A 55,705-nucleotide genomic window follows, 5' to 3' on the forward strand; every position below is an offset into this window, starting at 1 on the left:
CTGCTCGACGGCCTCGGCGCCCTGGGCAGCGAGTTCGCCCGGCTCACCTTCACCGACTCGATCAAGCCCTCGGTGATGACCGGTCAGGACTCCCTCGAAGGCGAGCCCGATACCTCATACAAGTACCTGATCATGCCGATGCGGATCTGAGGGAGGCAGTGCTCCCTCCGTGCAGCTGACTTCGCTCGATCTCACCGATTACCGCTCCTACCAGCGGCTCTCTCTGACGATTCTGCCCGGCATCACCGTGCTGGTGGGGCAGAACGGACAGGGCAAGACCAATATCGTCGAGGCCCTGTGGTATCTCGCGACTCTGTCGAGTCATCGGGTCTCGCACGATGCCGCCCTGGTCTATCGCGGCGAGAGCACAGCGATAATCCGAGCGAGCTTCCTGCGTGCGGGGCGTCCGCTGCAGATCGACCTCGAGATCACCCCGGGGAAGTCCAACCGGGCCCGCCGGCAGGGTCAGAACGTCTCCCGTCTGCGCGATCTGCTCGGCGAAGTGCGTGCCGTCCTCTTCGCCCCCGAGGATCTGGGCCTGGTGAAGGCAGATCCCGAAGGTCGACGCCGCTTCCTCGACGAGCTGCTGTTTCTCATCGCACCGCGCTATGCCTCGGTGAAGGCCGATTACGACCGGGTGCTCAAACAGCGCGGCAACCTGCTCAAGCAGATGCGGTCGATGCGTCGCGGTGGAAGCGGGCGCAGCGTCGGCGGGCTGGATCCCGGAGATTCCGCCGCCTCCACCCTCGAGGTCTGGGACCAGCAGCTCGCCCGCCACGGCGCGGAGCTGCTGCGAGCCCGTCTGCACCTGGTGAACCGCCTGCGCCCCCACCTCGGCTACTCGTATCTCCGGGTGGCGACCGACGAGGGTGCTGAACAGGCCCTTGATCTGCCCCCTGACCAGCGCGGAGACGTCAGCTCACCGGCGGACATCCTCTACCGTTCCGAGGTGCTCGACGAGCTCGGCACCCTTCCCGGCACTCTGCCCAGCACCCTCGAGATCCACGACCGGATGCTCGAGATGCTGACGGCCCGGCACGACGAGGAGATCGATCGCGGGGTGAGCCTCACCGGCCCGCACCGTGATGATCTGGAGATCCGGCTGCACGAGTTCCCGGCCAAGGGCTATGCGAGCCATGGCGAGTCCTGGTCGCTCGCGCTCGCGCTGCGGCTCGCCTCCTACGATCTGCTGCGGCTCGAAGAAGGCGATCTCGGCGACGGGGAGCCGATCCTGATCCTCGATGACGTGTTCAGCGAGCTCGATGCCTACCGTCGCGAGCGACTGGGCCGCATCATCACCGGTGCCTCGCAGGTGCTGATCACCACCGCCAACGACACCGACATCCCGGAGTCTCTGGATGGTGAGATCCACGTGGTCGAGGTCAGCCTGGGCGAGGCAGTGCCACGCCAGGACGGCCGTAGGCTGTGAGCGGCCCGGCAGGTGGGAGTGGCCGGACAGGTGGCGGCGGGCGCGCGGGAGGGACTGGGCGTCCTCGTCTCGCAAACCCCTATGACCTGGGCACCTGGTCCGCCGCGAGCAGACCGCAGGCAGAGCCGGAGCGCCCGCCGCGTCGTGAACGAGCCTCCCGACCCGACGTGCCGCCGTTCGATCCCGAGGACGATCCCGCGGAACCTCGCGGCGCCGCTGTCGAGGTGCTCTTCGATCCACCGCAGCTTCCCACCCCGACGGACCCCTTCGAGCTCGCCCGTCGCACCGTGAATCGTTCCCGGGCAGCGGCACGAGACCGAGGGCTGTTCCCGATCTCCGCGAAGACACAGGCCCGGGATGTGCGCGACAGATCCGGCCGGGCACCCGGCTATTCCGGCTCCCGACCCGACCCGCGCGACCCGCAGGGCATCGAGAACGTGCTGAAGAAGGTGCTGGGAAACCTCGGCTGGAACGCGGGGATGAACGCGGGGCGAGTGCTCGAGGAGTGGGACGAGATCGTCGGCGAACGGCTCGCGACGCATTGCCGGCCGGTGTCCCTCGAGGACGGCGTGCTGGTGGTCAGCGCCTCCTCCTCTGCCTGGGCTTCGCAGCTGCGGATGCTCACCCCCCAGCTGATCACCACGATCGAGGAGCATGTGGGCTCCCACGTGATCTCGGAGCTCAAAGTGACGGGACCCGCCGCCGCCGAGCGCACCTGGAAGAAGGGCCGCCGCACCGTGACCTGGCGCGGTCCGCGAGATACGTACGGGTAGAGAGCGGCCGAGCTCTCGAGGTGTGATGAGCGGTTCACACCCCGTCATCCCCGTGCAGCACCCTGCTACGGTGGGATCTGACGAGCTGATGAAGCTCGCGTGCACTGGGGTCGGTGAAATTCCGAGCCGGCGGTGATAGTCCGCGACCCGATGGCCTCTGGCCCTCGGTTGACCAGGTGAAACTCCTGGACCGACGGTGAGAGTCCGGATGGGAAGCGCACGCGAACGACGTCCCTTGGCGATCCGTCCTCGCGCACCCCGGTGCGCCGCGCGGTGACCTCTGGGTGACGTCGTTCCCGCACACCCTTCCTCTCCCTCCGGGACCGCGAGCAGCGGACTGGAGGAGAGATCATGCTGGAGGATGCCGAGCGGCAGGCGTTGCGCCGTGCCCTGGAGATCGCGGCTGATCCCGCCGTGCCGCTGGGTCCGAACCCCCGGGTGGGATGCGTGCTGCTGAGCCCGGCCGGCGACGTGCTCGCCGAGGGTCACCACCGCGGCGCCGGCACCCCGCATGCCGAGGCCGATGCCCTCTCCCGCGCGGCCGCTCCGCTCACCGGTGCGACTGCCGTGGTCACCCTCGAGCCCTGCACACACAGCGGTCGCACCGGGCCCTGCGCGGAGGCGCTGATCAGCGCGGGCGTCGGCCGGGTCATCATCGCCCGCCGCGACCCGAATCCCATCGCGAGCGGCGGCATCCAGCGCTTGCGCGAGGCCGGGATCGAGGTCGAGCTCGACGTCCCCGAGGAACTCGCCGCCGCAGCGGCCGCCCTCAACCGCGGCTGGGAGCACGGGCTGCAGCACCACCGCCCCCTGGTCACCGCCAAGATCGCCCTCACCCTGGACGGTCGCGCAGCTGCCGCGGATGGCACCAGCCAGTGGATCACCGGTCCCGCGGCCCGCGAGGAGGTCCACCTCCTGCGCACCACCTGCGACACCGTGCTCGTGGGCACCGGCACCGCCCGGATCGACCATCCCACCCTCACCGCCCGTCGGTCGGACGGAACCCTGCATCCCCGCCAGCCGCTGCGCGCCGTGATGGGCACCGGCGAGGCTCCCTCGCTGCCCGCCGTCGAGGGCGCCGGGGAGCAGATCCGGCTGCTCACCCGCGACCCGTCGGCCGCCCTCGCGGCGCTGTTCGGCCGCGGAGCTCGGCACATGCTGCTCGAGGGCGGGCCCACCCTCGCCGCCGCCTTCCTGCAGGACGGTCTGGTCGATGAGCTGATCATCCACCTCGCCCCGACACTGCTGGGTGCCGGGCGCTCCGCCGTCGCGGACCTCTCCATCACGACCCTCGCCGACCGCCTCGACTTCGCTCTGGTCGACGTCACCCCGCTGCCCTCACCGGGGGGAATGACGGATCTCCGCCTCACCCTCCACCCCCGCACCCAGCTCCCTCCCACCCAGCGCTCTCCCACTCAGTCCACCCACACCGCCTGACTCCCACCGCCCGATCTGGAAGGACCACCATGTTCACCGGCATCATCGAAGAGCTCGGCACCGTCGAATCGCTCACGCCGGGCGCCGACCCGACCCGCCTGCAGATCCGTTCCCCGCAGGTCCTGGAGGGCATCTCCCTCGGCGACTCCATCGCCGTGAACGGCTGCTGCCTCACCGTGACCTCCCACGACGGCGAGCTCTGGAGCGCCGACGTCATCTCCACCACCCTCGCCGCCACCTCCCTCGGCGACCTCGCCCCGGGAGATCGGGTGAACCTCGAACGCTGCGTGCGCGTCGACTCCCGCTTGGACGGCCACATCGTTCAGGGCCACGTGGACGGCGTCGGCGAGGTCAGCGGGCGGGAGGAGTCCGAGGGGACCACCCTGCTGCGCCTCGCGCTGCCGAGCGGTCTGGCGCGCTATGTCGTGGCGAAGGGCTCCCTCGCCGTGGACGGAGTGAGCCTCACCGTCGCCGAGATCGAGGGAGACGAGGTCACGATCGGCCTCATCCCCGAGACCCTCGCCCGCACCACCCTCGGCCGCCGCGGCATCGGCGACCGCGTGAACCTCGAGGTGGACGTGCTGGCGAAGTACGTCGAGAAGCTCACCGCGAGCCTGCTGCCCGCCCCGAGCCCGCTTCCCATCACCGAGGAGATCTGATGACCACGCTGCGCCTGGACCCTGTTGAACAGGCGATCACCGCGATCGCCGCCGGCCATGCTGTGGTCGTCGTCGATGACGAGGACCGCGAGAACGAGGGTGACCTGATCCTGGCCGCCTCCGCCGCGACCCCTGCCCTGATCGGCTTCGCCGTGCGCCACTCGAGCGGCCTGCTGTGCGCACCGATGAGCGGCGAACGGGCCGACGCGCTCGAGCTGCCGCTGATGGTGCGCGAGAACGCCGATCCGCTGCGCACCGCCTACACCGTCAGCGTCGATGCGAGCGAGGGCGTGACCACCGGCATCAGCGCCTCCGACCGCGCCCGCACCCTCCGGGTCCTGGCCGGAGAGGACACCGTGCCCGGCGACCTCATCCGCCCCGGGCACGTGCTCCCGCTGCGCGCGAAGCCCGGCGGGGTGCTCGAACGTCGCGGGCACACCGAGGCGGCCGTCGACCTCACCCGCCTCGCCGGACTGCCGGCAGTGGGGATGATCGTCGAGCTCGTCCACGACGGCGGGGAGATGATGCGCGGCCCCGCGCTGCGGGAGTTCGCGGACCAGCACGGCCTGGCGATGATCTCGATCGAGGACCTCGCCGCGCACCGCCTGCGGGAGGACCAGCCGGCGCTCGAGATCACGGCGCCGGTCCCGCTGCCCACCCCGCACGGCACCTTCCAGGCGCTCGCCGTGTGGGAAGGCACCGCCGAGCATCTGGTGCTGGTGCGCGGTGATGTCACCACCGCGGACCCGGTGCTCACCCGGGTCCACTCCGAGTGCGTGACCGGGGATGTCTTCGGATCCCGGCGCTGTGACTGCGGCCCCCAGCTGCAGGAATCCCTAGCCCGCATCGACGCCGCCGGCCGCGGAGTCCTGATCCTGCTGCGCGGCCACGAGGGCCGCGGGATCGGACTGGTCGAGAAGCTGCGCGCCTACGCCCTGCAGGATGCAGGCCGGGACACCGTCGATGCGAACCTCGACCTCGGCCTGCCCGTGGACTCCCGCTCCTTCGCCGCAGTCCCCGGCATCCTCGCCCACCTCGGGGTGGACTCCGTCGAGCTGCTCACCCACAACCCCGAGAAGGCCCACGCCCTGGTGGGAGGCGGAGTCGAGGTCGTCGGCAGCACCGACCTCGCCACCCACCCCACCCCGGAGAACCTCACCTACCTGACCACCAAACGGGACCGACTCGGACACCACCTCGTCGATCTCCCCACCACCCCCCTCGAAGGAGAGTCCGCATGAGCGGCCACGGAAGTCCCACCACCCCGATCCCCACCCAGCCCGGAACCCGGCTCGCGATCGTCGCCGCATCTTGGCACGAGCAGGTCATGGACGGACTGCTCGCCGGCGCTCTGCGAGGTGCCGCAGAAGCCGGCATCACCGCACCGACCGTCGTGCGCGCCCCCGGATCTTTCGAGCTGCCGGTGATCGCGAATGCTCTGGCCCAGGATCACGACGCGGTCGTGGCGCTCGGCGTCGTGATCAGAGGCGGCACCCCGCACTTCGAGTACGTCTGCGCTGCAGCGACCGATGGCCTCAGCCGGGTGGCTCTGGATCACGGAGTCCCGGTCGGATTTGGCCTTCTGACCTGCGATGATGAAGAGCAGGCCCTTGATCGGGCGGGACTTGCGGACTCGCGCGAGGACAAGGGATACGAGGCCGTTGCCGCCGCGCTGACCACCGCGAGCGTGCTGAACGGGCTCAGCGCCGGGGCGTCCACGGAGGGGCCCTGAGCCTGAGGTGCACCGGGCGTCTGGCGCGAGCACGCCAGACGCCCCTGTACCGGGTCAGCACCCCGGGAGGGGTATGGGACCACGTCCGAGCCTCTGCGGAATCCAAATCGAGGCGGTTCCAGGCCGTCTGAGCATCGTTCCGGGTCGCGTTGTCCACAGGAACGGCGGTGTGAATAGGTTCAGGCGATGATTTCCGCTAGAATCGGGGAGGTTCGGCCGACGTCCTCCGACGTCCTCGTGGACTCGATGCTGTCGGCTCGATCGCCGTGGCCTACGGATGCTTCACGCGCGCACGCGCGCGTGATGTCCGTGGGCCGCCCGTGCGAAGAGCTGGCGGTCCCGTCCGCCTGGTCTGCTGAACCACCCTCGGCGCTCTCCCGACCGAGGGACCCTGGACTGCGAGGAGCCACATCAGGTGAGCGACAGCGACCGCCCCATGCCCGATCAGGACGTGCCCGTGGGCACGTCGGACCCGGCGACCGTGCCGGCAGAGGGGGCCGCGCCGAGCGACCCCGGCCCCGCTGAGCCCAGCGCCGGTGAGCGGGCGGCCCGCGCACCCGAGCACTACGAGGCGTCGGACATCACCGTCCTCGAGGGCCTCGAGGCGGTCCGCAAGCGTCCGGGCATGTACATCGGCTCCACCGGTGAACGCGGGCTGCACCACATGGTGCAGGAGATCGTCGACAACTCGGTCGACGAGGCGATGGCCGGTCACGGCGACACCATCGAGGTCACGCTGCTGGCCGACGGTGGCGTGCGCGTGGTCGACCACGCCCGCGGCATCCCGGTGGACATGCACCCCACCGAGGGCAAGCCCGCCGTCGAGCTCGTGCTCACCGTCCTGCACGCCGGCGGCAAGTTCGGCGGCGGCGGCTACGCGGTCTCCGGCGGTCTGCACGGCGTGGGCTCCTCCGTGGTCAACGCCCTGTCCATCCGGATGGAGGTCGAGATCCGCCGTCAAGGCCACGTCTGGCGCCAGGCGTACAGCCGCGGCGTCCCGCTGGGCCCGCTCGAGAAGGGCGAGGAGACCACCGAGACCGGCACCACCATCAGCTTCTGGGCCGATGATGAGATCTTCGACGAGCTGGTCTACGACTTCGAGACGCTGCGCAAGCGGTTCCAGCAGATGGCGTTCCTGAACAAGGGCCTGCGCATCACCCTGACCGATGAGCGCGCCCCGGAAGCAGCGGATGCTGACGACGACGATCTGGTCGACGTCGAGCTCGAGGCGGAGGCCGCCACGAAGGACAAGGGCCCCCGCACGATCTCCTACCTGTACAAGCGCGGCCTGCAGGACTTCGTCGAATTCATCAACACCTCCAAGCGGGCCGAGGTGATCCACCCCGACATCATCTCCTTCGAGTCCGAGGACACCGAAGTGCAGATCAGCGTCGAGGTCGCGATGCAGTGGACCGGCGCCTACTCGGAGTCGGTGCACACCTACGCCAACACCATCAACACTCACGAGGGCGGCACCCATGAGGAGGGCTTCCGCTCCTCGCTGACCTCGATCGTGAACCGCTACGGGCGCGCCCAGGGTCTGCTCAAGGAGAAGGACGCCAACCTCACCGGTGAGGACATCCGCGAGGGCCTGACCGCCGTCGTCTCCGTGAAGCTCGGCGAGCCGCAGTTCGAGGGTCAGACGAAGACCAAGCTCGGCAACACCATCGCCCGCACCTTCATGGTCAAGGTGATGACCGATCAGCTCCAGGACTGGTTCGTCTCCCATCCCCTCGAGGCCAAGTCCATCGTCATGAAGGGTCAGGCCGCCGCGGCCGCTCGTGAAGCGGCGCGCAAGGCCCGCGACGCGACCCGCCGGAAGTCTCCGCTGGAGACCGGTGGCATGCCCGGCAAGCTGCGCGACTGCTCCTCGCGCAATCCTGCTGAGTCCGAGATCTTCATCGTCGAGGGCGACTCCGCCGGCGGCTCGGCCGTGATGGGCCGGGACCCGCGCACCCAGGCGATCCTGCCCATCCGCGGAAAGATCCTCAACGTCGAGAAGGCACGCCTGGACCGGGCTCTGGACAACCAGGAGGTCAGGTCCCTGATCACTGCTTTCGGCACCGGCATCGGAGAGGACTTCGACGCCACCAAGCTGCGCTATCACAAGATCGTGCTCATGGCCGATGCCGACGTGGACGGCCAGCACATCTGCACCCTGCTGCTGACGCTGCTGTTCCGCTACATGCGTCCGCTGATCGAGCTCGGCCACGTGTTCATCGCGATGCCGCCGCTGTTCCGCCTGAAGTGGTCCAATGCACCGCATGAGTACGTCTTCAGCGACGTCGAGCGCGATGAGCGCCTCGAGGCCGGTCGTGCGGCGGGTCGACGGATCCCCAAGGACAACGGGATCCAGCGCTACAAGGGTCTGGGAGAGATGGACTGGAAGGAACTCCAGTCCACCACCATGGACACCGCCTCCCGCACCCTGAAGCAGGTCACGGTCGACGAAGCCGCCGACGCAGACACCATCTTCTCCGTGCTGATGGGGGATGACGTCGAGTCCCGGCGCCGCTTCATCCAGGAGAACGCCAAGGACGTCCGCTTCCTCGACATCTGATCGTCGGCCCCCGGGGCGGCGCCGGCCCGCCGCGCGCCCCCGGGAGCCCCTGACCCATCGGCCCCATCTGAAAGGCCTTGCGCCCCATGAGTGACACCCCGCAGAACCCCGACGAGAACCCGAGCGACGGCTCGGTCCCCGAGACCCCGGCGTCGGATGCCGCCTCGACCCCCGCGCAGAACGCCGGCCTCGGAGGCCAGGAGACGCCCGACGGCGCTCACGAGATCTCCGCTGACGAGGCCGCCTCGCGCACCGTCACCCTGGTGGATCCGGTGGATGAGGGCGAGGTCGACCGCATCACCCAGGTCGATCTGAACCAGGAGATGCAGCGCTCCTATCTCGACTACGCGATGAGCGTCATCGTCTCGCGGGCCCTGCCGGACGTGCGCGACGGCCTCAAGCCCGTCCACCGCCGCATCGTCTACGCGATGTACGACGGCGGCTACCGCCCCGACCGCTCGTTCTCGAAGTCCGCGAAGGTCGTCGGCGAGGTCATGGGCAACTACCACCCCCACGGCGACAGCGCCATCTATGACGCCATGGTGCGCCTCGTGCAGCCCTGGTCGCTGCGCTACCCGCTGATCCTGGGGCAGGGCAACTTCGGCTCCGCCGGTGATGACGGCGCCGCCGCCCCCCGGTACACCGAGTGCAAGATGGCCCCCCTGGCCCTCGAGCTCGTGCGCGACATCGACCAGGAGACGGTCGACATGCAGGGCAACTACGACAACACCGTCGACGAGCCCACCGTGCTGCCCGCCCGCTTCCCGAACCTGCTGGTCAACGGATCCTCCGGGATCGCCGTCGGCATGGCCACGAACATCCCGCCGCACAACCTGCGCGAGGTCGCCGACGCCGCCCAGTGGCTGCTGACCAACTACGAGGCCACCAAGCCCGAGCTGCTCGAGGCCTGCCTGCGCCTGATCAAGGGCCCCGACTTCCCCTCCGGCGCCACCATCGTGGGCACCTCCGGCATCGAGGACGCCTATCGCACCGGGCGCGGCTCCATCACCCAGCGCGCCGTGGTCTCCACCGAGGAGATCAACGGCCGGATGTCCCTCGTGGTCACCGAACTGCCCTACCAGGTCAACCCCGACAACCTCGCGCGGAAGATCGCCGAGATGGTCAAGCTCGGCAAGATCCAGGGCATCGCCGACATCACCGACGAGACCTCCGGCCGCACCGGCCAGCGCCTGGTCATCACCCTCAAGCGCGACGCCGTGGCGAAGGTGGTGCTGAACAACCTCTTCAAGCACACCCAGCTGCAGGAGAACTTCTCCGCCAACATGCTGGCGCTCGCGAACGGTGTGCCGCGCACGCTGTCTATCGACTCCTTCGTGCGCGAGTGGACCAAGCACCAGATCGACGTCATCGTGCGCCGCACGAAGTTCCGTCTGCGCAAGGCCGAGGAAGCCATCCATATCTTCCGCGGCTACCTCAAGGCGCTCGACGCCCTGGACGAGGTCATCGCGCTGATCCGCCGCTCGCCGGACGTCGACGAGGCCCGCACCGGCCTGATCGACCTCCTCGAGATCGACGAGATCCAGGCCAACGCGATCCTCGCGATGCAGCTGCGCCGCCTGGCCGCCCTCGAGCGCCAGAAGATCATCGAGGAGCACGACAAGCTGCAGGCCCTGATCGAGGAGTACACCGCGATCCTGGCCTCGCCCCAGCGGCAGCGCGAGATCGTCTCCGAGGAGCTGCAAGAGATCGTCGACCGCTACGGCGACGACCGCCGCACCCAGATCCTCCCCTTCGCCGGAGACATGGCGATGGAGGACCTGATCCCCGAAGAGGACGTGGTCGTCACCATCACCCGCGGCGGCTACGTCAAGCGCACCCGTGAGGACCAGTACCGCGCCCAGAAGCGCGGCGGCAAGGGTGTGCGCGGCGCGTCGCTCCGTGAGGACGATGTGGTCGAGCACTTCTTCACCACCACCACGCACCGCTGGCTGTTGTTCTTCACCAACCAGGGCCGGGTCTACCGGTCCAAGGGCTATGAGCTGCCCGAGGCGCCGCGAGATGCGAAGGGGCAGCATGTCGCGAACCTGATGGCGTTCCAGCCCGACGAGAACATCGCCTCGGTGCTCGCGATCGACAGCTACGAGGATGCTCAGTATCTCGTGCTCGCCACCGAGTCCGGCCTGGTCAAGAAGACCGCCATGGCCGCCTTCGACTCCAACCGCACCGGCGGCATCATCGCCATCAACCTGCGCGACATCGAGGGTGCCGACGGCCCCCGCCCGGACCGCGTGATCGACGCCCGCGCCGTGAACGGCGACGAGCACCTGCTGCTGGTCTCCCGCAACGGCCAGTCCGTGCGCTTCCCGGCGGATGATGGCACCCTGCGCCCGACGGGCCGCGCCACCAGCGGCGTGACAGGCATGAAGTTCCGCCACGAGGACCAGCTGCTGGCCATGGACGTCATCCGTCCGGACACCTTCGTGGTCACCGTGACCGACGGCGGCTTCGCCAAGCGCACCAGCGTCGACGAATACCGCCTGCAGGGCCGGGGCGGCCTGGGCATCCGGGTCGCGAAGCTGCCCGATGACCGCGGCCACCTGGTCGGTGCCGCTGTGGTCGAGGAATCCGACGAGCTGCTGGTGGTCATGGAGCGCGGCCGTGTGGTCCGCTCCAAGGTCGCCGAAGTGCCCGCCAAGGGCCGCACCACCATGGGCGTCGTCTTCGCCAAGCCCGACAAGGGCGACCGCATCCTGCTGGTCACCACCGGTCAGGAGACCGAGGTCGACGAGGAGGACGCCGAGGCGCCGGAGATCATCGACGCCGACGCCGTCGAGGCAACAGGCGAGGATGCTGTGGAGATCTCCACGCAGAGCGCGCCCGAGGGTGTGGCGGATGAGTCCGATGTTCTAGGCTCTGACGAGTCCGACCAGTCGCCGCAGGGTGACGCCGACCCGAACCAGGAGTGATCCGTGAGCACCAGTGACTCCAGGACAGCCACCGGGTCCCCCAGCCCGGCCGAGTCCACGACCAAGCTTCCGGCCTTCGAGGAGACCTCCTCGCCGGCGGAGTCTCCGATGGGATCCGGCCGTGGTTCCGCGGCCAAGGGCGCGAGCCGCAGCCCGAAGAAAGACAGCGGGATCGCGAATCCGGCCGAGAAGGAGCGTCGTGGCCCGCGCCGCGTGCGCTTGACCCTGGCGCGACTGGACCCGTTCTCGGTGATGAAGCTGTCCTTCCTCGCCGCGATCGCCATCGGCATCGCGACCGTGGTCGCGGTAGTGCTGCTGTGGAACCTGGTCGAGGCGATCGGCATGTGGGACCAGATCGATGAGCTGGGCCGTTCCCTGAACGGCGGCGACCCGCTGCCCTTCATGGAGTTCTTCAGCTTCTCGAAGATGACCAGCTACGGCACCATCGTCGCGGTGATCAACGTCGTGATCATCACCGCGCTCGGCACCCTGCTGGCCTTCCTCTACAACCTGGTGGCCGCGCTGCTGGGCGGATTGAAGATGACCTTCACCGACGAGTGAGACGCGGGCAAGGAGACTTCTCCGCGCCGCACTCCTCCGCAGAAAGGGCGGGCACCCTCACCGGTGCCCGCCCTTCCCGCTGCCCGCCGCCAGTTGCTGCCCCCGCCCCGCCGATGGCCGCGCCACTGCCCCTGCCACCGCGTGAGCGTGACAAACCGGGCCGATAGATGCCTCGATAAGCCCAAGTTTGCCCCGCTGGCGGGACGTTCCGTTGCCCGCTGGCGAGATATGTGGCGGGCGGGGTCGCTGTGATCGTCACCGGGACGTGGCGGGCTGGGGCCGCGCCGGGGCGGGTGCCCCAGGTGACGCGGTGGCTCAGGGGGCCTGAAGGTCGGTGATGTCGGCGATCTGGGCGTCGAGGTGGGCGAGGGTCGCTTCGGCGGGAACCGTGGCGGCGACGCCGTGGGCACCGGCGCCGAGAGAGATCGTGCGCTGCGGATCACCGGTGAGGTCCATATCTGCGATCACCGGCCAGGCGGTGGTTGACCCGAAGGGCGTGATGGTGCCGCGCTCGTAGCCGGTGACGTCCTGGGCGACGTCCTTATCCGGCATCGACAGCCGGTTCACTCCCAGCAGGGCCCGCAGCTTCGGCCAGGAGATCTCGCGATCGCCCGGGACCAGCACGAAAAGGAAGTCACCCTCACCGCGCCGCACCACGAGGGTCTTGATGATGTCGCGAGGCTCCACCCCGCGGGCGGCGGCCGCTTCGGCGAGGGAGCCGACCCGGCCGTGCCGGGTGATCTTGTAGGTGAGGCCCGAGGCCTCCAGGGCGTCGGTGGCACGCTGTTCGCTCATGGGCCCAGGGTAGGCCTGGCATCGGGAGATGGCGTCCAGGTGAGCCTGCTCGCGAGGACCTGGGGTCGAGGCGACCGCTTCGCTATGGTCGAACGATGCTTGATCCGCTGCTCACCGCTCCCACCCCTCACGCAGTGCCCAGCCCGGGGGTGCCCACCTTGGCAGCCGCGCCCGAGGAATACCCGTGGCTCGGACCTGCGGTGAGGTCCGCGCTGCTGCTGAGCGACGGGATTGTGGACCTGGACCCGCCCGGCGGTGTGGATGCCCCGACCGAACAGCTCAGCGAGGCGCTTGTCGACGTCGCAGCCATCGAGCAGGCCCTTGCCGCGGAGGGAGTCGCGCCGCTCGCCGAGCGGACCCTGGTGCTCGCCGTCGGTTCGAACCAGACTCCGCAGACCATTGCCCGCAAGTACCGGCACTCGGGCCGAGATATCGCGGTGACCACGCCTTTCGTGCGCTGCACGGTGCACGATCTGGCCGTCGGCCATGTCGCGAGCATCGCTGCCCCGGGCTACCTGCCTGCAGCGCCCTACCGAGCCGAGGGTGAGCGGATGGAGCTGGTGGCGACGTGGTTCGACGACGAACAGCTCGCCGTGGTCGACGCCACGGAGCCGAACTACGACCGGCTGCGGCTGTCCACCGAGGACTTCCCGCTCACGCTCGCCACCGGGCGGAAGCCGTCGCACTTCGACGTCTACGCCTCGATCTGGGGCGTGATCGCCCGGGAGCAGCAGCCGATCCCGCTGCGCCACCGGCAGCAGGAGATCTTCGACGAGCTGGTGGGGCTCACCGGGGCCACGTTGACCCGCGGTGACGCCGCTGAGGTGTGCGCTGGGCTGGCAGCTTCCCCGGGGGCGCTGCACGAGCTGGTCACCGCGCATGCGCTGGTGGTGGAGGACGGCCTGCCGCGCTGAGCAGCGGCTGTCCTGTGGGGGCTTGCTCAGAGGACGGTGCAGCGCACCGTGTGCCAGCCGCTGGAGCCGTCGGGCGCGGGGTTCGCTCGTTCCTCCGTCTGCACCTCGCCCTCGCCGTCGGTCGCCCGGACCATGACGCTGTGGTCGCCGGAGGTGGCATCCTCCCAGCGCAGTGACCACTGGACCCAGGTGTCCGTGGAGACTTCCGCGCCGAGCTCGGCGGGGCGCCAGTCGCCGTCGTCGATCCGCACCTCGACCGCCGCGATGCCGCGCTGCTGCGCCCAGGCGGTGCCGCCGAGCATCACGGCGCCCTCGGCGTCCGGCTGGAGCTTCCCGAAGGAGCGGGGGACGTCCACGCGGGAGGCGAGCTTGATCGGTCCGCGTTCGGACCAGCCGCGCGTGGACCAGTAGGCCACGTCGTCGGCGAAGCGGGTGACCTTGAGCTCGGTGAGCCACTTGGTCGCAGAGACGTAGCCGTACAGTCCCGGCACCACCATCCGCACCGGATACCCGTGCTGAGCTGGCAGCGGCTCGCCGTTCATCCCCACCGCGATGAGCGAGTCACGGGAGTCGGTGAGCGCCTCGAGCGGGGTGGAGGCGGTGAAGCCGTCTATCGACCGGGAGAGGACCATATCCGCCCCATCCTTCACGCCAGCCCGCTCCAGCAGGGTGCGCACTGGGACCCCCAGCCAGACGGCGTTGCCCGCGAGATCTCCGCCGACCGCATTGGAGACGCAGGTCAGCGTCAGATTCGTCTCGATCATGGGCTCCGCGAGCAGTGCCTCGAAGCTCAGCGTCAGCTCCCGGTCCACGAGCCCATAGATCCGCAGTTCCCAGGTGGTGGGGTCCACCCTCGGCACGGCGAGGGCGGTGTCGATCCGATAGAACTCGTCGTTCGGGGTGACGAAGGGCGGCATCCCCTCGAGGTCCACCTGGGCGTCCTCCGGGATCGGCTCGGCGGTGGTGCGCGGCGTGGGGAGCACGAACTGTGCGGCCCGACGGGCGACCTCGCGGCTGGCGGTCACGCCGCGCGCCGTGGCGATGGCGATCACCGCCAGGACGCCCACAGCACCGATTCCCACCAGTGAGCGGCGGCGAGCCCAGCGAGCCCCCGAATCCTCTGAGGTGTCGCCGCCGGTGGGCGCGTGGACGAGCCGCAGCAGGAACAGGAAGGTGGGGACCGCGACCACGGTGCCGACCAGGGTGGGCAGCACGTCGAGCGTCGAGTTCTGGGCGCGGGTCAGCACGATGCTCATCGCGAAGACTCCGAGACCCGCGAGCAGGCCGGCGGCGAGCCGGGGACGGGAATCCCCGAGGCGGCCGATCAACGCTGTCAGCACCAGGTACACAGCGATCATCGAGGCGAACAGCACCACCTTGTCCCAGGTGCCGAACAGTCCCACCACCAGGTCCTTCACCGCGGGCGGGATGATGTCGACGAAGCCGCCACCCACGGCCACGAAAGGGGCCGACGAGGAGCTGAACGCGAGGGAGACGAGCTCCGCCACAGCCAGCAGCACCACCCCAGAGACCATCCCGGAGACCACCGACCACCAGGGGACCCGGGCCCTTGCGGTGCGCTGCCCGCGATCCGTGGATGCCTGGGGGCCGGTGGAGGTGGACATTAGAGCTCCTGGATCGCGATGACGTCGGTGGGTTGCTCGGAGCCGCCGGCCGGTTCGATGCTGAGCCCGATCTGAGCCGTCAGGGGCATCTCTTCCTTCGCCATCACGGCCTGGCCGGGATCGGAGATCAGACCCGCGCTCTTGGCGGTGTCGTCGACGATCCACAGCTGATAGGTGCTGTCGCTCGGAAGCTCCGGGAGGCCGGTGCCCTGGACGATCATGGCGCCCTGATCCCGTGAGTACATGACGTGCAGCGTCCCGCCGTGCGCGGCCGGGATCGCGAGCTGGGAGGTGTCCTCGGCGGTGAGGAGCGAGGAGATCATCTCCCGCTCATCATCCGAGCCGGCTTGCGCTGACTGCAAGGCCTCGATGGTGGCGCGGGCGTCGTCCTGCGCCGCGCGCTCGGAGTTCCAGAGTCCGACTCCGGTGACGCTCGTGACCATCAGCGCCGCGGCGGCGACGGCCAGCCAGCGCGAGCGGCGCACGCTCGAGCGATATCGATCCAGAGGGATCACCGCTGCCTCGCGGTCATCTGTCGTCGAGGTGTCGGGCGGTCCGTCGACAGCGGGACTGCTGGGTGCGCCGTCGATCCGACGGTGGGTGCGCGCGGAGGGAGCCGGAGCGATGTGTGCGGTGGTGTCACTGCGCCCGGTGGTCTGCGCGGAGAGCTGAGGCGTCCGAGAGATCTGTGCCATCAGCGAGTGCTTGAGCTCGGGTCGGGGGGCCTCCGGCTCAAGGCTGCGAGCCAGCTCACCGGCGGTCTCCTCGAAGGACCGGGCCTCGGTCGCGGCCTCGGGATCCTGAGCGAGGAACTCCTCGAGCAGGGCGCGCTCCTCAGCATCCAGGGCGTTGAGCGCCCAGGCACCGGTCATGTCATGCTGCTGCTCGTTCACGCGGTCACCCCCAAGCTGTCGCGAAGGACGATCATGCCGTCCCGGATTCGTGTTTTGGCCGTCCCGATAGGGATGTCCAGAAGTTTCGCCACCTCCGAGTGGCTGTAGCCGCCGAAGTACGCGAGGCGGATCGCCTCGGCCTGCAGGCGACTCAGGGAACCCATCGCTGCCTGCACGCGCTCTGCCTCGACCCTCATGATGCCCTCCTCCTGCACGTCGACGACTTCCTCTTGGATGATGCGCAGCCCCTCCTGGGAGTCGCGGCGGCGAGCGGCGGCGCTGGAGCGGACCGTGTCCACGGCGCGACGGTGGGCGATGGTGCAGATCCACCCATGAGCGGATCCGCGCTGGGCGTCGAATCGGGGAGCTTGCTTCCAGATCTCCACGTACACCTCCTGGAGCACCTCTTCGCTGATCGACACATCCCTGACCACGCGCTTGATCAGCGCGAACAGCAGCGGGGAGGTGTCGTCATAGAGACGAGAGAAGGCGTCCTCATCGCCTCGGGCGACGCGGGGCAGCAGCTCGGAGAGAGCGGGGGCGGCAGGCGCCTCCGCCAGGTCACCTCCGCTGTCGGGCTGCGGCGGTGGCCGTCGCGCGGCTGATGACTCAGGAAGGTCGTGCGCCATTCACAGCTCCTTCGGGAACGGGTCGAGCGGGCGGGGGCCATCGGGTCGATGCCCCCGCCCGCTCGATGCGTCTGCCCAGTGTGCGCTGATCAGCTGGCGTCTGCCATCGACGGCGGCATCAGAACGGTATCGACCAGGTAGACGGTTGCGTTCTGCGTGGTCACGCCGCCGCAGATCACGGTGGATCCGTTGACCATCAGATCGTCGCCGCTGCCGGTGACCTCGACGTCCTCGCCCTGCACGGTGGTGTGGGTGCCGGCGATCTCGTCCGGGGAGATCTGACCGGGAACCACGTGGTAGGTGAGCACGGAGGAGAGGCCCTCGGTGTCTCCGGCCAGGGCGTTCAGGTCCGCCTCGGGGATCGCGGCGAAGGCGTCGTCCACCGGGGCGAACACGGTGAACTCGTCACCGTCGAGGGTGTCGACCAGGTTCACGTCCGGGTTCAGCTCGCCGGAGACCGCAGCGGTCAAGGTGGTGAGGATGGGGTTGTTGGAGGCGGCCACGCTCAGCGGGTCCTGGGCCATGCCCTCCACGGAGCCGGCACCGTCGGGCACCATCTCCGCATAGTCGGCGCAGCCCGCGCCGACGAGGTTCGCGGCGGGGTCCATGTCCATGCCGCCGTCGGACGCTTCGGCGCCCTCCTCGGTCGTCTGTCCCTGTGAGCTGGCCGGCTGATCGCCCTCGGCCGGGGCCGGGTCGTCGGTCATCCCACCGGAGCAGGCGCTCATCAGAGCGACCGTTGCCGCCAGGGCCCCGAGGCGGGGGAGCAGAGTGCGAGTGTTCATGACGATCTCCTTCGTGAAGCTTCTGTCGCGTTCGGGGTACCCGGCCACGGAACGTCACCGGGGTGGCGTCACAACAGCAGTTCGGAGCGGACTGTGGAGCGGATTGGTGAGGATCTGCCGGAACGACGGGCAGATGGACCGGAAGCGGTCGGTGGGGGCCGCGCTGTGACCTCGGAAACACCACGCCGGACGAGTTGGACGCGGTGGCCTGCATCGCGGTAACGTAGCTCGTCGGTGGCTGACACCGGTACGCTACGTAGATCAGTCATGATGGGCCTATAGCTCAGTCGGTTAGAGCGCTGTCCTGATAAGACAGAGGTCACTGGTTCAAGTCCAGTTAGGCCCACTTCGAGGATCGGAGGAACGTATGAAGAAGTTCATCACCGCCGCCGTCGTCCTGCTCGGGACGTCTGTTGCCGGGATCCTCACCTGGCGGAAGGTCGAATCTGACCGCATCCGCAACGATCTGTGGAGCGAGGCGGAGCGAGTCTCCGCCGAGCAGGATGTGTCTGCTGCGAAGCAGGCTCAGCCGGCTCCCGCAGCTCACGTCTGATCCGCTGCCTGCTGCGGTAGGATCGGGACAACCGAATATGGGGACTTAGCTCAGTTGGTAGAGCGGTAGCTTTGCAAGCTTCAGGTCAGGGGTTCGACCCCCCTAGTCTCCACCGATGGACGACCCCCAGCTGACAGCTCAGCTGGGGGTCGTCGCCGTCCGGGGGCCGTCGTCGGCCCGGTACCCTGAGCGGATGCTCCCGCCCTCCGACGTGCTCGCACTGCTCCGTGCGAGGAGGAGCTCCCTGCCCCCCGCGCTCGTGCGCGTGACGGACTACGTCCTGGAGCACCCCTCCGCCGTGGTGGACATGTCCACCTCGCAGCTCGCGCACGCCGCCCAGGCCTCGGAAGCCGCCGTGTCGCGCCTGTGCGAGCGAGTGGGGCTGCCTGGGTATCCCGCGCTGAAGTCCGGGCTCGCCGTGTCGCTCTCCCGGGTCGCGGACCGGCCCTCGGTGAACGTCGCCACGATCGACGAGAACGCGGACCCGAGGGCCATCATCGACGTCGTCGCCCGCTCCCACCGGGACGCGATCCTGCTGACCGCCGAAGGGCTGGACCCCGACGAGATCAGCGCGGTGTGCGAGATCCTCCGAGAGACCCGGACCGCGATCGTCTACGCACTCGCGTCCTCCGCCCCGGTGGCCGAGGACCTCGCGACCAAACTGGTGATGGCGGGCGTCAGTGCCACCGCGACCTCCGACCGCCACCTGGCGGCCGCCCTGCTGGCGAGATATCCGGGACGCTGCGGTCTCCTCATCATCAGCACCACCGGCTACACCCAGGACTCCGTCTCGCTCGCCGAGGTCGGCCGGTCCCAGGGCACTCCCGTCATCGCGGTGACCTCAGATCCGGAGTCCCGACTGGCGCGCGCCGCCACCCATGTGCTGCGCACCTCCGCCTACGAGGCCGGGCTGCGCTCGGGCGGCACCTCGGACCGGATGGCCCAGCTGCTGGTGGTCGACGTCCTGGTCACCGTGCTGCGCACCGCCGATCATCAGGCGGAGGTCGCGGCCATGCATCGGATGGACGAGGCGGTGTCCCCGTGGAAGCTGCCGCGGCCGGGACCGTCGGCCTCCCCGGGCACACCGTCCGACAGGGAGTGAGGATCCGAACACATCCCGTCGGGCGGGTGAAGAATTCCTTCATGACACCGTCGGCCAGATGATATGTTCCGTCGCGATCTGCGGGGCCGCGCCCGCAGCCCGCACCCCACCACCGACCGCCGACTCCTCGGCTTCCCCGGCTCCGCATCGCTGCCGTCCGGGCGTGAGCCGCCGGCATGAGAGGTTCCGATGAAGTTCTTCCAACGTCTGGGCAGATCGCTGATGCTGCCCGTGGCAGTGCTGCCGGTCGCCGCGATCCTCAGCGGTCTCGGCTACTGGATCCTCACCGCGACCGGCGATGACGGCAATCTCGCGGGCGTGTTCCTCAAGCTGGCTGGTGGCGCGCTGCTGGACAACCTGCCGCTGCTGTTCGCGATCGGCGTGTCGATCGGCATGGCGACCAAGCCCGACGGCACCTCCGCACTGGCGGGCCTGGTGTCGTGGCTGATGGTGACGACCCTGCTGGCCCCCGCGAACGTGGCCCTGTTCAAGGGCATCGAGGAGTCCCAGGTCAATCCCGCCTTCTCCAACCTCGAGAATGTGTTCGTGGGCATGCTCTGCGGGCTGATCGGGGCCTGGGCGTACGACCACTTCAAGGAGACCGAGCTGCCGGACGCGCTGTCCTTCTTCTCGGGCCGTCGCTCGGTCGCGATCATCACCGCCGGCGTCTCCCTCGGCCTGGCCCTGGTGCTGTTCTTCGTGTGGCCGCTGGTGTACTCGGGCCTGGTGGGCTTCGGTGAATTCATCCTGACCCTCGGCCCCGTGGGCGTCGGCATCTACGGCTTCCTCAACCGCCTGCTGATCCCGCTGGGCCTGCACCACGCCCTGAACTCGGTGTTCTGGTTCGACGTCGCCGGGATCAACGATCTGGGCAACTTCCTGGACGCCGAGGGGACCTACGGGGTCACCGGCCAGTACATGACCGGCTTCTTCCCGATCATGATGCTCGGCCTGCCCGGCGCGGCACTGGCGATGTACGTGACCGCGAAGACCGCGCGACGCAAGGTCGCCGCGGGTGTGCTGCTCTCCAGTGCGATCGCCTCCTTCTTCGTCGGCGTCACCGAACCGCTCGAATTCTCCTTCATGTTCCTGGCCCCGGGCCTCTACCTGGTCCACGCCGTGTTCACCGGCATCTCCATGGGCATCAGCGCGCTGCTGCCGGTGAGGATGGGCTTCGGGTTCTCCGGCGGCTTCATCGACCTCGTGCTGGGCTGGGTGAACCCGATGGCCCAGAACCCGTGGGCGATCCCGGTGATGGGCGTGTTCTGGTTCGTGGTCTACTTCGTCGTCTTCCGCGCGATCATCCTGCGCTTCGATCTGAAGACCCCCGGCCGCGAGGACGACGCGGATCTCCTCGAGGACGAGCAGGGCGGGGTCCCCATCGGCGGCGACAAGTACGCGGTCACCGCGACGGCGTTCCTCGCTGCCCTGGGCGGCAAGGAGAACATCGTGGATCTGGAGAACTGCGCGACCCGGCTCCGGATGGAGATCGCCGATACCTCCAAGGTCGACGAGGCGGCGCTGAAGCGTGCCGGCGCTGCGGGGACGATGAAGCCGGGCGGCCAATCGGTCCAGGTCATCTACGGCACCAGCGTCCAGTTCGTGAAGGACGCGATGGAGCGGATCATCACCGGTCAGGCCGAGCCCGTCGCCGCCGCTGACGTCGCTGACGCCGCCGAGGTGGAGGGAGGCGGCGGCACCGTGACCGCGGTGCGGGCGAGCGCGCTGGTCCGTCTGCGCCAGCCCCTGGCCGGGACCGTCATCCCGCTGTCGGAGGTGCCGGATGCGACCTTCGCGCAGGGGATCATGGGGCCCGGCGTCGCCATCGAGCCCACCTCCGGAGAGGTGGTCGCGCCCGCCGCCGGGACCGTGACGCATGTCTTCCCGACCGGGCACGCGGTCGCGCTGACCCTCGATGACGGCACCGAGGTGCTGATCCACGTCGGCCTGGACACCGTGAAGATGCAGGGCGAGGGCTTCACGACGCTCGTGGCCTCCGGGGAGCACGTCAGCGCGGGCACTCCGCTGCTGCGCGCGGACCTCTCGGCGATCCGGGCCGCCGGATATCCCGTCGTCACGCCGGTGATCGTCATGAACGACAAGGGCGCCCGCATCGAGCTGGTCTGAGCCGTTCCCGACGGCAGCGAACCTTTCCCGGAGACCCTTTCCCGGAGCCGATGGGCCTCAGCCGACCGGCGGGTACGCCGAGCCCCGCAGCAGCCGTGCCAGGTGGGCGGCGTTGCGGGCGGCCGTGGCCGTCGTCGACGCGACCGCTTCGGGCACCTCCTCGAGATCCTGGTAGTCCGTCGAGCCCATCGCCTCCCCCACCCAGTAGGTGGCACCCTGCGCGGGCAGCGTGAAGCCCACGTCGTTCAGACCCTGACCGAGATCCGCGGTCACCTTGTGCGCGCCGTCCTCGTTGCCGACCACGCCGATCAGAGCGACCTTGTCGAAGATGCGGGGACGACCTCCCTCGTCGGTCTCCGAGTCGCCGTTGAGCCGCTCGAGCACGCGCTGGGCGATGCTGCTGGGGTGGCCGAGCCAGATCGGGGTGGACAGCACCAGGATGTCCGCCGCGAGCACCTTCTCGTACAGGGCCGGCCACGCGTCACCGGCGCCCATGTCGACCGCCACGCCCGGCCTGACGTCATGGTCGACCACCCGCACGGAGGAGGTGCTCACGCCGTGCTGCGCGAGCTCGTCCAGCAGCTGTCGGGCGAGGAGATCGCTGCTCGAGGTCGCGGGGGAGGGGGTAAGGGAGCAGGTGAGGGCGAGGGCGGAGAGGTCGGTCATCGGTGGTTCCTTCCATCGAGGGGCGGACTGCCGGTCCCGCCATGCTGGCCCTCGTGGGTGGGCCTGTCGAGATTCTCGACCGATCAGTCGGCCGACGGGGTCGGCACCGGTGACCAGCGGCTTCTGCGTCCCGGACCCTCCGGTGACGAGCCCTCCCCGCCGCGCCGGGAAGTTCCCTCCCATCCGATCCGCCCAGGGCTCCGAACCACGTCATGGAACGCTGCCCACGACGGCTACACAGTCGTCCGGCGTCCGACGAAGGAGTCACGATGCGCACGACGACGAAGCGACTGCTCCCCCTGTTCGCGGCCACGGCCATGCTCGGCATGTTCGGCGCCTCCGGCGCCGCCCTGGCCGAGGGCCATGACGGCGACCACGGATCCACCACCCTCGAGGCCCACCTCACCGAGCTGAACGACTCCGGTGCCTCCGGCACCGCCTGGGTCACGGTCGAAGGCAACCAGGTCACCGTGAACCTCGAGAACACGGGCCTGCTCGCCGGTTCCCCGCATGCCCAGCACATCCACGTCGGCGGCAAGAACCAGTGCCCCGATCCGAACATGGAGGGAAGCGGCGAGAACGGGGCCATCCAGGTCTCCGACGCCCACGACGACTACGGCATGATCGTCGCCTCCCTCACCACCGAGGGCGACACCAGCCCGGACAGCGGCCTGGCCGTGGACCGCTTCCCGGTGGGCGACGATCCGTATGAGCGCACCTTCGAGGTGAGCGACGAGGTCGCCGCCGACATCAGCGCCGGCGATGGCGTGATCGTCGTCCACGGCGTCGACCACAACGGCAGCGGTGCGTACGACGGCGACGTCGTCTCCGATCTCGACCCGAACCTGCCCTCCGAGGCCACCGATCCCGCCGCCTGCGGGACGCTCGACGTGGCCCAGATGGAGCAGTGGCCCGAGGGCGGTGCCGAGACCGGTGACGGCACCACCGCAGGCATCGAGCAGTCCGGCGTCATGCTCGCCGGTGGTGGGCTGCTGACCGCAGCAGCCGCTGGTGCCTTCGCACTGCGTCGTCGTCAGACCCAGAAGTGAGATGAGCTCTCACGGAACAACCCGACAGAACGGCGGCCGTCGCACGGCGGTCGTCGTTCTGGCGGTCCTCGCCCTGCTGGGCGCCGCCCTCCTGGTGTTCGCGCTGACTCATCAGGTCGGCGCCCCGCCGGAGCCAGCGCTGCGCACGACCGGCGCGAGCTCGGACGGCGCAGGTGCGGACGATGCGGGTTCGGACAACGGCGGCGCGGAGCCGTCGGACGTCGGAGGTGCAGCGCCGTCGGCCGCTCCCCACGCCGAGCCCGCCGACCCCTCGCAGCAGCCGGCCACCGCGGCACGGGAGACGCCCACCGTGCCCGCGCTCCCGGCATCAGTGCCGACTGGGCTGCGCATCGACTCGATCAGCGTTGACGAGCAGGTCTTCCCGATCGGCCTCGGCGAGGACGGAAAGCTGCTCGCCCCCCGCGGTGAGCAGGCAGACCTCGCGGCCTGGTTCGACGGCTCTCCCACCCCGGGACAGTCAGGACCCGCCGTCATCGAAGGTCACGTGACCTGGGGCGGTGAACCCTCGGTCTTCTTCGAGCTCGGGGCTCTGCAGCCCGGAGACCGGATCGACGTGGACCGGGAGGACGGCACCGTCGCGACCTTCGAGGTGTACGACGCCGCCCGGTACCCCAAGGACCAGTTCCCCACGGTGGCCGTCTATGGGAGGACCGTCGGGCCGGAGCTGCGCCTGATCACCTGCAGCGGCGACCTCAACGCGGACGGGCACCATCGGGACAACACCGTGATCTCCGCACGACTCATTGAGAACTGAGGACAGACCATGGCCGCCTCCCGCACCGCGAAGGGCTGGCTCGGCCCGCTGCTGCTGCGCCTGTAGTTCGTGATCACGCGGTCCGCAGCGAGCTGAACAGCAGGCTTGTCTGCGTGGAGTTGACCCCGGGGAGCGCCCGGATCCGCTCGAGCGCCAGATCGAACTCCGAGAGGTTCCGACAGCGGAGCTGGATCACCAGGTCCCAGGTGCCGGTGGTCGAGTGGAGCTGCTCGATCTCCGGATAGCCGCGGATCTCGTGGACGATGTCGTGATTGCGGCGGGTCTCGGTGGACACGAGCATGACGCCCCGCACGGAGTCCTGCTCGAGATCGCTGCTGACTCGAATCGTGAATCCTTCGATCACACCGTTGTCCACGAGGCGGTCGATCCGGGAGGTGACGGTCGAGCGATTGATCCCCAGCTCCCGCGCCAGGACTGCCACCGGGGTGCGGCTGTCGGAGCGCAGAAGGGCGATGAGGCGGTAGTCCAGGTCGTCGAGCACGCAGTCAGCGTAACGCCACCCGGCAGAGTGCGGAAACATTGCGCATCCTGCCCGCAACTCGGCGATTGCGGCGCCGCATCGCCGCGCTCTACCGTCTCTCTTGGCCCAGGTGAGGGAATGGTTCCGGGAGTTCCTCCCGCTCAGAGTTCGAGGTAGCGAAGTGCTCGATGTGTCCGTCCTCCCCGCCTTCCTGGTGGCGGTGCTCGTGATCCTGGTGACCCCCGGACCGGATATGGCCTTCCTGGTCGCGACCGGGATCAATCAGGGCCGCAGAGCGGCGGTGCGCGGAGCTTTCGGTGTCACCTCGGCGATGACCATCTGGGTGCTCGTCGCGGCGACGGGGCTGGGGGTGGCGCTGACGCAGCTGCCGTCGGCCCTCGATGCGATCCGGATCGCCGGCGCGGGCTATCTCCTCTTCCTCGCCGTCACCACCTGGCGGAACGCGGGGGCGGCGATGGCAGACGCGCAGACGGTCCCCCACGTGTTCCGTCGCGGCTTCCTGGTGAACCTCACCAACCCCAAGGTCGCGCTCTTCTTCGTGGCCTTCCTGCCCCAGTTCCTCGGCTCGGCGGATGAGCACCCCTTCGGCCAGATCCTCATGCTGGGCCTGCTGCTGCAGGCCACGGGGCTCATCGCGGACATCGCGATCGGCAGCGCGGCCGGACTGTTCCGGGATGCTGTGCTGGGCCGCCGCAAGGTGCGCCTGGCGCTCGACGGCGCGGCCGGCACGGTCTACGCCGCGCTCGCCACCCTGCTGGTCGTGGGGGTCGCCCGCTCGTAGCGGCGAGATGCTGCCCCTCGGCATCGCTCGCGGTGTCGGCGCACGGGCCGGCTCGGTCATGATGGTGCCCAGGCATGATGGTGCCCAGGCATGCCGGTGCCCGCGCGTCGTGCTCCGGAGATCCCGGCGCCCTGCCCCGGATCCGCACCGAGTTGCGAGGAGGGACCCGATGATCACTCTGCACATCGACGGCCGACGGGTCGAAGACATCGCCTCCTTCTACGAGGAGGTGAACCGGGTCTTCATGCAGGGGGAGGACTGGCGCCTGGGGGAGAGCCTCGATGCGCTCGACGATCTGCTGTACGGCGGGTACGGTGCCCTGCACCGGCACGAGTCGGCCCGGGTGGTGTGGGAGGAGCACGAACTGTCCGCCGCCGCACTCGGTCTCCGCGCCACCCGCGAGCAGCTGCTCACGAAGCTCGCGACCCCGCAGCGGTATGACCAGGACCTCCTCCGTCGCCGACTCGAGCAGCTCGACGCCGAGGGCGGCCCCACCTACTTCGAGACGGTGCTGGAGATCTTCGGGTCTCACCCGGGGATCGAGCTCGTGCTGGCCTGAGCGGAGTGCAGCTCAGTCCTCCTGCCCCTGAGCGCTCCCGTCGGCCACCGGGGCGTGCCGCTCGAGGAACTCGAGCATCGAGACCCGGTCCACCCCGGTGAAGGTGCCCGTCGGCATCGCGGCCAGCAGCGAGGCGTGCAGCCGCGCGACCGGCCACACCGACCCCTCCCAGCGCTCCACGAGCGTCGGATCCGGCTCTCGGCAGCAGACCGGATCGGGACAGGAGGAGGAGTGGCGCACCGTCGTCTCCCGGCCCCGGAACCACTTCGTGTGCTGGTAGGCGGTGCCCACCGAGATCGAGAACTCCCCACCCGGACCGGATTCGATGTGCGAGGTGCACCAATAGGTGCCACCCGGCTTGTCGGTGTACTGGCAGTACTGCCCCATCCGGTCCTCGCTGCGGAACACCCGCCGCGCGCTCCACCAGCGGCACACCCGCTGCCCCTCCACCGCGCCGAGCGCATCGGTGGGGAAGCGGACCTCGTCGTTCTGGTAGGCCTTGAGGATCGTGCCGGAGGAGTGGACTTTCAGGAAATGCACGGGGATGCCCAGGTGATGGGTGGCCAGGTTCGTGAAGCGGTGCGCAGCCATCTCGTAGCTGACAGCGAACTCGTCCCGCAGATCCTCGACCGACAGCTCCCGTTCCGCCTTCGCCCGGTGCAGGAAGTCCAGTGCCCCCGCCTCGGGCAGCAGCAGCGCGCAGGCCAGGTAGTTCGTCTCCACGCGCTGACGCAGGAGGTCCCCGTAGTCCGCGGGCTCGCCCTTCTGCAGCACATGGGCGGCGATCGCCTGCAGCACCGTGGTGCGAGGATCCGAGGTTGCCCTGCCCAGCGGCAGGTAGATCCGCATATGCTCCGAATCCGTGATCGACCTGGTCGAATGCGGCAGGTCGGGCACCGAGTGCAGGGAGAAGCCGAGCTTCGCGGCCAGCAGTGACACCTTCGACTGGGACAGCGGCCCGCCTCGATGCCCGATCTGCTCCAGCAGCTCCCGGGCCGCCTCCTCGAGCTCGGGATAGTAGTTCCCGCCCTCGGACTGCTCCTGGCGGAGCTGTCCGTTCACCCGCCGCGCCTCCTCCGGGGTCGCGGCCCGCTCTTCGTGCAGGCGCCGCAGCTCCTCGTGCAGGGCCAGGATCGTCTCGATCGCCGCATCGGAGAGAGACTTGCGCACCGGCAGCTCGGGCAGTGGGAGGCTCTGGTAGAGGGTGCCGGCCTGGGCTCTCTCCAGCGCGATCTCCAGTGCCGCCCGACGGGACGGCGGCTCGGGCTCCAGCAGGTCATCCACGCCCACTTCGAGCGCGCGGGCGATCCTTCGCAGCTCGCCGAGCTTCAGCTCCCGCCTGCCGTTCTCGATCACGGACAGCTGGGAAGGGGCGCGCTCGACCCGCTGCGCCAGCTGGGCGAGGGAGAGACCACGCTCCAGCCGGCGCGCACGGATGCGCTGACCGATCAGCAGCGGGTCGAAGGAGTCATCCTCGACATCTGTCGCAGGGGTCGTCGCCGGGCCGGGAGCAACCTCGTCGTGCACCATGCGCACACGGTGCCATAGAAAAGTTCTGATCGACAGAAATATCGAGAAAGTTCTTCGAATCGGGGGGTTCTAGGGGGCTTACGTGGGCTGCAGAGTGTGACTACTCGATGAAGTTCGTCGAGAGCGACGGTGGACCCACCGCCCCGCACACCCCGATCGATCCCGAGGAGCCGACGATGACCACGCCCATCCCTCCCACCACCCCCATCCCTCCCGCAACCTCTCTCCCTCCTACCGCGCCCGGTACCCCCCGTGCCGGAGACCAGACCATGACCGCCGAGGAGCTCGCCCGCGATTGGGAGATCGACCCCCGCTGGCGGAACGTGCGCCGCGACCACACCGCCGAGGACGTCATCGCGCTCGCCGGGCCCGTCCGCGAGGAGCGCACCCTCGCCCGCCGCGGCGCGGAGACCCTGTGGGACCTCATCGAGCTGAACACCTCCGATCCGGAGCAGTGGGTGCGGGCCCTCGGTGCTCTGACCGGCAACCAGGCCGTCCAGCAGGTCCGCGCCGGGCTGAAGGCCATCTACCTCTCCGGCTGGCAGGTCGCGGCCGATGCGAACCTCTCCGGGAAGACCTACCCCGACCAGTCCCTCTACCCCGTCAACTCGGTGCCCGCCGTGGTGCGCCGCATCAACAACGCCCTGCAGCGCGCAGCTCAGATCGAGCACGCGGAGACCGGCACGACCAGCCGCGAGTGGATGGCGCCGATCGTCGCCGACGCCGAGGCCGGCTTCGGCGGCCCGCTGAACGCCTACGAGCTGATGCTCTCGATGATCGAGGCCGGCGCCGCGGGTGTGCACTGGGAGGACCAGCTGGCCAGCGAGAAGAAGTGCGGCCACATGGGTGGCAAGGTCCTGGTCCCCACGTCGCAGCACGTGCGCACCCTCAGCGCCGCGCGCCTCGCCGCGGACGTCGCTGGCGCGCCGACCGTGATCATCGCCCGCACCGATGCCCTCGCCGCGAACCTGCTTACCAGCGACATCGACGAACGGGATCAGCCCTTCCTCACCGGGGAGCGCACCGCGGAGGGGTTCTACGCGGTCCGCCCCGGGATCGAGCCGGTGATCGCACGGGGCCTGGCCTATGCGGAGTACGCGGACCTGCTGTGGGTGGAGTCCTCCGAGCCGGATCTGGAGCTGGCCCGCACCTTCGCCGAGCGGATCCACCGCGACTTCCCCGAGCAGAAGCTCGCCTACAACTGCTCGCCCAGCTTCAACTGGAAGCGCCACCTGGACGACGCCCAGATCGCCACCTTCCAGCGCGAGCTCTCCGCCATGGGCTACGCCTTCCAGTTCATCACCCTGGCCGGCTTCCACTCGCTGAACCACGGCATGTTCGAGCTGGCCGCCGGCTACCAGGAACGCCAGATGAGCGCCTACGTCGAGCTGCAGGAGGCCGAGTTCGCGGCAGCGGACCGCGGCTTCACCGCCCACCGCCACCAGGCCGAGGTGGGCACCGGCTACTTCGACCGGGTCGCCACCGCCCTGAACCCGTCCTCCAGCACCCTCGCGCTCGTCGGCTCCACCGAGACGGCGCAGTTCTGATCGCCGCACCCCACCCCCACGTACCGGGCTGCACCCGCGCCCGCGCCCCGCCGTCGGCCCCCGCACGACCTCCCCAGAAGGAGCAGGATCATGACCCTCACCCAGCAGCGTCCCACCCCGCCCGGCCCTCGTTCCCCGCGGCCCCCGCAGACCGTCCCGGCTACCTCCCAGCCGAGCCGGATCGAGCTGCTCGGACCGATGGAGCACCGCTTCGACGAGATCCTCACCCCGGAGGCGATGAGCTTCCTCGCCCAGCTGCACGACCGCTTCGCCAGCCGCCGCTCGCAGCTGCTCACCTCGCGAGCCATGCGGCGCGAGGCGATCTCGGGTGGTGCGATGTTCGACTTCCGCCCCGAGACCGCCGCAATCAGGGACGACCCGACCTGGCAGGTCGCCGGCGCCGGCCCGGGCCTGACGGACCGCAGGGTCGAGATCACGGGCCCCACCGATCGGAAGATGACCGTCAACGCGATGAACTCCGGCGCGAACGTGTGGCTCGCCGACGGCGAGGACGCGTTGAGCCCCACCTGGCACAACGTCATCACCGGGCAGCTGAACCTGCATGACGCGATCCGTCGGCGGATCGACTTCGTGAGCGACGAGGGCAAGGAGTACCGGCTGGGGGAGCAGACCCCCACCATCGTGTTCCGGCCCCGCGGCTGGCACCTCCCCGAGCAGCAGCTGCGGTATCAGCGGGCCGATGGCCGCTCCTGCCGAGCCTCCGCCTCGCTGGTGGACGTGGGCCTGTACCTCTTCCACAACGCCCACGAGCTGATCACCCGCGGCACCGGGCCCTACCTCTACCTGCCGAAGCTGGAGTCCCATCCCGAGGCGCGGCTGTGGGACGAGGTGTTCACCATCACCGAGCAGCACCTGGGCCTGGAGCACGGCACCATCCGCGCCACGGTGCTCATCGAGACGCTCCCCGCAGCCTTCGAGATGGACGAGATCCTCTATGAGCTGCGCGATCACTGCGCGGGGCTGAACGCGGGCCGCTGGGACTACCTGTTCTCGATCATCAAGCAGTTCCGCGATCGCGGCCGCAACCAGGTCCTGCCTGACCGCTCGCAGCTGACCATGACTGTCCCGTTCATGCGGGCCTACACGGAACTGCTGGTGCGCACCTGCCACCGCCGCGGCGCCTACGCGATCGGCGGGATGAGCGCCTTCATCCCGAACCGTCGGGACCCTGCGGTCACCGCGAACGCCTTCGCGAAGGTCTCCGAGGACAAGGCGCGGGAGGCGGCCGACGGATTCGACGGCACCTGGGTCGCGCACCCCGACCTGATCCCGGCGGCGCGCGCCGAGTTCGACGCGGTGCTGGGGGAGCGACCCCACCAGCTCGCACGCATGCGGGAGGACGTGCGGGTCACGGCCGCGGACCTGCTGGACCTGCGGGTCGAGGGCGGCCGCATCACCACCGCCGGGATCCGCCAGAACATCCAGGTGGCGCTGCGCTACCTCGACTCCTGGCTGCGGGGCCAGGGCGCCGCGGCGATCGACAACCTGATGGAGGACGCGGCGACCGCCGAGATCTCCCGCTCTCAGCTGTGGCAGTGGATCAACCAGGGGATGCTCACCGAGGAGGGCATGCCGATCGTCAAAGAGCGGATCGAGTACTTCATCGACCGCTGCGCCGAGGAGCTCGGCGGTGCCGAGGGTCTCTCGGGCGCTGAGGCGCTCCCGAGCGCCGAGGGCAGCCGGATCCCCGAGGCGGCCGAGCTGCTGAAGGACGCGGTGCTCGGAGAGGAGTTCCCGGCCTTCCTCACCACCGCCGCATACGAGCAGCACCTGCGCTGAGCGCGCGGGAGGCCCTGAGGGCGGGTGGAACGCCATGGAACCCCGTGGAACCCCATGAAACCCTCGCCCTCAGAGACCCCCCCCGGGGGTATCTTCAGGACATGCGGATCGGTATAGATGTGGGCACGACCAGGACCATTGCGGCAGGCGCCGACCGAGGGAACTACCCGGTGCTGAGCTTCCAGGACCCCGACGGGGACCCGCACGGACACTTCCCCTCGGTCATAGCGCTCGACGGAGACGCCCTGGTCCACGGCTTCGAGGCCGAGCGTGCCGCCCGAGCCGGTGCGCCTCACCTGCGCTCCTTCAAACGGCTGCTCGGGGACCCGACCACGCATCCCGGGACCACGGTCGAGCTCGGCGGGCGGGAGTTCGCCCTGCTGGACCTGCTCACCGGCTATCTCACGGCGGTGCGCACCGCCCTGCCGGTGCCGGTGGGGGAGGTGGCGGTCTCCGTCCCGGCGCACGCCCACTCGGCCCAGCGGGTGATGACCCTCGAAGCATTCCGACGGGCGGGCATCGACGTGATCGCGATGATCAACGAGCCCTCCGCCGCAGGCTTCGAGTACACCCACCACCAGAGCCGCTCCCTGACCTCGCGCCGCACCCGCATCGCGGTCTACGACCTGGGCGGCGGCACCTTCGACAGCTCCCTGGTGGAGGCCGACGGCGCCAGCCACGTGGTGCTCGGCAGCCGGGGCGAGAACCGCCTGGGCGGGGACGACTTCGACGAGGTCCTCGCGGAGCTCGCGCTCGAACGGGCGGGGATCCGTCCCGAGGACCTCTCCGCGGCCCAGCATGCCGCGCTGCGTGAGGAATGCCGGGAGGCCAAGGAACGCCTCACCCCGCAGACCCGCCGGGTGATGATCGAGATCTCCGCCGAGCACGATCCGGTGATCCTCTCTGTGGACGACTTCTATGCTGCCGCGGCGCCGCTCATCGAGCGCACCCTGGAAGTGATGGCGCCGCTGGTCGGCGCCCTCGATGCGGACTCCGGCATCGCCGGCATCTACCTGGTGGGCGGCGGCTCGGGGCTGCCGCTGGTGGCCAGGCTGCTGCGCGAACGCTTCGGCCGACGGGTCCACCGCTCGCCCTATCCCGCAGCATCGACCGCGATCGGACTGGCCATCGCGGTGGACCCTGACGCCGATGTCACCCTCACCGATCGTCTCTCCCGCGGCATCGGGGTGTTCCGCGAAGCGGACTCCGGCGAGGGTGTCGCCTTCGATCAGGTCCTCACCCCGGAAGCCCCCCTGCCGCAGACCGGCAGCACCAGCGTGACCAGGCGCTACACGGCCGCACACAACCTGGGCTGGTTCCGCTATGTCGAACATCCCGCGCTCGATGACGCGGGCGAACCGCGCGGCGACCTGGTCCCCTACGCAGACGTCCTCTTCCCCTTCGACCCCGCGCTGCGCGAGCTGGATGCGGCAGAGCTCGCCGCCGTCACGGTCGAGCGCCGCGAGGGCGGGCCGGAGATCGAAGAGACCTACACGGTGGACGCCGCCGGCATCGTCACCGTGCGGATCACGGATCTGAGCAGCGGGTTCAGCCGCGAGTACGGACTGGCACGACGGGGCTGAGCGCGAAGCGCGGCCGGTGAGTGATCTCCCTCAGGCCGTGCTCGATGAAATCCCCGAGCCGCCTGGTGGGGATGCTCGGGGCCGCACCGAGGCGATGATGCCCACCTGGCGTGCTCAGCCGTGGGCCGACTCCGACGGTCGCTGCCACTATCAGGAGAAGCGCAGCCGAGCCGCCTGTCGCAGCAGATGGTCACGCTCGGCGGTGTTGGTGGCTGTCCTCGCCGCCTCGGCGAACAGCGCGGCCGCCCGCGGCAGGTCGCCCTCGGCCTCGTGCAGGTGCGCCGCGACGGCGGTGTAGCGGGGCAGGGTCTCGTCGAGCTCCGAGAGGGCGGCGAGACCGGCTCGTGGTCCGTCGGCCTCCCCGACGGCGACCACTCGGTTCAGCTGGGCGATCGGGCTGCCGGTCAGGCGCACCAGCTCGTCGTACCACTCGAGGATCTGGAGCCAGTCCGTCTCCTCGACGGTCGGGGCGTCCGCGTGGAGGGCCGCGATCGCAGCTTGGGCCTGGAACTCTCCGAGTCGGTCGTGACGGAGGGCGGCCTGCAGAATCTCGACCCCCTCGGCGATGATCCCCGTCTCCCAGAGGCTGCGGTCCTGTGCGGCGAGCGGGACCAGGGCCCCGTCGGGCGTGAACCGGGCGGGGCGCCGCGCGTGGTGAAGCAGCATCAGCGCGAGCAGCCCTGCGACCTCGGGGTGGGCGATCGCCGCATGGAGCTGCCGGGTCAGCCGGACAGCTTCCGCGACGAGGTCGACCTCGCCCGAATAGCCCTCGTTGAAGATCAGATAGAGCACCCGCAGCACCGTTTCGACGTCACCGGGACGGTCGAGCCGCTGTCCTGCCAGGGTGCGCTTGGCGCGGGAGATGCGCTGGCCCATGGTCGCCTCGGGCACCAGGTACGCCGCGGCGATCTGGCGGGTGGTGAGCCCGCCCACGGCGCGCAGGGTGAGGGCGACCGCGGAGGCCGGTGACAGGGAGGGATGCGCGCACAGGAAGAGCAGAGCCAGAGAGTCGTCGGTCGCGGTGGCAGGCCCGGGCCCTGGCGCGAGCTCGGTGCGCTCCTCGCGGCGATGGCGGGCGTCCTCCGCACGGACCTGGTTCAGGAACTTCCGCCAGGCCACGGTGACAAGCCAGCCTTGCGGTTCCCGGGGCTGATCCTCCGCCCAGGAGCCGAGCGCCTCGATCAGAGCCTCCTGCACGGCGTCCTCCGCCGCCGCGAAGTCCGCGCCGCGGCGGCGGAGGATACCGATCACCGCGGGCACGAGCTCCCGCAGCAGGGCCTCGTTCATCCGTCGGTCGGGGCGTTCACACCGTAGAAGGGGCGCAGCTCGAGCCATTCGTGGATCGGGGCGCCGCCTTTGCCGGGTGCGGCCGAGAGCTCACCGGCTAGCTCGATCGCCCGCTCATGGCTCTCCACGTCGATGATCATCCAGCCCGCGATGACGTCCTTGGTCTCCGCGAACGGTCCGTCGGTGACCGGGGGCCGGCCCTCCCCGTCGAACCGCACCCAGAGACCGTCGGGGGAGAGGGCCTGGGAGTCGACGTACTCACCGGTGCCGGTGAGCCGGGCCGCGAAGTCGTTCATGTACTTCAGATGCGCGTCGAACTCCTCGGGGGTCCACTGGTCCATCGGCACGTCGTTCACACCGGCGGGAGCTCCGCGGTAGTGCTTGAGCAGCAGGTACTTGGACATGGTGTCTCTCCTTCGAGGGGGTGCGACCCTCTGTGGTCGCGTTCACCCCTGGGACGGAACCGGCCGATGGTTCTCGACATCGCCGGCGCCATGATCAACCGAGGACGGGGCGCAGCTCGAGCCATTCGTGGATCGGCTCGCCGTCCTTCCCCGGTTCCGCCGAGAGCTCGGCGGCGAGCTCCACGGCCCGGGCATGGCTGGCGACGTCGATGATCATCCAGCCCGCCACCAGGTCCTTGGCGTCGAGCGCTGCGGAATCGGTGAGCGGGGGATTGCCCACTCCGTCGAACCTCACGAAGGTTCCTTCGGCGGACATCGCCAGCGAATCCACGAACTCACCGCTTTCCCGCAGCCGGTCCGCGAAGTCCTCCATGTACTTCATATGGTCCGCGACATCACGCTCGGACCACTGATCCATCGGAACGTCGTTCACCCCGGCCGGGGCACCTCGGTAATGCTTCAGGATCACGTACTTGGCCATGGTCGGCCTCCTTCGAGAGGGTCCGACCAGTCTCCTCCCCGGAAGGTCTGACGGGAAGAGGGTTGGAGCGGTACCCCGAGGGTGCCTCGCCTCAGGGCTGTCCGTGATATTCGATGACCTCGTCGAGGATGTCGATGGTGTCGAGCTGCCAGGCGATCTCCTGCTGCAGGCGTGCGCGGTGTTCGCGCAGCACCTCCACGAGATCCTCGGTGCGGTACCCCTCCTCGACCAGGCCCGGCAGCACAGGCTGGACCTCGGCGCTCGTGAGGCCGGCGGCGAACAGGCGCTGGACCAGGGCGACGCGCTGGACCGCCTCCTCGTCGTAGCGCCGATGCCCGGCCGGGGTGCGCTCGGCCAGGAGCAGGCCCTGCTCCTCGTAGTACCGCAGGGAGCGATGGCTGACCCCGGTGCGGGAGGACAGCTCACCGATGCTGAACGTGGACCCGTCGGTGGTCCTCACAGCGATGTCAGTGGTGGTCATGCCCGCACTGTACGACCTCCGTGGCGACGGTTCATGCAGGTCAGCGGCGTGTCGTCAGAAGTGACAACGATGTGAGGGCTCTGACATCAGGCCAGCGGAGACGTCAGGCCAGCGGAGACGTCAGGCCGGCGGGGACCTCAGGCCAGCGGGTTCGGCTGCGGGGGCAGGGCTTCGATGATGGGGTGGTCCTTGTTGATCACGCCCATCTTCGCCGCTCCGCCGGGGGCGCCGAGGTCATCGAAGAATTCGACGTTGGCCTTGTAGTACTCAGCCCACTGGTCCGGGGTGTCGTCCTCGTAGAAGATCGCCTCGACGGGGCAGACGGGCTCGCAGGCTCCGCAGTCCACGCACTCGTCCGGTTGGATGTATAGCATCCTGTCGCCTTCGTAGATGCAGTCCACAGGACATTCGTCCACGCAGGCTCGGTCCTTGACGTCCACGCAGGGCAATGCGATCACATAGGTCACGGGGTGCAGTCCTTCCGGTCGGTGCATGATCGAGCGTAGGATCTCAAGTGCACTTGAGGTCAAGGAGACGCGCCTGAGGTCGGACCCGGCACCGTACGGGACCCGGAGCACGGGGAGAGGGGGCGGGGTGAACCCCACTTATGAGCCCGATGACCTGTTGACGATCGGCGAGATGAGCCACCGCACCGGGGTGGCGACGTCGGCGCTGCGCTATTACGAGGAGCTCGGCCTGGTGGGCTCGGTACGCACCGGCGGCAACCAGCGCCGTTATCCCCGCCATATGCTGCGCCGCGTCTCCCTGATCTCCGTCGCCAAACGGCTCGGCATGCCACTGTCGGACGTCAAAGAGGCTTTCGGGGACGTCCCGATGGAGAGCACCCCCTCGCACTCGGATTGGCAGCGTGCTTCCCGTCGCTGGAAGAAGCGGCTCGAGGAGCGGCGACGGGCCATCGAACGGCTCGAGCACGAGCTCACTGGCTGCATCGGTTGCGGCTGCCTCTCGCTCAAGGCCTGCGCACTGCTGAACCCGGATGACGCCCTCGCCGAGATCGGCCCGGGACCACGCCGCCTCGAGGATGTCACCGAGTTCCCCGAGGGCGACGCGGAGAGGTCTTGACCTCAAGTGCACTTGAGGTCTTATTGTCGTGGCAACACCACCATTGAAAGGATGATCCACATGGCTGACTACACGCTTCCTGATCTCGATTACGACTATGGCGCGCTGGACCCCTCGATCTCCGGGAAGATCATGGAGCTGCACCACTCCAAGCACCACGCGACCTATGTCAAGGGCGCGAACACGGCGCTGGAGAAGCTCGCGGCGGCTCGTGAGGCGAATGATTTCGGGACGGTGAACCAGTTCTCGAAAGACCTCGCGTTCAATCTCGGTGGTCACACGAACCACTCGATCTTCTGGAAGAACCTCTCGCCCGAGGGTGGCGACAAGCCCACCGGTGAGCTCGCTGCGGCGATCGATGAGTTCTTCGGGTCGTTCGATGCTTTCCGTGCGCATTTCACGGCGGCGGCGCTGGGTATCCAGGGCTCGGGCTGGGCTGTGCTCGCGTATGAGCCGCTCGGTGGGAATCTCGTGATCGAGCAGTTCTACGATCAGCAGAACGGTGTGCCGGTCGCGACGATCCCGCTGTTCCAACTGGATATGTGGGAGCACGCGTTCTACCTGGATTACCAGAACGTGAAGGCGGATTACGTCAAGGCGATCTGGAACATCGTGAACTGGGCTGATGTTCAGGCGCGGTTCGTGAACGCGACGAGCAACGCCTCCGGCCTGGTCATCCCCACGGCCTGAGCTGAGCCTCGGCGCCGGCTCGACGACGGCGCCGGATTCGTCCTGCAGCACCGGCCTTCACCGGTCCGTGCTCCGCGGTGACAGTGGCCGGTCCCTCCGCGTAGGGACCGGCCGCTGCGCTGTGACGGGACGGCCTGCGGGTCAGCTGTGGCGGTGAGTCGTCGCAGGCACGGACGTATCCTGGAGCCTCGGGAGGCGGGCGCTCCCGCGACAGCAGAACACGGCAGAGGAGGTCCCCATGGACGTCTCCGTCCTCGGCATCCTCTTCCTCCTGGCCATCCTCGCGGTGGTGGTGATCGCAGGAATCGCTCTGGTCGCCGTCGTGCTCGGGATCATCATGCTCGTGCGCAGGTCCACCGCACGCCCCGCCCCGATGACCTCCGTCGGCCGAGAGCATCCGCGCCGATAGCAGCCTCGGCCGGCCCTGGCGCCTTCGCCGCTCCGTGAGCCTTCACCGCACCGGACCTTTCGGACGATGTGTCAGCGCTGTCGCCCCCTCTACAGTGACAGGGTGGATGTCGATCGTGCCCCCTCTCCGGAAGCGCCCCGTGCTGTGATGCCGGCGCCGGCCGCTGCCGCCGGCCGAGCGGTCGCGGAGGGCGACACCGCCTCCGCCCTCGCCGCCACCCTGCGCGGCGCGATGCACGTGGCGTTCCTGGTGCTGCCGAGCGTCGGCGCGCTGCGGGCCATCACTGCCGAGGCGGTGACGCCGGCTCTCGCGATCCTCGCCGCCGCCGTGGTCGCCGCGATCTACCTGCTCGGATCCCAGCGCGCCCTGGCCCGCGGCGCAGCGGGACGCTCCACCCGCACCGACCTGCTGCTGCCCTCGCGCGGCTGGGTGCTGACGCTCTGCGTGGCCTGGATGGCCAGCACCTTCGTCTCCGCGGCCTTCGTCTGGATCGCCTTCCCGCTGTTCTTCCTGGTCCTGTTCGCGCTCGGCCGCATCGCCGGACCGCTGGTGATGTGGGGGGTCGCGCTCTGGGCGGTGATCGCCCCCGTGATCGCCCGCGAGCAGTGGTCGCTGGGAGTCGGCGAGATCCTCGGCCCGCTGGTCGGGGCGGCGTTCTCACTGATCGCCCATGCCGTCTACCGTCGGCTGCTGCAGGAGACGGACCGCAACCGGGAACTCGTCGTCCAGCTGCGGGCCGCCCAGGCCGAGCTGGCCGATTCCGAGCGGCGCAAGGGCATCGCCGAGGAGCGTCAGCGCCTCGCCCAGGACATCCACGACACCCTCGCCCAGGGGTTGAACTCGATCGTCATGCTCAGCCGCGGCGCCCGCAACGCCCACCCGACGGCCGGCGTCGAGTTCGGCCGCATCGAGGACACCGCCCGCGAGAACCTCGCCGACGCCCGCCGCCTGGTGCGGGATCTCGCCGACCGCGCTCCGCAGACCACCCTCGAACAGGCGCTGCGTGCCGCGATCTCGCGGGCCGAGGCGCTCGGGGACCTGGGGGAGCAGCCCCGCTGGGAGCTCCGCATCGACGGCACACCGCGCGAGCTGGAACCAGCGCAGGTCGAGACCCTGCAGCGTGCCGCCCAGTCGCTCATCGCCAACGTGCAGAGACACGCCGAGGCGCAGCGCTGCGTGCTCACCCTCGCCTGGTGGCCGGATCGGGTGAGCCTGGACGTGGTCGACGACGGCCGCGGCTTCGATCCTTCTGCCGCTCCCCGCCGGGGTGAGGGCGAGGGCGGCGACGGGCTGCGCCTGTTGCGCGCGCGGATGGACCGCGCCGGGGGGACGGTGACCATCGATTCGGCACCGGGAGAGGGCACCACCGTCGGCCTCTCCTTGCCGACCCGCACCCCGTTCACCTCCGACCCCACGAACCCCACGCCACCGAACCCCGCCCCACCGAACCCCGCTGGGTCGACCCCCCTCCAGGAGCCAGGCGAATGAGCATCCGCATCATGATGGTCGACGACCATCCCGTGGTCAGGGCAGGACTGCGCGCCCTGCTCGAGGCCGACGAGGGGATCGAGGTGGTCGCGGAGGCGAGTTCCGGAGACGAGGCGATGAGGTCGCTGAACCTCCTCGCGCAGACCCCCGAGAGCGTCCCCGATCTCGTCCTCATGGACCTGAACCTCGGCGATGGGATCGGCGGGATCGAGACCACCCGGCAGCTGCGCGCCCGCTATCCCGCGGTCCAGGTGCTCGCCGTGACCACGTTCGACGCCGAGGCGGACATCGTCGGCGCCCTCGAGGCCGGCGCCACCGGCTACGTGCTCAAGGACTCTCCCACCGAGGCGCTGATCGCCGCCGTCGGCGAGGCCGCGGCCGGGCGCAGCATCCTCTCGCCCGAGGTGCAGCAGCGGCTGGTGGCCCGGATGACCAACCCCGCCACCGCTCTCTCACCGCGCGAGACCGAGATCCTCGAGGCGCTCGCCACCGGCGCCACGAACCGGGAGGTCGCCAAGGCTCTGTTCATCTCGGAGTCGACGGTGAAGACCCATCTGGTCCACCTCTACGACAAGCTCGGCGTGGACAGCCGCACCTCCGCGCTGCGCGTGGCACGGGAGCGCCGGCTGATCCGCTGATGCAGGTGGGAAGCGGGCCGACAGGCCGTGCCCGCGCACGGGGAGACCAGCGGTCCTCCCCTGCACGGGGGTGGACCGCCGGTCACGTGGAAGGCCGGAGAGACGGGGTCTCACCAGCGATGGGCCACGTCGATCACCAGGCGGGATCCGTCGCCGGGGCCGTCGAGCACGAACGTCCTCATCGGGAGCCGGGCGCGCACGCCGAGCCCGATCAGGGTCTGTCCCTCGAAGCTGCCGCTGAAGGCGACCTGACGGAAGGTGCGGTAGCCGTCGACGTTCACGGCCTGTGAGCGGTTGCGCGGGCTGTAGGTCGCCCGGTAGTCGTCGTCATGAGCGGGGGCGAAGACCAGGACCTCCAGGTCAGCGGCGCCACTGAGCGGCACGGCGAAGCCGGAGCCCAGCTCGGAGACGCGCTGGACGTACTTCACCGAGTATCCCGAGACGTCGCCTTTGAGGTCGACGACGAGCCGGTCGTAGCAGGTGTGTCGGCCGGTGCGGAGGTTGTTGATCTGCGCCGAGGACATTCCTGCGGCGGATTCCGGGAGCGATCCCCAGTAGATGCCGCAGTAGGGGGCGGCGGTGGCCGTGGCCGGGGCGAACATTCCCAGGCCGAGCAGCAGCGCGTACATCGCGAGGGCGGACAGGACTCTCTTCTTCATGGCTGGCTCCTCGAGGAGACGACCGAGGCCGGGACGGCCAGGCCGTATGCCGTGATTGTCCGCCTTTGCGGGTGTGCTATCCAGTGACTGGACGGTCATGACAGCAGGATCGTGATCTGCCGCTGACCGGGGGTTTCGCCGCCGTCTGTCCGGAAAACGAGACCATCAGGGCGGGTGCTCGGGCGGGTGCGCCGATCCGGCGAGACCTCGGTCCCGCGCGAGCTCGCGGAACGGCTGGCAGGATGGGGCACATGACCGTGCTCGTCGCCTACGCGACCCACTCCGGAGCCACCCGCACCCTCGCCGAGACCCTCACCGCCGCACTGCGTGCCGTCGGGCTCGAGGCGGACCTCGCCGACATCGAGGACTCGCCCGATCCTGCCGGATATGACGCCGTGGTGCTCGGCTCCGGGGTTCGGGTCGAAGCGATCGAGAAGGCCGCGACCGCCTGGGCGCTGCAGCACGCGCAGGCGCTCGGCCAGCAGCCCTTCGCGTTCTTCTCCTGCTCGGGCTCGGCCTCCGACCCGTCCAAGGGCGGGAAGCAGAAGGCGACCGATGCCTTCCTCGAGAAGGCCCCGGTCACCCCGGTCGCGGTGAAGAACTTCCCCGGCTGGGTGCTCATGGACCGGATCCCTCTGCACGAACGGGTGCTGCTGAAGTCCATGCGCACCCCCACCGGCGACTTCCGCGACCTGCCCGCCGTCGAGGCGTGGGGCCGGGAGATCGCACCGCTGCTGGGGCCCGCGTCCCCGACCGCCTGAGGCGACGGCACAGCCGGAGCTGTCCGCCGCGTCAGACGGTCTCAGCGGGAGACAGCCCCCGGTCAGGAGGCTTCGAGGCGGCGGACCTCTCTCCGCAGGGCCGCACTCTTCAGCAGCAGGGCGTGGAAGCGCAGCTCCCCGGAGACCTCCGGGTGAAAGGCTGTGGCCAGCAGGTTCCCTTGCCGGACGGCCACGGTGCGGCCATCTGCGAGGCGCGCGAGCACCTCGACTCCCGGCCCCGTCCGGACCACCTCCGGGGCACGGATGAAGGTCGCCGCGACTGGCTCCTCGCCGAGCACGGGGAGGTGGAGCGTCGCTTCGAAGGACTCCTGCTGCCGGCCGAAGGCGTTGCGGCGCACGGTGATGTCGAGCCCGCCGAAGGTCTGCTGACCCGCGATGGCATCCTCGAGCTCCTCCGCCAGCAGGATCATCCCGGCGCACGTCCCGTAGACGGGCAGGCCGGCAGCGATCGCCGCCCGCAGGGGCTCCCGCAGCCCGAAGGCCCGCGAGAGCTTGTCGATCACGCTCGACTCGCCACCGGGCAGCACCAGTGCGTCGAGGCCGACGAGATCCGCCACTCGCCGCACCCGCACCGCCATGGCGCCGAGGGTCTCGAGCGCGCGCTCATGCTCGCGCACGTCGCCCTGCAGAGCGAGGATCCCGATCCGCAGAGCGGGCCCTTCCGAGGCCGAAGTCGGTGCAGGAGCGCTGGTCACCAGCCGCGCTCGGCCAGGCGGTGCGGCGCAGGAAGATCGGCGACGTTGATGCCCACCATCGCCTCGCCGAGCCCCCGGGAGACCTCCGCGATCACGGAGGGGTCGTCGTAGAACGTGGTCGCCTTGACAATCGCGGCGGCGCGTTCGGCGGGGTTGCCGGACTTGAAGATCCCGGAGCCGACGAACACCCCGTCGGCCCCCAGCTGCATCATCATCGCGGCATCCGCCGGGGTGGCCACGCCGCCCGCGACGAACAGCACCACGGGGAGCGCGCCGTTCTCGGCGACCTCCTTGACCAGCTCGTAGGGGGCCTGCAGGTCCTTGGCGGCGAGGTAGAGCTCGTCCTCGCTCTTCGCGGCCAGCTCTCGGATCTGGGCGTTGATGGTGCGGATGTGCTTGGTGGCCTCGGAGACGTCCCCGGTGCCGGCCTCACCCTTGGAGCGGATCATCGCCGCGCCCTCGGTGATGCGGCGCAGGGCCTCGCCGAGGTTCGTCGCGCCGCACACGAAGGGCACGGTGAAGCGGTGCTTGTCGATGTGGTGGAGGTAGTCGGCGGGGGAGAGCACCTCGGACTCGTCGATGTAGTCCACGCCCAGCTCCTGGAGGATCTGCGCCTCGACGAAGTGGCCGATCCGGGCCTTGGCCATCACCGGGATCGAGACGGAGCTGATGATGCTGTCGATCATGTCCGGGTCGCTCATGCGGGAGACCCCGCCCTGGGCGCGGATGTCCGCAGGGACCCGCTCGAGGGCCATCACCGCGACCGCGCCGGCGTCCTCGGCGATCTTCGCCTGCTCGGCGGTGACGACGTCCATGATGACGCCGCCCTTCATCATGTCGGCCAGGCCGCGCTTGACCGCGCCGGTCCCGGTGGCGGGCACGTTCGTGGCAGGCGTGTTGCTGCTGGGGGTGCTATCAGTGCTGTTCATGGGGGCTTCCTCGTCGCTCTCGCGGCGCGGGCCGACGGCATCCGACGCGTCGACCCTCCCTGCACCACATTGACCTAGGCCAAAAAGTAGCACGACACAGGCCAGAGGGCGAGGGTGGGCCGCCGTCGGCACGGGGAGTGCGGGCGACGCCCCTAGACTCGACCGGGTGAGCATCGACGATGACCTGGCGATCCGCGGCGGCACCGCGGCGGAGATCGCCGACAGCGTGCGGGCCCTCGTGGACCGCGGCGACCTCGCGCCAGGAGCAGGCCTGCCCTCCGTGCGCGCCCTCGCCGAGCAGCTCGGCGTCAACCGCAACACGGCCGTGGCCGCCTATCGCACCCTCGCCCGCTCCGGGGTGGTCGTCTCCCTGGGCCGCGCCGGCACTCGCGTGGCCCAGCGTGCGCCGCTGGCCCAGGAGGGCTTCGCCGCCGCGGGCTCCCTACGGGATGTGGGCACCGGCAACCCCGACCCCCGCCTGATCCCCGACCTCGCCCCCGCGCTCTCCGCCGCGGCCGGGCGGCCCGTGCTCTACGGCGAACCGGTCATCGATCCGGGCCTCGAGCAGTGGGCACGGGACTGGATGACCCCCGACGCCCCCGGGGATCCCGCGGACGTGCGGCTCACTCTCACCAGCGGCGCCGTCGATGCCGTGGAGCGCCTGCTCACCCAGGCCCTGATGAGGGATGACGCCGTGGCGCTCGAGGACCCCTGCTTCCTCGCCAGCATCCAGATCGCCCGCCACGGCGGCTACCGCGCGGTCCCGGTCCCGGTCGACGCTGAAGGCATGACCGTCGAGGGCCTCCGCGCGGCGCTCGACCAGGGGGTGCGCGCCGTGGTGTGCACCCCGCGCGCCCAGAATCCGACCGGTGCCTCGCTCACCGCGCGCCGCGCCGCTGCCCTACGGGAAGTGCTCGCCGAACACCCGTACGTGCTGGTCATCCAGGACGACTACTACTCGTTCCTCTCCCAGCAGCCCTTCCACTCGATCATCGGCCCCGGCCATCGGCGCTGGGCACTGCTGCGCTCGGTCTCGAAGTTCGCGGGACCCGACATGTGTCTGGCCGTCACCGCGACGGATCCCGAGACCGCGGGCCGCCTCGCCCAGCGGCTCAGCCCCGGCACTACCTGGGTCAGCCATCTGCTGCAGCGGATCACGCATGCGGTGATGACCGACCCCGACGCGCTCACCCTCATCGAACGGGCCGCCGCGCACTACGCCGACCGGAACGCCCAATTTGCGCAGCGGCTCACCGCGCAGGGCCTGCCGGTGACGGCCGGGGACGGGATGAGCCTGTGGGTGCCTGTGCCCGCCCCCGCACGGGAGGTCGCCGAGCGGCTGATGCGCCGCGGCTGGCTGGTGCGCACGGGGGACGAGTTCCAGCTCGAGCCGGGGGCGGAGCCGTCGCGTCATCTGCGGCTGACGGTGCATGACCTCGACGAGGCGGAGATGCGGTGCCTGGCCGAGGATCTGGTGGAGGCCTCGTAGGCCTGAGACCCATCGATCCCCTCTCAGCTGTCGCCACATGCCCCTCGTGGCGACAGCTGAGAGGGGATCAGTGCTCTCGGGGAGAAGAGACCGACCCAAGCCACATTCCATAAAGGGGTTACATAATCCGTCGGCGCTGATAGCGTGCGGTGATGCACGCCATGGCGACCGGCCGACGGTCGCATCGTCCGGTGCTCTCCACCTCGGCGCCGACGCCCTCCCTGAGGAAGGACCGCCCGCGCATGACCACCACCTCGCCCCCCGAGGAGCACCCCGGAGCCGCCGCACCGGCCGAGGCCTCGCGCCCCCCGCGCGTCGGCATCGTCGGCACCGGCGGGATCTCCCGCGCCCACCTGCCCGGCTGGACCGAGCTCGGCGCCGAGCTGCACTGCTACAGCCAAGCCGGCGCCGAGGAGTTCGCCGCCGAATCCGGTGCGACCGTGCACAGCACCCTCGAGGAGCTGCTGGCAGCGGTGGACGTCGTCGACGTCAGCACCCCCACCCCGGCGCACCCCGAGATCGTGCGCGCGGCACTGGACGCCGGCAAGGACGTGATCTGCGAGAAGCCGCTCGCCCTGGACCCCGCGGAGGCGCGCGACCTCGTCGAGCATGCCGAGAAGGCAGGCCGCAGGCTGTTCCCCGCGCACGTGGTGCGCTACTTCCCGCAGTACGCCGCGGCGAAGCGGGCGATCGACACCGGTGCTGTGGGGAACCTCGCGGTGCTGCGCTTCGAGCGCACCGGCTCCCTGCCCAGCCGTGAGTGGTACGCGGACGAGGAGCTCTCCGGCGGTATCGTGATGGACCAGATGATCCACGACATCGACCAGGCGCTCTGGATGGCCGGTCCCGTCTCGACGGTCTACGCCCAGCAGGCGATCGCCCCCTCCGACTCCGCGGTGCGCACCGCCCACGTGGTCCTCACCCACCGCTCCGGCGTGCTCAGCCACTGCCGCGGATTCTGGGGCCCGGCCGGCACGGCCTTCCGCTACACCTTCGACCTCGCCGGGGATGCGGGGCGCCTGCAGTACGACAGCGCCGGGGATTCGGGGATCGTCTTCGATGATGTCGCGTCCTCCCGCCAGTCCAGCGGCGACGGCTTCCTCCCCGACGTCTCCGTTCTCGCCGATCCCTATGCCGCGGAGATCGTCGACTTCATGACGGCGCTGAGAACCGGCGCCCCCACCCGCGTGGAGGCGGCCGACGGCGCCCTCGCCGTGGAGGTCTCCCGCGCCGCCCTTGACTCCCTGCGCACCGGACGGAGCATCACATGCTGACCGCACGCCCCACCGACCCTGCCGGCCACGCCGCTCCCGCGCTGAAGATCGCGCTGATGAGCTGCGCGCACACCCACGCCGTGGGCTACGCGGCGCAGCTCGGGGCCCGGACCGAGGTGGACCTGGTGGTCGCCGACCCAGACGGCTACGGCGACGTGCGCGGGGTGCGCGTGGTCCCGTCTTTCGAGGACGCCTGGGCCGCTTGGCCGGAGGGCCCCGACGCCATCGTGGTGACCAGCGCCAACGCCCATCACAAGGACCTGGTGCTCGAGGCTGCTCGCCGCGGCGTGCACGTGCTGTGCGAGAAGCCACTGGCCACGAACGTCCCCGACGCCGAAGCGATGGTCGCGGCGTGCCGTGACGCGGGGGTGGTTCTCATGACGGCGTTCCCGGTGCATTTCGCCCCGGCGGTCCAGGCATTGCGCACCGCGGTGGCCGACGGCACCCTCGGCGAGGTCATCGGCCTCACCGGCACCAACAACGGCAAGCTGCCCTCGGCCCGCGACTGGTTCACCGACGTGGAGCTCGCCGGCGGCGGCGCGATGGTCGACCACACGGTGCACCTGGCCGAGATCCTCGACTCGAGCTTCGGCCCGCCCGCGATCGTCCATGCGGTCACCAATCGGATCCTCTACGCCGACCGGGCAGGGGAGGGCGCCGAGACCGGAGGCCTGGTCACGCTCACCTACGACTCGGGCATGGTCGCGACCATCGACTGCTCCTGGTCGATGCCGCCCGACGCCGCGACCTGGGGCGGACTGCGCCTGCAGGCGCTCGGCACCGGCGGGCAGCTCCAGATCGACGCCTTCGCCCAGCACGTGGGCGGCCCAGGCCAGTGGCTCCCCTACGGCACGAACACCGACGCCCTCCTGCTCGACGCCTTCCTCGGCGCGGTGCGCGAGGGCGCGGCGGTGGACCCGACGGGTGACGTGGGCCTGCGCACCGTCGCCGTGGTCGCCGCCGCACAGGAGTCCGTGCGCACCGGCCAGCCGGTGGCGCTCACTCGGGGCTGAGTCGCTGTACCCATCTCCGAGACGTACCCGCCTCCGAGGCATCGGTCCCCTCTGAGCTGTCGCCTGGTATTGGCTGGAGCGACAGTTCAGAGGGGATGGGCTGGGGCGTGAGGGATCTCCTGAGCTCTGAACTCTCAGTCCTGAGCCCTCACCGCCCGATGTCGCGCTCGAGGACCGGGGCGAGGCGGAAGGGGATCAGCTCGCCCATCGCGAGCGAGGTGTCGGTGCGGATCACGCCCTCGCAGCCGAGGATCAGCTTGTTGACCCGGTAGAGGTCGTCGGTGTCGCGGCACACGCAGCGCACCAGGATGTCGTGCAGGCCGCTGAGCCCGTGCACCTGCACCACCTCGGGGATCTCGCGCAGCTGCGCGATGACCTGCTCGAGGCGTGGCTGGTCCACCTGCGTCTCCATGAACGCGGTCAGGGGATAGCCGAGCGATGCCGCATGCAGCCGCCGGTCGTAGCCCTGCAGCACCTGCCCCGCCTCGAGCGCGGCGAGCCGGGACTGAACGGTGTTGCGGGACAGGCCCAGCCGCTCCGCGAGGGAGACGATCGTCGAGCGGGGGTTCTCCGTCATGGCCAGCAGGAGCCGACGGTCGGTGTCATCCACGATGCGCATAGTGCACGATTCTACGCACCCGTAGCCTCGAGTGTTGAGCATACTGCTGAACTTGTGTGGTTTTCGTTGTACGTCCTGCACTCTGGGCGTAGCGTGCACGGTGACGATGACGTCACCCGCACCCACCCGGTGCAGACGTCCCATGCGCCTACCCGGCGCTGCGGATTCTGGAGGTCCGACATGTTGACGACCACGTCAGCTCCCGACCATGACCTGGTCGCTGGACTCGTACAGCCCCTGTACGTCCTCGCTGAGGACGGCACCCGACACCCCGACCCCACCCTCGACCCCCTCCTGCGCGATGTGGACGAGGAACTGCTGACCAGCCTGTATCTGGACATGGCCGTGATCCGTGCGCTCGATGATGAAGCCGTGGCCCTGCAGCGCCAGGGCGAGCTGGGGCTCTGGCCGCCGCTGCGCGGCCAGGAGGCGGCCCAGATCGGCCTCGCCCGCGCCCTGCCCAGCACAGACTTCTTCTTCACCTCATACCGGGAGAACGGCCTGGCCTGGTGCCGCGGCGTGAGCCCGGGGGAGATGCTCTCCGTCTGGCGCGGGACGACTCTGTCCGGCTGGGACCCGTTCGTCCACCACATGGCCACCCCGCAGGTGATCATCGGGGCGCAGGCCCATCACGCCGTCGGCTACGCGATGGCGACGAAGATGCAGGGCAAGGACGACATCGCCGTCGCCTGCTTCGGCGACGGCGCCATGAGCCAGGGCGACCTCAACGAGGCGATGGTCTTCGCCGCCTCGTTCCGCGCGCCGGTGCTCTTCTTCTGCCAGAACAACCAGTACGCGATCTCTGAGCCGGTCGCCCTCCAGGCCACGGTCCCGATCGCGCTGCGCCCCACGGGCTTCGGGATCCCGTCGCTGCGCGTGGACGGCAATGACGTGCTCGCAATGCGGGCGGCGAGCCTGTTCGCCGCCCAGCACATCCGTTCCGGGAAGGGGCCGATGTTCATCGAAGCGGTCACCTACCGCCTCGGCCCGCACACCACGAGCGACGACCCTACCCGCTACCGCGACGAGGAGGAGCTGGAGATGTGGCGACGCCGCTGCCCGCTCGGTCGCCTGGAGCGCCATCTCGAACCGCTCGACATCGACGTCCAGCAACTCCGCGCCGAGGCGAAGCGCCGCAGCCTCGACGCCACCACCGCGCTGCGTGAGGCGGTGACCACGCTGCCCGATCCCGCTCCGGAGAGCCTCTTCGAGAACGTGCTGTCCACGGAGCATCCGGGCCTGGTCCGCCAGCGGGAGCAGTTCCAGGCCTTCGAATCCTCGCTCGCTCCAGAGGAGGGATCCCCGGCATGACCACCACCCAGGACACCGGAACCCCCACCTCTGCGACCACCACGATGACCATGGCCGCGGCGCTGAACGCCGCTCTGCGCGACGCCCTCGAGGCGGATCCGGACGTGCTGCTGATCGGAGAGGACATCGGCGCCCTCGGCGGGGTCTTCCGCATCACCGACGGGCTCCAGTCTCGCTTCGGCACCGACCGGGTGATCGACTCCCCGCTCGCGGAGTCCGGCATCATCGGCACCTCCGTCGGCATGGCCTATCGCGGCATGCGCCCGGTGTGCGAGATCCAGTTCGACGGCTTCGTCTACCCGGCCTTCGACCAGATCGTCGCCCAGGTCGCCCGCCTCCATTACCGCACCGGCGGGCGCGTGCAGATGCCGCTGACCATCCGGATCCCCTTCGGCGGCGGCATCGGCGCCGTCGAGCACCACTCCGAATCCCCCGAGGCCTACTTCGCCCACACCCCCGGCCTGCGAGTGGTCACCGTCGCCGATCCCCAGGACGCCTACTCCACGATGCGCGCCGCGATCGAATGCCCCGACCCCGTGATGGTGTTCGAGCCGAAGCGCCGCTACTGGTCCAAAGGCGAAGTGGACACCACCCTCACCGCCGACCTCTCCTCCGCGCGCGTGTTGCGGCAGGGGACCGACGCGACGCTCGTCGCCTACGGCCCGCTCGTGGTCACCGCGCTGGAGGCGGCGGTCGCCGCGGAGGACGACGGCATCAGCCTCGAGGTGATCGACCTGCGCTCCCTGTCCCCACTGGACCGGGACACGGTCGCCGCCAGCGTGCGCCGCACCGGCCGCCTGGTGGTCACCCATGAGGCACCGGGCAACGTCTCGCTCTCCTCCGAGGTGATCACCGCCGCCGTCGAGGACTGCTTCGACCACCTGGAGGCCGCCCCCGAACGGGTCACCGGCTACGACACCCCCTACCCGCCCGCCGCCGTGGAGGACCACTACCTCCCCGGCATCGACCGGATCCTGGACGCCGTGGACCGCACCCTGGGTCGGCGCAACTCGAGGGAGGCTGCGTGATGAGCGACTTCACGCTCCCCGATCTCGGGGAAGGGCTCACCGAGGCGACGATCGTGGCCTGGCAGGTCGCCGTGGGCGACGAGGTCACCCTGAACCAGGCGCTCGTCGAGGTGGAGACCGCGAAGGCCCTGGTCGAACTGCCCAGCCCCCGCTCCGGACGGATCAGCGCGCTGCACGCGGCAGAGGGGGAGACCCTTGCCGTCGGCTCCCCGCTGATCGGCTTCGAGGAGGTGGGTGCGGTGGCGTCTGCTGGTGGAGTTCCGGCCGACGGAAGCCCCGCTGCCAGCTCGGCCGGCACTCCAGCAGCCGACGATTCCACAGCCGACGCTCCCACTGCTGACGCCCCCGCCGCAGCGCCGGTGACGAAGTCTGCCGCCCCGCAGCGCCAGCAGGTGCTGGTCGGTTACGGACCCGTGCTGCCCGGCACCGGGCGGCCGCGCCGTCGGCCCCGCTCCTTCGTGACCGAGCCGTACGTGGGCCGCAGCGCGGAGGCGGCGGTAGGCGAGATTTCCGCTGGCGAGGTCTCTGCTGGCGAGAGCACCGCCCGTGAGACCTCTGCTCGCGAGACCCCGAGGGCGATGCCGCCGGTGCGTCGTCGTGCCCGTGACCTGGGCGTCGACCTCGCTGCGGTGCACGGATCAGGGCCGGCCGGTCGGATCCTGCGCGCCGACGTCGAGGCCTGCGCACAGGGCGCGACGGGCGCCCACGGCGGGGCCGGCACCTCCGGCGCGTGCCGCGGCGCGAGCACCGGCATGGGGACCAACACCCGCGCCTCCACCCGCGTGCCGGTGACCGGACTGCGCCGCGAGACGGCCCGGGCGATGACCGATTCCGCCTTCACCGCCCCGCAGGCCTCGGTGCACACCACCATCGACGTCACCGACACCCTGGACCGGCTGCGACGGCCGGGGAGGGACGGCAGCAAGGCGTCCTTCCTCGCCGCGGTGTGCCGGGCGATCCTGCCGGCCGCCGCCCGCACCCCGTCGGCCAATGCGCGCTACGACACCGAGGCCGGGGAGATCGAGCACTTCGCCCGCGTCGCGCTCGGCATCGCCGTCGCCACCGAGCGCGGCCTGGTGGTCGCGACCGTGCCGGACGCCGAGGAGGCCGACGGCGCCACCCTCACCGAGCAGATCGCCGCGATCGCCGCCACCGCCCGGGAGGGTCGCCTGACCCCGGCGGAGCTGACCGGCTCCACCCTCACCGTCACCAACGTCGGCGTGTTCGGCGTCGACGGCGGCGTGCCGATCCTCAACCCCGGCCAGAGCACCATCCTCGCCATCGGGACGCTGCGCACCCAGCCGTGGGAGCACCGCGGCGCGATCGCGCTGCGCACGGTCGTCACGCTCACGCTCTCCTTCGACCACCGGGTGCTCGACGGTGCGGAGGCCTCGCGCTTCCTGATGGATGTCGCCGATGTCCTGTCCGATCCCGCGATCCTGCTGACGAGGTAGTCCATGGATGCACAGCACCCCGCCGTCGGCCCGAACGGCTCAGCCCCCGGCAGCTCCCGCGCCGAGGCGATGGACGCCCTGGTCACCGAGCTGCGAGCACGCCTTGCGAAGGCTGCGGAGGGCGGTTCCGTCGCCGCCCGGGAGAAGCACCGCGCCCGCGGCAAGCTGCTGGCCCGGGAGCGGATCGACCACCTCCTCGATGAGGGCTCGCCCTTCCTGGAGATCGCCCCGCTGGCCGCCGAGGGGATGTACGACGGCGCCGCCCCGAGCGCCGGGGTGGTGGCCGGGATCGGGATGATCCACGGCCGGCACTGCCTGATCCTCGCCAACGACGCCACCGTCAAGGGCGGCACCTACTTCCCGCTGACCGTGAAGAAGCACCTGCGTGCGCAGGAGATCGCGCAGGAGAACCGCCTGCCCTGCGTGTACCTGGTCGACTCCGGCGGCGCCTACCTGCCGATGCAGGAAGAGGTGTTCCCCGACCGCGACCACTTCGGGCGGATCTTCTACCACCAGTCGCGCATGAGCGGCGAGGGCATCGCCCAGCTCTCCGCGGTGATGGGTTCCTCCACCGCAGGCGGCGCCTACGTGCCGGCGATGAGCGACCAGACCGTCATCGTGCGTGACCAGGGCACGATCTTCCTCGGCGGACCGCCGCTGGTGAAAGCAGCGACCGGCGAGGAGGTCAGCGCCGAGGACCTCGGCGGCGGGCTGATGCACACCGAGGTCTCGGGCGTGGCCGACCACCTCGCCGAGGACGACGAGCACGCCCTCTCGATCCTGCGCGACATCATCGACACGCTCCCGCACCCGGAGCCGGTGCTGCCCCGCGAGGACCCCCGCCCGCCCGCCGCCGACCCGGAGACCATGGGCGAGGCGGTGCCGGCCGACCTCTCCACCCCCTATGACGTGCACGAGGTCATCTCCCGGATCGTCGACGCCGGGGAGTTCTCCGAGTTCAAACCCACCTACGGCGCCACCCTGGTCACCGGCTTCGCGCGGATCCACGGGCACCGGGTGGGCATCGTCGCGAACAACGGAGTGCTGTTCAGCGAGTCCGCGCTCAAGGGCGCCCACTTCGTCCAGCTCTGTGACCAGCGCGAGATCCCGCTTGTGTTCCTGCAGAACATCGCGGGATTCATGGTCGGCGCCGAGTATGAGCGCGGCGGCATCGCCAAGGACGGCGCGAAGATGGTCACCGCCGTCGCCTGCGCCCGGGTCCCGAAGCTCACCGTCGTCATCGGCGGGTCCTTCGGCGCCGGCACCTACTCCATGTGCGGGCGCGCCTACTCCCCGCGGTTCCTCTGGCTGTGGCCGAACGCCCGCGTCTCCGTGATGGGCGGCGCCCAGGCCGCCTCCGTGCTCGCCACCGTCACGCGCGACCGCATCGAAGCGAGCGGCGGCACCTGGAGCGATGAGGACGAGGCGGAGTTCCGTCGGCCCATCATCGAGGACTACGAGACCCAGGGCAGCCCCTACTACTCCACCGCCCGGCTCTGGGACGACGGGATCATCGAACCCGCCCAGACCCGCACCGTCCTCGGGCTCGCGCTCGACGTCGTCTCCCGTGCCCCGCTCCCCGCGCTCGCCCGCGGCGTCTTCCGGATGTGAGGCCGATGATGTCCAGCCACCCCGTAGTCAGCACTCCGCTGCTCGACACCGCTCAACCCGACACCCCCGAGCTCCACACCGTCCTGATCGCCAACCGCGGCGAGATCGCGATGCGGATCCTGCGCACCGTGCACGCCCTGGGCCTCGCCGCGATCGCCGTCCACACCGACGAGGACTCCGGTGCCGCCCACGTCGCCGCCGCCGACAGTGCGGTGCGGATCAGCTCCTATCTCGACGGTGAAGAGATCATCGCCGCGGCGCTCGCCACCGGCGCCCGGGCGATCCACCCCGGCTACGGCTTCCTCTCCGAACGCGCCGACTTCGCCCGTGCCTGCGAGCAGGCCGGTCTCGTGTTCGTCGGCCCGTCGGCCGCCGCGATCGAGATCATGGGCGACAAGATCTCCGCCCGCGCCGCGGTCACCGCGCGCGGTGTGCCGGTGGTGCCGGGCCTCGCCGCGCCGGGACTGGACGACGCTGCGCTGCTCGCCGGCGCTGCGGAGATCGGCTTCCCGCTGCTGGTCAAGCCCGCTGCGGGCGGCGGTGGGAAGGGCATGCATCGGGTCGAGACCCCCGCGGAGCTGCCCGCCGCGCTCGCCGCCGCCCGCCGCGAGGCCGCCGGTGCGTTCGGCGATGACACCCTCTTCCTCGAACGATGGATCACCGCACCGAAGCACATCGAGGTGCAGGTCCTCGCCGACACCCACGGCACCGTGATCCATCTGGGGGAGCGGGAATGCTCCCTGCAGCGCCGCCACCAGAAGGTCATCGAGGAGGCGCCCAGCCCCTCATTGACCCCTGACCAGCGCGCACAGTTCGGTCGCGTCGCAGTCGAGGCCGCCTGCGCTGTGGACTATGTGGGCGCCGGGACCGTCGAGTTCATCGTCGATGGCACGGCGCCCGATGCCCCGTTCTTCCTCGAGATGAACACCCGCCTCCAGGTCGAGCACGCTGTCACCGAGGCGATCACCGGGATCGACCTGGTCGCCGAGCAGCTCCGGATCGCGGCCGGGCAGCCGCTGTCGCTCACCCAGGAGGACGTGCGCCTCGAGGGCCACGCGATCGAGGCTCGTCTCTACGCCGAGGATCCCGTCGCCGGGTTCCTGCCCACCGGCGGGACCGTGCTCGCCCTCGCCCTGCCGGAGGGTGCGCGCGTGGACCACGCCCTGGCTGTCGGCGCCACCATCTCCAGCAGCTACGACCCGATGCTCGCCAAGGTCATCACCCACGCCCCCACCCGCGCCGACGCGCTCGCAGCGCTGGACCGGGCGCTCGAACAGACGCACCTGCTGGGAGTGGTCACCAACACCGCCTTCCTCCGTGCGCTGCTCGCCCTCGACGAGGTGAAAAGCGGTGACATGGACACCGGCCTGATCGAGCGCCGCCTCGACGAGCTCACCCCGCGCGCGGTCAGCGCCCGCGCGCTCGCCGTCGCGGCGCTGGTGCGCTGGGAGCAGGTGGCACGCTCCCGTCCGCGCGGCCTCTGGCATGCACCGTCGGGCTGGCGGCTCGGGGCACCAGCACCCTTCGTGGTCCGCTTCGCGGCGGCTGACGGGGTGGGCGGAGCCGACGGGGCCGGCGGAGTGGGAAGCGGCGGTGCGGCCGACGGCACGGGCGCTGACCACGGAGCTGTTCCCGCCGACGATGGCCTGGTGGTGGTCGCACTGACCGGCTTGCCGGAGCAGGCCCAGGCGACGGTGGGAGAGCAGCAGTTCGCTCTCGCGCTCCATGCGGGAGCTGTCACCGTGGACGGCATCCGTCTGCCGCTGCTCCACCACGGCACGGACTCGTCGGTGTGGATCGGCCTGCCGGGCGAGGACCGCGAGCTGAGCCTGCACCGTCCCGTACGGGGCGCAGCAGGGCGGGACGCAGCACCGACTCTCGCCTCGCCGATGCCGGGCACCGTGACGATGGTGCTGGTGGCAGACGGGGACCACGTCGACGCCGGCGACCCGGTGCTGGTGGTCGAGGCGATGAAGATGGAGCACACCCTCAGCGCGCCGAGCTCCGGGACCGTGCACCTGCAGGTCAGCGCCGGAGACCGGGTGGCCCGCGGCGAGGAGGTCGCACAGGTGGTGCCCGGGGAAGAGGGCCCCGAGGCAGAAGGCCGGGAGTCCGATGGCCCCGAGTTCGAGCGACCCGGGACCGAGGGCCCCCATCACGTCGACCAGGAGGCCCGCCCATGACCGATCACGTGCCCGACCCCGTGCCTGATGCGCCGCGCATCGTGCAGCGCGGCCTCTATGCCGAGGAGCTGCAGATCGGGGCGATCTACGAGCACCGCCCCGGCCGCACCCTCACCGAGGCGGACAACGTCCTGTTCTCCACCATGACCATGAACCCGCAGGCCCTCCACCTCGACGCCGCCTGGAGCGAGACCACCGAGTTCGGGCAGCGGCTGGTCAACTCGATGCTCACCCTCGCCACCGTCGTCGGGGCGTCCGTCGCCCAGCTCACCCAGGGCACCTTGGTGGCGAACCTCGGCTTCGGCGAGATCAGCTTCCCCCGCCCCCTGCACCACGGCGACACCTTGTACAGCGAGACGCAGGTGCTCGCCGTGCGGCCCTCGAACTCGCGGCCCGGGCAGGCCGTGGTCTCCCTCGTCCACACCGGACGCAACCAGCACGGCGAGGTCGTGGTCCGCGCCGAGCGCACCACGCTCCTGCACGCCAGCGCCTCAGCGCACGCCGCACCCCAGAAGCACGGCCAGGAGGATTCATGAACACCAGGACCCACGAGCACCTCTCGCCGCGCAGCCGCACCACCTGCCGCGAGCGACACGGCGCGAGCGGCGGGCACGACGCCGAGGACCATGAGCTCCTGTCGCTGGGCCCCTCGCTGCTGTTCTGCCCCGGGGACCGCCCGGACCGCTTCGCGAAGGCCGCTGACCGCGCCGACGCCGTGATCCTCGACCTCGAGGACGCCGTCGCCCCGGAGCACAAAGCCGCCGCCCGCGACGCCGTCGCCGCTCACGGTCTGGATCCGGCGCGCACCATCATCCGGGTCAACGCTCCCGGGGAGTCGGACTTCTCCGCCGACCTGCTTGCTCTCGCCCCGCTGCGGCCGCGCTGGGTGATGTTGCCCAAGGCCAGCAGCCTCGCCGAGGTGGACCGACTCGTCGGCGCCCTGCCCGGGGTGAAGGTGCTGGTCCTGTGCGAGACAGCCCGCGGGATCCTCGCCGCGCCGACGCTCGCCGCCCACCCGGACGTGGTCGCGCTGATGTGGGGAGGGGAGGATCTCATCGCCTCCCTCGGTGGCACCTCCTCCCGCCACCCCGGCGGCAGCTACCGCGATGTGGTCCGCCATGCCCGCTCCAGCGTGCTGCTGGCCGCCCGGGCGCACGGCCGCAGCGCCATCGACGCCATCCACACCGACCTCGCCGACGAGGACGGACTGCGGGCGGAGGCCGAGGACGCCGCTGCCAGCGGCTTCACCGCCAGCGCCTGCATCCATCCCGACCAGGCCGCGATCATCCGCGGCGCCTACGCACCGAGCGAGGAGCAGGCGACCTGGGCCCGCGGGGTGCTGGCCGCCGCCGACCGGCACGGCAGCGGGGTGTTCGAGCACGAGGGCCACATGGTCGACGGCCC

54 protein-coding genes, 2 tRNA genes and 1 riboswitch (2 of these 57 only partly in view) are annotated in these 55,705 nt (G+C 70.1%); of the genes, 39 read left to right on the top strand and 17 right to left on the bottom strand.

Annotated features, from left to right (window positions below; translation table 11 throughout):
• From dnaN to ABD893_RS02320, 10 genes are all read left to right on the top strand, one after another.
• On the top strand, nt 1–150 hold the end of the coding sequence (gene dnaN / locus ABD893_RS02275) for a DNA polymerase III subunit beta (RefSeq protein WP_345075904.1). The gene continues 975 nt to the left of window position 1, outside the view; 150 of the gene's 1,125 nt are visible here — the last part of the coding sequence; the start codon falls outside the window, past its left edge; its stop codon occupies nt 148–150.
• 19 nt (nt 151–169) lie between these two features.
• Entirely contained in the window at nt 170–1,429 is a 1,260-nt protein-coding gene (gene recF / locus ABD893_RS02280) for a DNA replication/repair protein RecF (protein ID WP_345075905.1), read from the top strand.
• Nucleotides 1,430–1,596: 167 nt separating this feature from the next.
• The gene (locus ABD893_RS02285; protein ID WP_345075906.1) at nt 1,597–2,202 is read left to right on the top strand and encodes a DciA family protein; all 606 of its coding nucleotides are present in this window, start codon (nt 1,597–1,599) and stop codon (nt 2,200–2,202) included.
• A gap of 95 nt (nt 2,203–2,297) precedes the next feature.
• A riboswitch (FMN riboswitch) is annotated at nt 2,298–2,427 on the top strand.
• A gap of 126 nt (nt 2,428–2,553) precedes the next feature.
• Nucleotides 2,554–3,639: a bifunctional diaminohydroxyphosphoribosylaminopyrimidine deaminase/5-amino-6-(5-phosphoribosylamino)uracil reductase RibD gene (gene ribD / locus ABD893_RS02290; RefSeq protein WP_345075907.1), complete on the top strand. Its 1,086-nt coding sequence runs from the start codon at nt 2,554–2,556 to the stop codon at nt 3,637–3,639.
• A gap of 29 nt (nt 3,640–3,668) precedes the next feature.
• The gene (locus ABD893_RS02295; RefSeq protein WP_345075908.1) at nt 3,669–4,298 is read left to right on the top strand and encodes a riboflavin synthase; all 630 of its coding nucleotides are present in this window, start codon (nt 3,669–3,671) and stop codon (nt 4,296–4,298) included.
• Nucleotides 4,298–5,539, top strand: a complete 1,242-nt coding sequence (gene ribB, locus ABD893_RS02300; protein ID WP_345075909.1) for a 3,4-dihydroxy-2-butanone-4-phosphate synthase — start codon at nt 4,298–4,300, stop codon at nt 5,537–5,539. The genes ABD893_RS02295 and ribB overlap by 1 nt, the downstream gene beginning before the upstream one ends.
• A complete protein-coding gene (ribH, locus tag ABD893_RS02305) occupies nt 5,536–6,030 on the top strand; it encodes a 6,7-dimethyl-8-ribityllumazine synthase (RefSeq protein WP_345075910.1) in 495 nt (164 codons plus the stop codon). The genes ribB and ribH overlap by 4 nt, the downstream gene beginning before the upstream one ends.
• 436 nt (nt 6,031–6,466) lie before the next feature.
• Nucleotides 6,467–8,590 carry a DNA topoisomerase (ATP-hydrolyzing) subunit B gene (gene gyrB, locus ABD893_RS02310; protein WP_425548336.1) on the top strand — a complete coding sequence of 708 codons (2,124 nt, stop codon included), beginning with the start codon at nt 6,467–6,469 and terminating at the stop codon, nt 8,588–8,590.
• 86 nt (nt 8,591–8,676) lie between these two features.
• On the top strand, nt 8,677–11,517 hold the full coding sequence (gene gyrA, locus ABD893_RS02315; RefSeq protein ID WP_345075912.1) for a DNA gyrase subunit A: 2,841 nt from the start codon (nt 8,677–8,679) through the stop codon (nt 11,515–11,517).
• Nucleotides 11,518–11,520: 3 nt separating this feature from the next.
• A complete protein-coding gene (locus ABD893_RS02320; RefSeq protein WP_345075913.1) occupies nt 11,521–12,078 on the top strand; it encodes a DUF3566 domain-containing protein in 558 nt (185 codons plus the stop codon).
• Between the two features lie 315 nt (nt 12,079–12,393).
• Here ABD893_RS02320 and ABD893_RS02325 read toward each other — a convergent pair whose 3' ends face one another.
• Nucleotides 12,394–12,873 carry an aminoacyl-tRNA deacylase gene (locus ABD893_RS02325; RefSeq protein ID WP_345075914.1) on the bottom strand — a complete coding sequence of 160 codons (480 nt, stop codon included), beginning with the start codon at nt 12,871–12,873 and terminating at the stop codon, nt 12,394–12,396.
• Between the two features lie 95 nt (nt 12,874–12,968).
• Here ABD893_RS02325 and ABD893_RS02330 point away from each other — a divergent pair, with 95 nt between their 5' ends.
• Nucleotides 12,969–13,787, top strand: coding sequence for a hypothetical protein (locus ABD893_RS02330; protein WP_345075915.1), 819 nt, complete (start codon nt 12,969–12,971; stop codon nt 13,785–13,787).
• Nucleotides 13,788–13,813: 26 nt separating this feature from the next.
• On the opposite strand, the gene ABD893_RS02335 is transcribed toward ABD893_RS02330, so the two are convergent.
• The 4 genes from ABD893_RS02335 to ABD893_RS02350 all read right to left on the bottom strand — a co-directional run bounded on the left by ABD893_RS02335 (nt 13,814) and on the right by ABD893_RS02350 (nt 17,719).
• Nucleotides 13,814–15,412, bottom strand: a complete 1,599-nt coding sequence (locus ABD893_RS02335; protein WP_345075916.1) for a molybdopterin-dependent oxidoreductase — start codon at nt 15,410–15,412, stop codon at nt 13,814–13,816.
• Nucleotides 15,412–16,305, bottom strand: coding sequence for an anti-sigma factor (locus ABD893_RS02340; protein ID WP_345075917.1), 894 nt, complete (start codon nt 16,303–16,305; stop codon nt 15,412–15,414). The genes ABD893_RS02335 and ABD893_RS02340 overlap by 1 nt, the downstream gene beginning before the upstream one ends.
• Entirely contained in the window at nt 16,302–16,934 is a 633-nt protein-coding gene (sigK, locus tag ABD893_RS02345) for an ECF RNA polymerase sigma factor SigK (protein ID WP_345075918.1), read from the bottom strand. The genes ABD893_RS02340 and sigK overlap by 4 nt, the downstream gene beginning before the upstream one ends.
• A gap of 89 nt (nt 16,935–17,023) precedes the next feature.
• Entirely contained in the window at nt 17,024–17,719 is a 696-nt protein-coding gene (locus ABD893_RS02350) for a fasciclin domain-containing protein (RefSeq protein ID WP_345075919.1), read from the bottom strand.
• 272 nt (nt 17,720–17,991) lie between these two features.
• Between ABD893_RS02350 and ABD893_RS02355 the strand changes: the two genes are divergently transcribed.
• The 5 genes from ABD893_RS02355 to nagE all read left to right on the top strand — a co-directional run bounded on the left by ABD893_RS02355 (nt 17,992) and on the right by nagE (nt 21,501).
• Nucleotides 17,992–18,065 (top strand) — tRNA-Ile (locus ABD893_RS02355).
• 21 nt (nt 18,066–18,086) lie between these two features.
• Nucleotides 18,087–18,272: a DLW-39 family protein gene (locus tag ABD893_RS02360; protein ID WP_345075920.1), complete on the top strand. Its 186-nt coding sequence runs from the start codon at nt 18,087–18,089 to the stop codon at nt 18,270–18,272.
• Between the two features lie 39 nt (nt 18,273–18,311).
• Nucleotides 18,312–18,384 (top strand) — tRNA-Ala (locus tag ABD893_RS02365).
• A 3-nt stretch (nt 18,385–18,387) separates the two neighbouring features.
• A complete protein-coding gene (locus ABD893_RS02370) occupies nt 18,388–19,374 on the top strand; it encodes a MurR/RpiR family transcriptional regulator (protein ID WP_345075921.1) in 987 nt (328 codons plus the stop codon).
• A 189-nt stretch (nt 19,375–19,563) separates the two neighbouring features.
• A complete protein-coding gene (gene nagE / locus ABD893_RS02375) occupies nt 19,564–21,501 on the top strand; it encodes an N-acetylglucosamine-specific PTS transporter subunit IIBC (protein ID WP_345075922.1) in 1,938 nt (645 codons plus the stop codon).
• Between the two features lie 57 nt (nt 21,502–21,558).
• Here nagE and ABD893_RS02380 read toward each other — a convergent pair whose 3' ends face one another.
• Nucleotides 21,559–22,167, bottom strand: coding sequence for a flavodoxin family protein (locus ABD893_RS02380; RefSeq protein ID WP_345075923.1), 609 nt, complete (start codon nt 22,165–22,167; stop codon nt 21,559–21,561).
• Between the two features lie 269 nt (nt 22,168–22,436).
• Here ABD893_RS02380 and ABD893_RS02385 point away from each other — a divergent pair, with 269 nt between their 5' ends.
• Together ABD893_RS02385 and ABD893_RS02390 are read left to right on the top strand one after the other, a co-directional pair.
• A complete protein-coding gene (locus ABD893_RS02385; RefSeq protein ID WP_345075924.1) occupies nt 22,437–23,216 on the top strand; it encodes a CHRD domain-containing protein in 780 nt (259 codons plus the stop codon).
• Nucleotide 23,217: 1 nt separating this feature from the next.
• A complete protein-coding gene (locus tag ABD893_RS02390) occupies nt 23,218–23,991 on the top strand; it encodes a class F sortase (protein WP_345075925.1) in 774 nt (257 codons plus the stop codon).
• Between the two features lie 73 nt (nt 23,992–24,064).
• On the opposite strand, the gene ABD893_RS02395 is transcribed toward ABD893_RS02390, so the two are convergent.
• The gene (locus tag ABD893_RS02395) at nt 24,065–24,493 is read right to left on the bottom strand and encodes an Lrp/AsnC family transcriptional regulator (protein WP_345075926.1); all 429 of its coding nucleotides are present in this window, start codon (nt 24,491–24,493) and stop codon (nt 24,065–24,067) included.
• Nucleotides 24,494–24,662: 169 nt separating this feature from the next.
• On the opposite strand from ABD893_RS02395, the gene ABD893_RS02400 reads away from it, so the two are divergent.
• Together ABD893_RS02400 and ABD893_RS02405 are read left to right on the top strand one after the other, a co-directional pair.
• A complete protein-coding gene (locus ABD893_RS02400; RefSeq protein ID WP_345075927.1) occupies nt 24,663–25,274 on the top strand; it encodes a LysE family translocator in 612 nt (203 codons plus the stop codon).
• A 169-nt stretch (nt 25,275–25,443) separates the two neighbouring features.
• On the top strand, nt 25,444–25,833 hold the full coding sequence (locus ABD893_RS02405) for a barstar family protein (protein WP_345075928.1): 390 nt from the start codon (nt 25,444–25,446) through the stop codon (nt 25,831–25,833).
• A gap of 12 nt (nt 25,834–25,845) precedes the next feature.
• Here ABD893_RS02405 and ABD893_RS02410 read toward each other — a convergent pair whose 3' ends face one another.
• Nucleotides 25,846–27,363, bottom strand: a complete 1,518-nt coding sequence (locus ABD893_RS02410; protein WP_345075929.1) for a helix-turn-helix domain-containing protein — start codon at nt 27,361–27,363, stop codon at nt 25,846–25,848.
• Nucleotides 27,364–27,539: 176 nt separating this feature from the next.
• Between ABD893_RS02410 and aceA the strand changes: the two genes are divergently transcribed.
• The 3 genes from aceA to ABD893_RS02425 all read left to right on the top strand — a co-directional run bounded on the left by aceA (nt 27,540) and on the right by ABD893_RS02425 (nt 32,293).
• A complete protein-coding gene (aceA, locus tag ABD893_RS02415; protein WP_425548326.1) occupies nt 27,540–28,910 on the top strand; it encodes an isocitrate lyase in 1,371 nt (456 codons plus the stop codon).
• Between the two features lie 90 nt (nt 28,911–29,000).
• Nucleotides 29,001–30,710 carry a malate synthase A gene (gene aceB / locus ABD893_RS02420; protein ID WP_425548327.1) on the top strand — a complete coding sequence of 570 codons (1,710 nt, stop codon included), beginning with the start codon at nt 29,001–29,003 and terminating at the stop codon, nt 30,708–30,710.
• 101 nt (nt 30,711–30,811) lie between these two features.
• Nucleotides 30,812–32,293, top strand: a complete 1,482-nt coding sequence (locus ABD893_RS02425) for an Hsp70 family protein (RefSeq protein ID WP_345075930.1) — start codon at nt 30,812–30,814, stop codon at nt 32,291–32,293.
• A gap of 150 nt (nt 32,294–32,443) precedes the next feature.
• Here the strand turns inward: ABD893_RS02425 and ABD893_RS02430 are convergent, their stop codons facing one another.
• From ABD893_RS02430 to fdxA, 5 genes are all read right to left on the bottom strand, one after another.
• Nucleotides 32,444–33,580, bottom strand: a complete 1,137-nt coding sequence (locus ABD893_RS02430; RefSeq protein ID WP_345075931.1) for an RNA polymerase sigma factor — start codon at nt 33,578–33,580, stop codon at nt 32,444–32,446.
• Nucleotides 33,577–33,984: a YciI family protein gene (locus ABD893_RS02435; protein ID WP_345075932.1), complete on the bottom strand. Its 408-nt coding sequence runs from the start codon at nt 33,982–33,984 to the stop codon at nt 33,577–33,579. The genes ABD893_RS02430 and ABD893_RS02435 overlap by 4 nt, the downstream gene beginning before the upstream one ends.
• 94 nt (nt 33,985–34,078) lie before the next feature.
• A complete protein-coding gene (locus ABD893_RS02440; protein WP_345075933.1) occupies nt 34,079–34,465 on the bottom strand; it encodes a YciI family protein in 387 nt (128 codons plus the stop codon).
• Nucleotides 34,466–34,556: 91 nt separating this feature from the next.
• The gene (locus ABD893_RS02445; protein ID WP_345075934.1) at nt 34,557–34,946 is read right to left on the bottom strand and encodes a MerR family transcriptional regulator; all 390 of its coding nucleotides are present in this window, start codon (nt 34,944–34,946) and stop codon (nt 34,557–34,559) included.
• Nucleotides 34,947–35,083: 137 nt separating this feature from the next.
• Nucleotides 35,084–35,413 carry a ferredoxin gene (fdxA, locus tag ABD893_RS02450; RefSeq protein ID WP_345075936.1) on the bottom strand — a complete coding sequence of 110 codons (330 nt, stop codon included), beginning with the start codon at nt 35,411–35,413 and terminating at the stop codon, nt 35,084–35,086.
• Nucleotides 35,414–35,540: 127 nt separating this feature from the next.
• Here fdxA and soxR point away from each other — a divergent pair, with 127 nt between their 5' ends.
• The 5 genes from soxR (at nt 35,541) to ABD893_RS02475 (ending at nt 39,254) form a co-directional block, all read left to right on the top strand.
• Entirely contained in the window at nt 35,541–36,029 is a 489-nt protein-coding gene (gene soxR, locus ABD893_RS02455) for a redox-sensitive transcriptional activator SoxR (protein ID WP_345075937.1), read from the top strand.
• Between the two features lie 60 nt (nt 36,030–36,089).
• Nucleotides 36,090–36,719, top strand: a complete 630-nt coding sequence (locus ABD893_RS02460; RefSeq protein WP_345075938.1) for a superoxide dismutase — start codon at nt 36,090–36,092, stop codon at nt 36,717–36,719.
• A 238-nt stretch (nt 36,720–36,957) separates the two neighbouring features.
• Nucleotides 36,958–37,128, top strand: coding sequence for a hypothetical protein (locus tag ABD893_RS02465; RefSeq protein WP_345075939.1), 171 nt, complete (start codon nt 36,958–36,960; stop codon nt 37,126–37,128).
• Between the two features lie 102 nt (nt 37,129–37,230).
• A complete protein-coding gene (locus ABD893_RS02470; RefSeq protein ID WP_345075941.1) occupies nt 37,231–38,616 on the top strand; it encodes a sensor histidine kinase in 1,386 nt (461 codons plus the stop codon).
• A complete protein-coding gene (locus ABD893_RS02475) occupies nt 38,613–39,254 on the top strand; it encodes a response regulator (RefSeq protein WP_345075942.1) in 642 nt (213 codons plus the stop codon). The genes ABD893_RS02470 and ABD893_RS02475 overlap by 4 nt, the downstream gene beginning before the upstream one ends.
• A gap of 110 nt (nt 39,255–39,364) precedes the next feature.
• Here the strand turns inward: ABD893_RS02475 and ABD893_RS02480 are convergent, their stop codons facing one another.
• On the bottom strand, nt 39,365–39,913 hold the full coding sequence (locus ABD893_RS02480) for an AMIN-like domain-containing (lipo)protein (protein ID WP_345075943.1): 549 nt from the start codon (nt 39,911–39,913) through the stop codon (nt 39,365–39,367).
• Nucleotides 39,914–40,164: 251 nt separating this feature from the next.
• Between ABD893_RS02480 and ABD893_RS02485 the strand changes: the two genes are divergently transcribed.
• Nucleotides 40,165–40,674, top strand: coding sequence for a flavodoxin domain-containing protein (locus ABD893_RS02485; RefSeq protein ID WP_345075944.1), 510 nt, complete (start codon nt 40,165–40,167; stop codon nt 40,672–40,674).
• 62 nt (nt 40,675–40,736) lie between these two features.
• Here the strand turns inward: ABD893_RS02485 and pdxT are convergent, their stop codons facing one another.
• Entirely contained in the window at nt 40,737–41,390 is a 654-nt protein-coding gene (gene pdxT / locus ABD893_RS02490; RefSeq protein ID WP_345075945.1) for a pyridoxal 5'-phosphate synthase glutaminase subunit PdxT, read from the bottom strand.
• Nucleotides 41,387–42,319, bottom strand: coding sequence for a pyridoxal 5'-phosphate synthase lyase subunit PdxS (gene pdxS, locus ABD893_RS02495; RefSeq protein WP_345075946.1), 933 nt, complete (start codon nt 42,317–42,319; stop codon nt 41,387–41,389). Before pdxS ends, pdxT begins: the two co-directional genes overlap by 4 nt.
• 166 nt (nt 42,320–42,485) lie before the next feature.
• On the opposite strand from pdxS, the gene ABD893_RS02500 reads away from it, so the two are divergent.
• From ABD893_RS02500 to ABD893_RS02510, 3 genes are all read left to right on the top strand, one after another.
• A complete protein-coding gene (locus ABD893_RS02500; protein WP_345075947.1) occupies nt 42,486–43,808 on the top strand; it encodes an aminotransferase class I/II-fold pyridoxal phosphate-dependent enzyme in 1,323 nt (440 codons plus the stop codon).
• Between the two features lie 242 nt (nt 43,809–44,050).
• Nucleotides 44,051–45,082, top strand: coding sequence for a Gfo/Idh/MocA family protein (locus ABD893_RS02505; protein ID WP_345075948.1), 1,032 nt, complete (start codon nt 44,051–44,053; stop codon nt 45,080–45,082).
• Nucleotides 45,076–46,095, top strand: coding sequence for a Gfo/Idh/MocA family protein (locus ABD893_RS02510; protein WP_345075949.1), 1,020 nt, complete (start codon nt 45,076–45,078; stop codon nt 46,093–46,095). The genes ABD893_RS02505 and ABD893_RS02510 overlap by 7 nt, the downstream gene beginning before the upstream one ends.
• 148 nt (nt 46,096–46,243) lie before the next feature.
• On the opposite strand, the gene ABD893_RS02515 is transcribed toward ABD893_RS02510, so the two are convergent.
• Nucleotides 46,244–46,714 (bottom strand): Lrp/AsnC family transcriptional regulator, encoded by a 471-nt coding sequence (locus ABD893_RS02515; protein ID WP_345075950.1) that lies wholly within the window; start codon nt 46,712–46,714, stop codon nt 46,244–46,246.
• A 180-nt stretch (nt 46,715–46,894) separates the two neighbouring features.
• Between ABD893_RS02515 and ABD893_RS02520 the strand changes: the two genes are divergently transcribed.
• The 7 genes from ABD893_RS02520 to ABD893_RS02550 form a co-directional block, all read left to right on the top strand.
• On the top strand, nt 46,895–48,025 hold the full coding sequence (locus ABD893_RS02520) for a thiamine pyrophosphate-dependent enzyme (protein ID WP_345075951.1): 1,131 nt from the start codon (nt 46,895–46,897) through the stop codon (nt 48,023–48,025).
• Entirely contained in the window at nt 48,022–49,053 is a 1,032-nt protein-coding gene (locus tag ABD893_RS02525; RefSeq protein WP_345075953.1) for an alpha-ketoacid dehydrogenase subunit beta, read from the top strand. The genes ABD893_RS02520 and ABD893_RS02525 overlap by 4 nt, the downstream gene beginning before the upstream one ends.
• The gene (locus ABD893_RS02530; protein ID WP_345075954.1) at nt 49,053–50,507 is read left to right on the top strand and encodes a dihydrolipoamide acetyltransferase family protein; all 1,455 of its coding nucleotides are present in this window, start codon (nt 49,053–49,055) and stop codon (nt 50,505–50,507) included. The genes ABD893_RS02525 and ABD893_RS02530 overlap by 1 nt, the downstream gene beginning before the upstream one ends.
• A 69-nt stretch (nt 50,508–50,576) precedes the next feature.
• A complete protein-coding gene (locus ABD893_RS02535; RefSeq protein WP_345076240.1) occupies nt 50,577–52,118 on the top strand; it encodes a carboxyl transferase domain-containing protein in 1,542 nt (513 codons plus the stop codon).
• A gap of 8 nt (nt 52,119–52,126) precedes the next feature.
• Nucleotides 52,127–54,301: an acetyl/propionyl/methylcrotonyl-CoA carboxylase subunit alpha gene (locus ABD893_RS02540; protein ID WP_425548337.1), complete on the top strand. Its 2,175-nt coding sequence runs from the start codon at nt 52,127–52,129 to the stop codon at nt 54,299–54,301.
• Nucleotides 54,298–54,837: a MaoC family dehydratase gene (locus ABD893_RS02545; protein ID WP_345075956.1), complete on the top strand. Its 540-nt coding sequence runs from the start codon at nt 54,298–54,300 to the stop codon at nt 54,835–54,837. The genes ABD893_RS02540 and ABD893_RS02545 overlap by 4 nt, the downstream gene beginning before the upstream one ends.
• Nucleotides 54,834–55,705, top strand: partial view of an HpcH/HpaI aldolase/citrate lyase family protein gene (locus tag ABD893_RS02550; RefSeq protein ID WP_345075957.1) — the 5' portion only. 79 nt of this gene lie beyond the right edge of the window; 872 of the gene's 951 nt are visible here — the first part of the coding sequence; the start codon lies at nt 54,834–54,836; the stop codon falls past the right edge of the window. The genes ABD893_RS02545 and ABD893_RS02550 overlap by 4 nt, the downstream gene beginning before the upstream one ends.

Origin of the sequence: Brachybacterium paraconglomeratum, from assembly GCF_039541415.1 — a bacterium.
Taxonomy (GTDB): Bacteria; Actinomycetota; Actinomycetes; order Actinomycetales; family Dermabacteraceae; genus Brachybacterium; species Brachybacterium paraconglomeratum_A.

Bases quoted from the DNA above. Each gene is read 5' to 3' on its own strand.
- ribD (WP_345075907.1), top strand. From the start codon at position 2,554: ATGCTGGAGGATGCCGAGCGGCAGGCGTTGCGCCGTGCCCTGGAGATC.
- ABD893_RS02295 (WP_345075908.1), top strand. From the start codon at position 3,669: ATGTTCACCGGCATCATCGAAGAGCTCGGCACCGTCGAATCGCTCACG.
- ribB (WP_345075909.1), top strand. From the start codon at position 4,298: ATGACCACGCTGCGCCTGGACCCTGTTGAACAGGCGATCACCGCGATC.
- ribH (WP_345075910.1), top strand. From the start codon at position 5,536: ATGAGCGGCCACGGAAGTCCCACCACCCCGATCCCCACCCAGCCCGGA.
- gyrB (WP_425548336.1), top strand. From the start codon at position 6,467: ATGCCCGATCAGGACGTGCCCGTGGGCACGTCGGACCCGGCGACCGTG.
- gyrA (WP_345075912.1), top strand. From the start codon at position 8,677: ATGAGTGACACCCCGCAGAACCCCGACGAGAACCCGAGCGACGGCTCG.
- ABD893_RS02325 (WP_345075914.1), bottom strand. From the start codon at position 12,873: ATGAGCGAACAGCGTGCCACCGACGCCCTGGAGGCCTCGGGCCTCACC.
- ABD893_RS02330 (WP_345075915.1), top strand. From the start codon at position 12,969: ATGCTTGATCCGCTGCTCACCGCTCCCACCCCTCACGCAGTGCCCAGC.
- ABD893_RS02335 (WP_345075916.1), bottom strand. From the start codon at position 15,412: ATGTCCACCTCCACCGGCCCCCAGGCATCCACGGATCGCGGGCAGCGC.
- sigK (WP_345075918.1), bottom strand. From the start codon at position 16,934: ATGGCGCACGACCTTCCTGAGTCATCAGCCGCGCGACGGCCACCGCCG.
- ABD893_RS02350 (WP_345075919.1), bottom strand. From the start codon at position 17,719: ATGAACACTCGCACTCTGCTCCCCCGCCTCGGGGCCCTGGCGGCAACG.
- ABD893_RS02360 (WP_345075920.1), top strand. From the start codon at position 18,087: ATGAAGAAGTTCATCACCGCCGCCGTCGTCCTGCTCGGGACGTCTGTT.
- ABD893_RS02370 (WP_345075921.1), top strand. From the start codon at position 18,388: ATGGACGACCCCCAGCTGACAGCTCAGCTGGGGGTCGTCGCCGTCCGG.
- nagE (WP_345075922.1), top strand. From the start codon at position 19,564: ATGAAGTTCTTCCAACGTCTGGGCAGATCGCTGATGCTGCCCGTGGCA.
- ABD893_RS02380 (WP_345075923.1), bottom strand. From the start codon at position 22,167: ATGACCGACCTCTCCGCCCTCGCCCTCACCTGCTCCCTTACCCCCTCC.
- ABD893_RS02385 (WP_345075924.1), top strand. From the start codon at position 22,437: ATGCGCACGACGACGAAGCGACTGCTCCCCCTGTTCGCGGCCACGGCC.
- ABD893_RS02390 (WP_345075925.1), top strand. From the start codon at position 23,218: ATGAGCTCTCACGGAACAACCCGACAGAACGGCGGCCGTCGCACGGCG.
- ABD893_RS02405 (WP_345075928.1), top strand. From the start codon at position 25,444: ATGATCACTCTGCACATCGACGGCCGACGGGTCGAAGACATCGCCTCC.
- ABD893_RS02410 (WP_345075929.1), bottom strand. From the start codon at position 27,363: ATGGTGCACGACGAGGTTGCTCCCGGCCCGGCGACGACCCCTGCGACA.
- aceA (WP_425548326.1), top strand. From the start codon at position 27,540: ATGACCACGCCCATCCCTCCCACCACCCCCATCCCTCCCGCAACCTCT.
- aceB (WP_425548327.1), top strand. From the start codon at position 29,001: ATGACCCTCACCCAGCAGCGTCCCACCCCGCCCGGCCCTCGTTCCCCG.
- ABD893_RS02425 (WP_345075930.1), top strand. From the start codon at position 30,812: ATGCGGATCGGTATAGATGTGGGCACGACCAGGACCATTGCGGCAGGC.
- ABD893_RS02430 (WP_345075931.1), bottom strand. From the start codon at position 33,580: ATGAACGAGGCCCTGCTGCGGGAGCTCGTGCCCGCGGTGATCGGTATC.
- ABD893_RS02435 (WP_345075932.1), bottom strand. From the start codon at position 33,984: ATGTCCAAGTACCTGCTGCTCAAGCACTACCGCGGAGCTCCCGCCGGT.
- ABD893_RS02440 (WP_345075933.1), bottom strand. From the start codon at position 34,465: ATGGCCAAGTACGTGATCCTGAAGCATTACCGAGGTGCCCCGGCCGGG.
- ABD893_RS02445 (WP_345075934.1), bottom strand. From the start codon at position 34,946: ATGACCACCACTGACATCGCTGTGAGGACCACCGACGGGTCCACGTTC.
- ABD893_RS02460 (WP_345075938.1), top strand. From the start codon at position 36,090: ATGGCTGACTACACGCTTCCTGATCTCGATTACGACTATGGCGCGCTG.
- ABD893_RS02465 (WP_345075939.1), top strand. From the start codon at position 36,958: ATGGACGTCTCCGTCCTCGGCATCCTCTTCCTCCTGGCCATCCTCGCG.
- ABD893_RS02475 (WP_345075942.1), top strand. From the start codon at position 38,613: ATGAGCATCCGCATCATGATGGTCGACGACCATCCCGTGGTCAGGGCA.
- ABD893_RS02480 (WP_345075943.1), bottom strand. From the start codon at position 39,913: ATGAAGAAGAGAGTCCTGTCCGCCCTCGCGATGTACGCGCTGCTGCTC.
- ABD893_RS02485 (WP_345075944.1), top strand. From the start codon at position 40,165: ATGACCGTGCTCGTCGCCTACGCGACCCACTCCGGAGCCACCCGCACC.
- pdxS (WP_345075946.1), bottom strand. From the start codon at position 42,319: ATGAACAGCACTGATAGCACCCCCAGCAGCAACACGCCTGCCACGAAC.
- ABD893_RS02505 (WP_345075948.1), top strand. From the start codon at position 44,051: ATGACCACCACCTCGCCCCCCGAGGAGCACCCCGGAGCCGCCGCACCG.
- ABD893_RS02510 (WP_345075949.1), top strand. From the start codon at position 45,076: ATGCTGACCGCACGCCCCACCGACCCTGCCGGCCACGCCGCTCCCGCG.
- ABD893_RS02515 (WP_345075950.1), bottom strand. From the start codon at position 46,714: ATGCGCATCGTGGATGACACCGACCGTCGGCTCCTGCTGGCCATGACG.
- ABD893_RS02520 (WP_345075951.1), top strand. From the start codon at position 46,895: ATGTTGACGACCACGTCAGCTCCCGACCATGACCTGGTCGCTGGACTC.
- ABD893_RS02525 (WP_345075953.1), top strand. From the start codon at position 48,022: ATGACCACCACCCAGGACACCGGAACCCCCACCTCTGCGACCACCACG.
- ABD893_RS02530 (WP_345075954.1), top strand. From the start codon at position 49,053: ATGAGCGACTTCACGCTCCCCGATCTCGGGGAAGGGCTCACCGAGGCG.
- ABD893_RS02535 (WP_345076240.1), top strand. From the start codon at position 50,577: ATGGACGCCCTGGTCACCGAGCTGCGAGCACGCCTTGCGAAGGCTGCG.
- ABD893_RS02540 (WP_425548337.1), top strand. From the start codon at position 52,127: ATGTCCAGCCACCCCGTAGTCAGCACTCCGCTGCTCGACACCGCTCAA.
- ABD893_RS02545 (WP_345075956.1), top strand. From the start codon at position 54,298: ATGACCGATCACGTGCCCGACCCCGTGCCTGATGCGCCGCGCATCGTG.